General features: G+C 70.4%; 59 protein-coding genes and 1 tRNA gene (1 of these 60 running past the window's edge). 43 read left to right on the top strand and 17 right to left on the bottom strand.

Features of this window, described 5'->3' with window-relative positions; all coding sequences use genetic code 11:
• Positions 1 to 248, bottom strand: the 5' portion of a protein-coding gene (locus IQ251_RS18575; protein ID WP_193930138.1) for a hypothetical protein. It extends 133 nt beyond the left edge of the window; only the first 248 of its 381 coding nucleotides appear in the window; the start codon lies at positions 246 to 248; its stop codon lies off the left edge, out of view.
• Positions 249 to 430: 182 nt separating this feature from the next.
• Here IQ251_RS18575 and IQ251_RS18570 point away from each other — a divergent pair, with 182 nt between their 5' ends.
• Positions 431 to 1,267, top strand: coding sequence for an MBL fold metallo-hydrolase (locus tag IQ251_RS18570; RefSeq protein WP_193930136.1), 837 nt, complete (start codon positions 431 to 433; stop codon positions 1,265 to 1,267).
• A 59-nt stretch (positions 1,268 to 1,326) separates the two neighbouring features.
• Here IQ251_RS18570 and IQ251_RS18565 read toward each other — a convergent pair whose 3' ends face one another.
• A complete protein-coding gene (locus IQ251_RS18565) occupies positions 1,327 to 2,244 on the bottom strand; it encodes a 5'-3' exonuclease (RefSeq protein WP_193930157.1) in 918 nt (305 codons plus the stop codon).
• A 180-nt stretch (positions 2,245 to 2,424) separates the two neighbouring features.
• Between IQ251_RS18565 and IQ251_RS18560 the strand changes: the two genes are divergently transcribed.
• Positions 2,425 to 3,573, top strand: a complete 1,149-nt coding sequence (locus tag IQ251_RS18560) for a M24 family metallopeptidase (protein WP_193930135.1) — start codon at positions 2,425 to 2,427, stop codon at positions 3,571 to 3,573.
• Complete coding sequence (locus tag IQ251_RS18555) at positions 3,570 to 4,040, top strand: Lrp/AsnC family transcriptional regulator (protein ID WP_193930133.1); 471 nt, start codon at positions 3,570 to 3,572, stop codon at positions 4,038 to 4,040. Before IQ251_RS18560 ends, IQ251_RS18555 begins: the two co-directional genes overlap by 4 nt.
• A gap of 123 nt (positions 4,041 to 4,163) precedes the next feature.
• On the opposite strand, the gene IQ251_RS18550 is transcribed toward IQ251_RS18555, so the two are convergent.
• Entirely contained in the window at positions 4,164 to 5,231 is a 1,068-nt protein-coding gene (locus tag IQ251_RS18550; RefSeq protein WP_193930131.1) for a GDSL-type esterase/lipase family protein, read from the bottom strand.
• A 121-nt stretch (positions 5,232 to 5,352) separates the two neighbouring features.
• Here IQ251_RS18550 and IQ251_RS18545 point away from each other — a divergent pair, with 121 nt between their 5' ends.
• The 4 genes from IQ251_RS18545 (at position 5,353) to IQ251_RS18530 (ending at position 10,596) form a co-directional block, all read left to right on the top strand.
• On the top strand, positions 5,353 to 6,006 hold the full coding sequence (locus tag IQ251_RS18545) for an FxsA family protein (RefSeq protein ID WP_193930129.1): 654 nt from the start codon (positions 5,353 to 5,355) through the stop codon (positions 6,004 to 6,006).
• Between the two features lie 132 nt (positions 6,007 to 6,138).
• A complete protein-coding gene (locus IQ251_RS18540; RefSeq protein WP_193930128.1) occupies positions 6,139 to 7,758 on the top strand; it encodes an amidohydrolase in 1,620 nt (539 codons plus the stop codon).
• 446 nt (positions 7,759 to 8,204) lie between these two features.
• Complete coding sequence (gene lnt, locus IQ251_RS18535; protein ID WP_193930126.1) at positions 8,205 to 9,731, top strand: apolipoprotein N-acyltransferase; 1,527 nt, start codon at positions 8,205 to 8,207, stop codon at positions 9,729 to 9,731.
• 79 nt (positions 9,732 to 9,810) lie between these two features.
• On the top strand, positions 9,811 to 10,596 hold the full coding sequence (locus tag IQ251_RS18530; protein ID WP_193930124.1) for a polyprenol monophosphomannose synthase: 786 nt from the start codon (positions 9,811 to 9,813) through the stop codon (positions 10,594 to 10,596).
• Between the two features lie 82 nt (positions 10,597 to 10,678).
• On the opposite strand, the gene IQ251_RS18525 is transcribed toward IQ251_RS18530, so the two are convergent.
• Positions 10,679 to 11,017: an RNA polymerase-binding protein RbpA gene (locus IQ251_RS18525; RefSeq protein WP_193930122.1), complete on the bottom strand. Its 339-nt coding sequence runs from the start codon at positions 11,015 to 11,017 to the stop codon at positions 10,679 to 10,681.
• A gap of 500 nt (positions 11,018 to 11,517) precedes the next feature.
• Between IQ251_RS18525 and IQ251_RS18520 the strand changes: the two genes are divergently transcribed.
• From IQ251_RS18520 to IQ251_RS18505, 4 genes are all read left to right on the top strand, one after another.
• Positions 11,518 to 11,865, top strand: coding sequence for a hypothetical protein (locus tag IQ251_RS18520; protein WP_193930155.1), 348 nt, complete (start codon positions 11,518 to 11,520; stop codon positions 11,863 to 11,865).
• A 100-nt stretch (positions 11,866 to 11,965) separates the two neighbouring features.
• The gene (locus IQ251_RS18515) at positions 11,966 to 12,622 is read left to right on the top strand and encodes a VOC family protein (protein ID WP_193930120.1); all 657 of its coding nucleotides are present in this window, start codon (positions 11,966 to 11,968) and stop codon (positions 12,620 to 12,622) included.
• 51 nt (positions 12,623 to 12,673) lie between these two features.
• On the top strand, positions 12,674 to 13,294 hold the full coding sequence (locus IQ251_RS18510) for a DedA family protein (RefSeq protein ID WP_370591498.1): 621 nt from the start codon (positions 12,674 to 12,676) through the stop codon (positions 13,292 to 13,294).
• Positions 13,295 to 13,438: 144 nt separating this feature from the next.
• Entirely contained in the window at positions 13,439 to 13,702 is a 264-nt protein-coding gene (locus IQ251_RS18505) for a GlsB/YeaQ/YmgE family stress response membrane protein (protein ID WP_193930118.1), read from the top strand.
• 37 nt (positions 13,703 to 13,739) lie between these two features.
• Here the strand turns inward: IQ251_RS18505 and IQ251_RS18500 are convergent, their stop codons facing one another.
• Positions 13,740 to 14,705: a tyrosine-type recombinase/integrase gene (locus IQ251_RS18500; protein WP_193930117.1), complete on the bottom strand. Its 966-nt coding sequence runs from the start codon at positions 14,703 to 14,705 to the stop codon at positions 13,740 to 13,742.
• A 55-nt stretch (positions 14,706 to 14,760) separates the two neighbouring features.
• Positions 14,761 to 16,116: a M20/M25/M40 family metallo-hydrolase gene (locus IQ251_RS18495; RefSeq protein ID WP_370591497.1), complete on the bottom strand. Its 1,356-nt coding sequence runs from the start codon at positions 16,114 to 16,116 to the stop codon at positions 14,761 to 14,763.
• Between the two features lie 127 nt (positions 16,117 to 16,243).
• Between IQ251_RS18495 and IQ251_RS18490 the strand changes: the two genes are divergently transcribed.
• The 8 genes from IQ251_RS18490 (at position 16,244) to IQ251_RS18465 (ending at position 21,300) form a co-directional block, all read left to right on the top strand.
• Positions 16,244 to 16,332: transfer RNA gene (locus IQ251_RS18490), tRNA-Leu, on the top strand.
• Between the two features lie 251 nt (positions 16,333 to 16,583).
• Positions 16,584 to 16,919 carry an AbrB/MazE/SpoVT family DNA-binding domain-containing protein gene (locus IQ251_RS18485; RefSeq protein ID WP_193930115.1) on the top strand — a complete coding sequence of 112 codons (336 nt, stop codon included), beginning with the start codon at positions 16,584 to 16,586 and terminating at the stop codon, positions 16,917 to 16,919.
• 463 nt (positions 16,920 to 17,382) lie between these two features.
• On the top strand, positions 17,383 to 17,709 hold the full coding sequence (locus tag IQ251_RS20345) for a hypothetical protein (protein WP_370591496.1): 327 nt from the start codon (positions 17,383 to 17,385) through the stop codon (positions 17,707 to 17,709).
• A gap of 18 nt (positions 17,710 to 17,727) precedes the next feature.
• The gene (locus IQ251_RS18480) at positions 17,728 to 18,369 is read left to right on the top strand and encodes an alpha/beta hydrolase fold domain-containing protein (RefSeq protein ID WP_370591495.1); all 642 of its coding nucleotides are present in this window, start codon (positions 17,728 to 17,730) and stop codon (positions 18,367 to 18,369) included.
• Between the two features lie 132 nt (positions 18,370 to 18,501).
• Entirely contained in the window at positions 18,502 to 19,557 is a 1,056-nt protein-coding gene (locus IQ251_RS18475) for a 2,3-butanediol dehydrogenase (RefSeq protein WP_193930113.1), read from the top strand.
• A gap of 23 nt (positions 19,558 to 19,580) precedes the next feature.
• Positions 19,581 to 19,877, top strand: a complete 297-nt coding sequence (locus IQ251_RS20340) for an alpha/beta hydrolase (protein ID WP_370591494.1) — start codon at positions 19,581 to 19,583, stop codon at positions 19,875 to 19,877.
• Positions 19,867 to 20,253, top strand: a complete 387-nt coding sequence (locus IQ251_RS19905) for an alpha/beta hydrolase family protein (protein ID WP_228047554.1) — start codon at positions 19,867 to 19,869, stop codon at positions 20,251 to 20,253. Before IQ251_RS20340 ends, IQ251_RS19905 begins: the two co-directional genes overlap by 11 nt.
• Positions 20,254 to 20,544: 291 nt before the next feature.
• The gene (locus IQ251_RS18465) at positions 20,545 to 21,300 is read left to right on the top strand and encodes a hypothetical protein (RefSeq protein WP_193930111.1); all 756 of its coding nucleotides are present in this window, start codon (positions 20,545 to 20,547) and stop codon (positions 21,298 to 21,300) included.
• A gap of 861 nt (positions 21,301 to 22,161) precedes the next feature.
• On the opposite strand, the gene IQ251_RS18460 is transcribed toward IQ251_RS18465, so the two are convergent.
• The gene (locus IQ251_RS18460) at positions 22,162 to 22,359 is read right to left on the bottom strand and encodes a hypothetical protein (protein ID WP_193930109.1); all 198 of its coding nucleotides are present in this window, start codon (positions 22,357 to 22,359) and stop codon (positions 22,162 to 22,164) included.
• Positions 22,360 to 22,380: 21 nt separating this feature from the next.
• Here IQ251_RS18460 and IQ251_RS18455 point away from each other — a divergent pair, with 21 nt between their 5' ends.
• Both IQ251_RS18455 and IQ251_RS20335 read left to right on the top strand, forming a co-directional pair.
• Positions 22,381 to 22,728 (top strand): hypothetical protein, encoded by a 348-nt coding sequence (locus IQ251_RS18455; RefSeq protein WP_193930107.1) that lies wholly within the window; start codon positions 22,381 to 22,383, stop codon positions 22,726 to 22,728.
• Complete coding sequence (locus tag IQ251_RS20335) at positions 22,725 to 23,006, top strand: hypothetical protein (protein WP_193930105.1); 282 nt, start codon at positions 22,725 to 22,727, stop codon at positions 23,004 to 23,006. The genes IQ251_RS18455 and IQ251_RS20335 overlap by 4 nt, the downstream gene beginning before the upstream one ends.
• Before the next feature lie 171 nt (positions 23,007 to 23,177).
• Here the strand turns inward: IQ251_RS20335 and IQ251_RS18445 are convergent, their stop codons facing one another.
• Together IQ251_RS18445 and IQ251_RS18440 are read right to left on the bottom strand one after the other, a co-directional pair.
• Entirely contained in the window at positions 23,178 to 23,738 is a 561-nt protein-coding gene (locus tag IQ251_RS18445) for a TIGR02679 family protein (protein WP_193930103.1), read from the bottom strand.
• The gene (locus IQ251_RS18440) at positions 23,732 to 23,971 is read right to left on the bottom strand and encodes a DUF2397 family protein (RefSeq protein ID WP_193930101.1); all 240 of its coding nucleotides are present in this window, start codon (positions 23,969 to 23,971) and stop codon (positions 23,732 to 23,734) included. Before IQ251_RS18440 ends, IQ251_RS18445 begins: the two co-directional genes overlap by 7 nt.
• A gap of 445 nt (positions 23,972 to 24,416) precedes the next feature.
• On the opposite strand from IQ251_RS18440, the gene IQ251_RS18435 reads away from it, so the two are divergent.
• A complete protein-coding gene (locus tag IQ251_RS18435; protein WP_193930099.1) occupies positions 24,417 to 24,677 on the top strand; it encodes a BrnT family toxin in 261 nt (86 codons plus the stop codon).
• Positions 24,667 to 24,903 (top strand): type II toxin-antitoxin system BrnA family antitoxin, encoded by a 237-nt coding sequence (gene brnA / locus IQ251_RS18430; RefSeq protein WP_193930098.1) that lies wholly within the window; start codon positions 24,667 to 24,669, stop codon positions 24,901 to 24,903. Before IQ251_RS18435 ends, brnA begins: the two co-directional genes overlap by 11 nt.
• Before the next feature lie 500 nt (positions 24,904 to 25,403).
• Here brnA and IQ251_RS18425 read toward each other — a convergent pair whose 3' ends face one another.
• Positions 25,404 to 26,636 (bottom strand): oxygenase MpaB family protein, encoded by a 1,233-nt coding sequence (locus tag IQ251_RS18425; RefSeq protein ID WP_193930096.1) that lies wholly within the window; start codon positions 26,634 to 26,636, stop codon positions 25,404 to 25,406.
• 187 nt (positions 26,637 to 26,823) lie between these two features.
• Between IQ251_RS18425 and IQ251_RS18420 the strand changes: the two genes are divergently transcribed.
• A complete protein-coding gene (locus tag IQ251_RS18420) occupies positions 26,824 to 27,378 on the top strand; it encodes a TetR/AcrR family transcriptional regulator (protein ID WP_228047552.1) in 555 nt (184 codons plus the stop codon).
• 601 nt (positions 27,379 to 27,979) lie between these two features.
• On the opposite strand, the gene IQ251_RS18410 is transcribed toward IQ251_RS18420, so the two are convergent.
• Genes IQ251_RS18410 through IQ251_RS20330 form a run of 3 tightly spaced genes read right to left on the bottom strand, consistent with a single transcriptional unit; the run spans position 27,980 to position 29,830 of the window.
• Positions 27,980 to 28,645 (bottom strand): SDR family NAD(P)-dependent oxidoreductase, encoded by a 666-nt coding sequence (locus IQ251_RS18410; RefSeq protein ID WP_193930094.1) that lies wholly within the window; start codon positions 28,643 to 28,645, stop codon positions 27,980 to 27,982.
• Positions 28,646 to 28,692: 47 nt separating this feature from the next.
• Positions 28,693 to 29,220 (bottom strand): MarR family winged helix-turn-helix transcriptional regulator, encoded by a 528-nt coding sequence (locus tag IQ251_RS18405; RefSeq protein WP_228047550.1) that lies wholly within the window; start codon positions 29,218 to 29,220, stop codon positions 28,693 to 28,695.
• A gap of 4 nt (positions 29,221 to 29,224) precedes the next feature.
• Complete coding sequence (locus IQ251_RS20330) at positions 29,225 to 29,830, bottom strand: hypothetical protein (protein WP_193930084.1); 606 nt, start codon at positions 29,828 to 29,830, stop codon at positions 29,225 to 29,227.
• 175 nt (positions 29,831 to 30,005) lie between these two features.
• Between IQ251_RS20330 and IQ251_RS20420 the strand changes: the two genes are divergently transcribed.
• From IQ251_RS20420 to IQ251_RS18385, 4 genes are all read left to right on the top strand, one after another.
• The gene (locus tag IQ251_RS20420; protein ID WP_502362408.1) at positions 30,006 to 30,899 is read left to right on the top strand and encodes a DUF6346 domain-containing protein; all 894 of its coding nucleotides are present in this window, start codon (positions 30,006 to 30,008) and stop codon (positions 30,897 to 30,899) included.
• A 547-nt stretch (positions 30,900 to 31,446) separates the two neighbouring features.
• Positions 31,447 to 32,571 carry a beta family protein gene (locus IQ251_RS18390; protein ID WP_193930078.1) on the top strand — a complete coding sequence of 375 codons (1,125 nt, stop codon included), beginning with the start codon at positions 31,447 to 31,449 and terminating at the stop codon, positions 32,569 to 32,571.
• Between the two features lie 120 nt (positions 32,572 to 32,691).
• Positions 32,692 to 32,826, top strand: coding sequence for a hypothetical protein (locus IQ251_RS20055; RefSeq protein WP_255526624.1), 135 nt, complete (start codon positions 32,692 to 32,694; stop codon positions 32,824 to 32,826).
• Between the two features lie 143 nt (positions 32,827 to 32,969).
• The gene (locus IQ251_RS18385) at positions 32,970 to 34,832 is read left to right on the top strand and encodes an alkyl/aryl-sulfatase (protein ID WP_193930076.1); all 1,863 of its coding nucleotides are present in this window, start codon (positions 32,970 to 32,972) and stop codon (positions 34,830 to 34,832) included.
• A gap of 224 nt (positions 34,833 to 35,056) precedes the next feature.
• Here IQ251_RS18385 and IQ251_RS18380 read toward each other — a convergent pair whose 3' ends face one another.
• Positions 35,057 to 35,740, bottom strand: coding sequence for an alpha/beta fold hydrolase (locus IQ251_RS18380; protein ID WP_193930074.1), 684 nt, complete (start codon positions 35,738 to 35,740; stop codon positions 35,057 to 35,059).
• Positions 35,741 to 35,867: 127 nt separating this feature from the next.
• On the opposite strand from IQ251_RS18380, the gene IQ251_RS18375 reads away from it, so the two are divergent.
• From IQ251_RS18375 to IQ251_RS18365, 3 genes are all read left to right on the top strand, one after another.
• Entirely contained in the window at positions 35,868 to 36,521 is a 654-nt protein-coding gene (locus IQ251_RS18375; RefSeq protein ID WP_193930072.1) for a poly-gamma-glutamate hydrolase family protein, read from the top strand.
• 178 nt (positions 36,522 to 36,699) lie between these two features.
• A complete protein-coding gene (locus tag IQ251_RS18370; protein ID WP_193930070.1) occupies positions 36,700 to 37,134 on the top strand; it encodes a VOC family protein in 435 nt (144 codons plus the stop codon).
• A 261-nt stretch (positions 37,135 to 37,395) separates the two neighbouring features.
• Positions 37,396 to 38,397, top strand: coding sequence for an NYN domain-containing protein (locus tag IQ251_RS18365; protein WP_370591493.1), 1,002 nt, complete (start codon positions 37,396 to 37,398; stop codon positions 38,395 to 38,397).
• A 78-nt stretch (positions 38,398 to 38,475) separates the two neighbouring features.
• On the opposite strand, the gene IQ251_RS18360 is transcribed toward IQ251_RS18365, so the two are convergent.
• The gene (locus IQ251_RS18360; RefSeq protein WP_193930069.1) at positions 38,476 to 39,030 is read right to left on the bottom strand and encodes a TetR/AcrR family transcriptional regulator C-terminal domain-containing protein; all 555 of its coding nucleotides are present in this window, start codon (positions 39,028 to 39,030) and stop codon (positions 38,476 to 38,478) included.
• Positions 39,031 to 39,129: 99 nt separating this feature from the next.
• Here IQ251_RS18360 and bioB point away from each other — a divergent pair, with 99 nt between their 5' ends.
• The 5 genes from bioB (at position 39,130) to IQ251_RS18335 (ending at position 45,288) form a co-directional block, all read left to right on the top strand.
• Positions 39,130 to 40,188 carry a biotin synthase BioB gene (bioB, locus tag IQ251_RS18355; RefSeq protein ID WP_193930067.1) on the top strand — a complete coding sequence of 353 codons (1,059 nt, stop codon included), beginning with the start codon at positions 39,130 to 39,132 and terminating at the stop codon, positions 40,186 to 40,188.
• Positions 40,188 to 41,447 carry an adenosylmethionine--8-amino-7-oxononanoate transaminase gene (locus IQ251_RS18350; protein ID WP_193930065.1) on the top strand — a complete coding sequence of 420 codons (1,260 nt, stop codon included), beginning with the start codon at positions 40,188 to 40,190 and terminating at the stop codon, positions 41,445 to 41,447. Before bioB ends, IQ251_RS18350 begins: the two co-directional genes overlap by 1 nt.
• Complete coding sequence (locus tag IQ251_RS18345; protein WP_193930063.1) at positions 41,444 to 42,583, top strand: 8-amino-7-oxononanoate synthase; 1,140 nt, start codon at positions 41,444 to 41,446, stop codon at positions 42,581 to 42,583. The genes IQ251_RS18350 and IQ251_RS18345 overlap by 4 nt, the downstream gene beginning before the upstream one ends.
• Entirely contained in the window at positions 42,580 to 43,242 is a 663-nt protein-coding gene (gene bioD, locus IQ251_RS18340) for a dethiobiotin synthase (RefSeq protein ID WP_193930061.1), read from the top strand. Before IQ251_RS18345 ends, bioD begins: the two co-directional genes overlap by 4 nt.
• A gap of 594 nt (positions 43,243 to 43,836) precedes the next feature.
• Entirely contained in the window at positions 43,837 to 45,288 is a 1,452-nt protein-coding gene (locus tag IQ251_RS18335; protein ID WP_193930059.1) for a catalase, read from the top strand.
• Between the two features lie 58 nt (positions 45,289 to 45,346).
• Here the strand turns inward: IQ251_RS18335 and gnd are convergent, their stop codons facing one another.
• The gene (gene gnd, locus IQ251_RS18330; RefSeq protein WP_193930058.1) at positions 45,347 to 46,804 is read right to left on the bottom strand and encodes an NADP-dependent phosphogluconate dehydrogenase; all 1,458 of its coding nucleotides are present in this window, start codon (positions 46,802 to 46,804) and stop codon (positions 45,347 to 45,349) included.
• Between the two features lie 191 nt (positions 46,805 to 46,995).
• Here gnd and IQ251_RS18325 point away from each other — a divergent pair, with 191 nt between their 5' ends.
• From IQ251_RS18325 to IQ251_RS18315, 3 genes are all read left to right on the top strand, one after another.
• The gene (locus IQ251_RS18325; RefSeq protein ID WP_193930056.1) at positions 46,996 to 47,448 is read left to right on the top strand and encodes a VOC family protein; all 453 of its coding nucleotides are present in this window, start codon (positions 46,996 to 46,998) and stop codon (positions 47,446 to 47,448) included.
• A 150-nt stretch (positions 47,449 to 47,598) separates the two neighbouring features.
• Entirely contained in the window at positions 47,599 to 48,906 is a 1,308-nt protein-coding gene (locus tag IQ251_RS18320; RefSeq protein WP_193930054.1) for an alpha/beta fold hydrolase, read from the top strand.
• Positions 48,907 to 48,990: 84 nt separating this feature from the next.
• Positions 48,991 to 49,620: a class I SAM-dependent methyltransferase gene (locus IQ251_RS18315; protein WP_193930052.1), complete on the top strand. Its 630-nt coding sequence runs from the start codon at positions 48,991 to 48,993 to the stop codon at positions 49,618 to 49,620.
• Between the two features lie 49 nt (positions 49,621 to 49,669).
• On the opposite strand, the gene IQ251_RS18310 is transcribed toward IQ251_RS18315, so the two are convergent.
• Positions 49,670 to 51,547: a gamma-glutamyltransferase family protein gene (locus tag IQ251_RS18310; protein WP_193930050.1), complete on the bottom strand. Its 1,878-nt coding sequence runs from the start codon at positions 51,545 to 51,547 to the stop codon at positions 49,670 to 49,672.
• Positions 51,548 to 51,770: 223 nt separating this feature from the next.
• On the opposite strand from IQ251_RS18310, the gene IQ251_RS18305 reads away from it, so the two are divergent.
• From IQ251_RS18305 to IQ251_RS18290, 4 genes are all read left to right on the top strand, one after another.
• Positions 51,771 to 52,433: a GOLPH3/VPS74 family protein gene (locus tag IQ251_RS18305; protein WP_193930049.1), complete on the top strand. Its 663-nt coding sequence runs from the start codon at positions 51,771 to 51,773 to the stop codon at positions 52,431 to 52,433.
• A gap of 25 nt (positions 52,434 to 52,458) precedes the next feature.
• On the top strand, positions 52,459 to 52,950 hold the full coding sequence (locus IQ251_RS18300; protein ID WP_193930047.1) for a GNAT family N-acetyltransferase: 492 nt from the start codon (positions 52,459 to 52,461) through the stop codon (positions 52,948 to 52,950).
• A 67-nt stretch (positions 52,951 to 53,017) separates the two neighbouring features.
• Positions 53,018 to 54,217 (top strand): aminotransferase class V-fold PLP-dependent enzyme, encoded by a 1,200-nt coding sequence (locus IQ251_RS18295; protein WP_370591492.1) that lies wholly within the window; start codon positions 53,018 to 53,020, stop codon positions 54,215 to 54,217.
• A 602-nt stretch (positions 54,218 to 54,819) separates the two neighbouring features.
• On the top strand, positions 54,820 to 55,274 hold a 455-nt coding region (locus IQ251_RS18290), incomplete at its 3' end, for a DUF6531 domain-containing protein (RefSeq protein ID WP_370591491.1).

Below are 55,274 nucleotides of genomic sequence, written 5' to 3'. Positions count from 1 at the left end.
GGACCGAACACCATCGTCTCGAAGATCTGCGGCGGCCCGTCGCCGGGAGTGCGGGCCACCGCGCCGATCCAGACCGTGGTGATGCGGAACGTCCGGTGCGGGTCGGCGGCGTCCAGCAGCGAGGTGCGGCGGATGAACCGGTATCCGGGCTGGCGAGCGAGTTCGACGAAGCGTTCCGCGGAGATCGGGGTTCCCGCGCGGTCGTAGCGCTGCCAGAGGGATGCGTCGTCCGAGTCGGGTTCGTCCATGCCGGGTATGGTGCCCCGCCCGACCGCCGCCGTGACACGGACCTCATCCGGTGCGTCGGGTCGGCTCAGCGCGTTGGGCCGTTCATCGCAGGCCCAGCGTCGTCGTCCGCGAGGGCTCCTGTCCCGATCGGTGTCGGCGTAGCCTGGCCTGGGTGGACCTCTCCGCGCCCCAGGGAGCCTGAATGCGCGTCCAGCACCTCAACTGCGGCACGATGCGACCGCCGGGCGGCCGCCTGGTGAACCGGGAGGGCGGGCACGTCTCCGCGCGGATGGTGTGCCACTGCTTGCTGCTGGATACCGGTGCGGAGCTCGTGCTGGTCGACACCGGGCTCGGTGTGCCGGATGTGAGTACGCGGACCCGGGAACTGGGAACCGGCTGGCGGCGGCTCGTGCGTCCGGATCTGGATCCTGCCGAGACCGCGGCCGCGCAGGTGCGCCGGCTCGGTTACCGCACCGAGGACGTGCGCCATGTGGTGCTCACCCACCTCGACCGCGACCACGCCGGCGGCCTGCCCGATTTCCCGCACGCCCGGGTACACGTGCACGAGACCGAGCACGCCGCGATGCTCGACGACGTCGCCGCCAGGCGGTACCTGCCGCACCAGTTCGAGCACGGCCCGCAGTTCACCCCCGTCCCCGATCGCGCGGGCGAATCCTGGTTCGGGTTCCGGGCTGTGCGGGAGATTCCCGGCCTGCCCGAGGACGTGCTGCTGATCCCGCTGGCCGGGCACACCCGGGGGCACACCGGCGTGGCCGTGCGCACCGGGCAGGACTGGCTGCTGCACGCCGGGGACGCGTTCTTCGACCACCGCGAGATCGGCGTCCGCGACCGCTGCCCGCCCGGACTGCGGGTGTTCCGGTCGCTCATACAGGTGGACGGGGCGCAGCGCCGGGACAACCTGGACCGGCTACGCGATCTCGCGGTCGCGCAGCCGGATCGGGTCCGAGTGCTGTGCTCGCACGACGCGGCCCAGTTCGACGGGAAGCGCCCGGACGTCGTGGTGCGATCGGCGCCGTGATCGGGCGGCGTCATGCTCGGCGGCCTCCGGATCGGGTGGTGCGCGCCGGCAGCTGCGGGTCAGAGGGTGATCGCGCTGATCAGCCGGTCCAGGCTGCTGCCCAGACCCCACCGCTGCTGTAGCTGGGCCAAGCGTTCGCCGTCCAGCGGGGAGCGCGGCATCGGATCCGGGCGGTCGAGCACGACCGGCGCGTCCCGCGCGACGCGCACCACCGAGGGCGCGGCGGCCAGGTACCCGGCGGAGTCGGCGAGCGTGCCGCGCACCCGGGCGGTCAGTCGTTCGTCACCGGCATCGGCCGCCCGCAGCAGCTCCTCCAGCGATCCGAACTGCGTGATGAGCTTCGCGGCGGTCTTCTCACCGATGCCGGGAACTCCGGGAAGCCCGTCCGAAGGGTCACCGCGCAACACGGCCATGTCGGCGTAGTCGGCGCCCGCTCGATGCGCGCTGAGCCCGTACTTCGCGGCGAGCTCGTCCGGGCCGAAGTCCTGCGCCTTGGCCAGGCCGCCACCGACGTAGATCACCCGGACCGGCAGCGGGTCGGGGCGCACCAGCTGGAACAGGTCCCGGTCGCCGGTGACCACCTGCACCGGGTCGCGGTCTTCGCGGTCGGCCAGCGCGCCGATCACGTCATCGGCCTCGTAGCCCTCGGCCTCGGCCGTGGCGATGCCCGCTGCGTCCAGGATGTCGAGGATCACCGGGATCTGCGGCGACAGGGTGTCCGGCACGTCTTCGGCGGCCGAATCTTCCTCGGCGACCCGATGCGCCTTGTACGACGGAAGCGCCTCCACCCGGAACTGCGGCCGCCAGTCGTTGTCCAGGCAGGCCACCAACCGGTCGGGGCGGTGCTCGGTGATGAGTTTGGACAGCATGTCGCAGAAACCGCGCACGGAATTCACGGGCGTGCCGTCCGGTGCGGTGAGCGAGTCGGGCAGGGCGTAGTAGGAGCGGAACCACAGCCCGGCCGAGTCCACGAGCATCACAGGAGCAGCAGTCACGCCGGTCAGACTGTCACGCCGACCACCGCCGCGCGCAACGCGGGCGCTGGCGGTGGTCGGCACCGCGCGCGGCGGTGCCCGGCCGAGGCCGCGGACCGGCCGAGCAGGTGGGTCGGTCGGGGATGTGGGGTCGCGCCCGATTCCCGCGACTAGGCTTGGGGCATGGCCACGGTCTCGACGAAGCAGGACCCCTCCGTATTCGGTGCGCGGCTCGGGCGCGCGCGCAGGGCGGCGGCGCAGGCGGGTTCGGATGCGCTGCTGATCACTCCCGGTTCCGATCTGCGCTACCTGATCGGGGTGGGCGGGGAATCGCACGAACGACTCACCTGCCTGGTCCTGCCCGCCGAGCCGGAGGCGGAGCCGGCGCTGGTGGTGCCCAAGCTGGAGGAACCCGGGTTGGCGGGGGTTCCGCTGGCGGAACTGGGGGTCCACGTCGTGACGTGGGTCGACGGGCAGGATCCGCACGCGCTGGTGACCGAACTGCTGGCCCGTGGCGGTGCGCGGCCCGCGCGGATCGCCGTGGCCGACGGCATGCCCGCCCTGCACGCGATCCCGCTGCGCGACGCGCTGCCCGGGGCCGAGCAGGTGCTCGCCGGGCCGATCCTGCGCGAGCTGCGGATGCGCAAGGACACCGCCGAGATCGAGTCCTTGCGCGCCGCCGGTGCCGCGATCGACCGGGTGCATGCCCGGATGGCCGAGTTCCTCGCGGTCGGCCGGACCGAGGCGCAGGTGGGTGCCGACATCACCGAGGCCATCCTCGCCGAGGGGCATGTCGAGGCCGCGTTCGTCATCGTCGGATCCGGGCCCAACGGGGCCAGCCCGCACCACGACGTGTCCGACCGGGTGATCGAGCGCGGGGACGTGGTCGTCGTGGATATCGGCGGCCCGATGGCCGACGGGTACAACTCGGACTGCACTCGCACCTACGTGCTGGGCGAACCGGCGCCTGAGGTGCGCGATACCTACGCGGTGCTCCAGCAGGCGCAGCGGGATGCGGTGCAGGCGGTGCGGCCGGGCGTCACCGCGGAGTCGGTGGACGCCGCCGCGCGCGGACCGATCGGGCACGCCGGTTTCGGCGCGCAATTCGTGCACCGCACCGGGCACGGGATCGGACTGGACGTGCACGAGGAGCCTTACGTCGTGGGTGGGAACCCGGCGGTGCTGGAACCGGGCATGGTCTTCAGCGTCGAACCGGGCATCTACCAGGAGGGGGCCTGGGGCGCGCGGATCGAGGACATCGTCGTGGTCACCGACACCGGGGTGGAGACGTTGAACAACCGGCCGCACGAGCTGGCGGTGCTGCCGGTATGAGCGACCGCTCGGGATCCGCCGGTGAGCTGGAAGCCACTGACCGGGCGATCATGCGCGAGCTGGCCAACGACGGCCGGTGCAGTTTCACGGACCTGGCCGAACGGGTCGGGCTGAGCGTGTCCGCGGTGCACCAGCGGGTGCGCCGCCTGGAGCAGCGCGGTGCCGTGCAGGGTTATGTGGCCAAAGTGGATGGTGAGCAGATCGGCCTGCCGCTGACGGCGTTCATCTCGCTGACGCCGATCGATCCGGCCGCTCCGGATGATTACCCGCAGCGCCTGGAGCACCTCTCGGAGATCGAGTCCTGCTACTCGGTGGCCGGCGACGAGTCCTACATCCTGCAGGTCCGGGTCCCCTCGCCGCTGGGACTGGAGGAGTTGTTGCGCAAGATCCGCGAAGCGGCGAAGGTCTCCACACGCACGACGGTTGTGCTGTCCACTCCGTACGAGAACCGACCGCCTGCGATCTGAGCGGACCGCGAGGTCCACCGTCCGAGCTCGGAAGGAACATCGGGTCCGGGGTCTCGTTCCACGGGCGGTAGTAGTTCCCGGCGCCGCCAGACGCGGTACCGGAACCCCGGTACCGCGCGGTCGTCAGCGGGACGCCGCGGGTTCCGGAACGGCGCGCAGCTGACCGCGGTCGTCCGGCAGGCACACGGCATTGCGCAGATCGCTGCGGACGAAGTCGTCCAGGCAGCCGGCCAGATGCTTGTGCCCGGCGGCGTTGGCGTGGAACGACTCCTGCATGGCGTGCCCGGCGCGCTGCTCGTCCTGCAGGCTCTCCCAGTCCACGGTCAGTCGGGTGAACCACTCGCCGTCGGCCTGCTGCGGATCCCCGCTGCACGCCTCGTGCCCGATCGCCGCCTTCGAGAGGTCCAGGAAACGAGCGCCGCTGGCCTGCGCGACGTCCCGCAGGCCGGCGGATAGCTCCGGTACGCCCTCGTCCCGGAGCCAGCGCAGGTCGCTGGTGCGGAACGGGCAGCCGGAGAGGTTCTGCAGCTGCGGATCGATGTCCGGGCCCACCGGCGAGGCGTAGGACTGCATGATCAACGAGTAGCTGCCCGGGGTGTAGCCGACGTCGTTCATCGCCGTGCGGATGTCGTCGATGACCCCGAGCACCTTGGGCTTCATCGCCTCCACGCGTTCCGGCCACGCGGACTTGATGCGGTCGGCGCAGCCCCGCTCGCCCTGGCGCGCCCACGCCTCCACGCAGCGGTTGACGACGTCGGTGAAGCCCGGATCGTCGTTGGCCCCCACCTGGACCACGACGTCGGTGATCCGGTAGCGCTGTGCGGCCTCGGCCAACTGCTCGGTCTGTGAGCCCTCGGCGTGCTTGGCCTTCGGGTTCGCGCCCACCACATCGGTCTTGGCGCCCGAGCAGGCGAGGTTGATCGGCGTCACGCCCTCGTCGAGCGACAGCTGGTGCACGACGGCCTCCGGCGAGCGGTGGCACCAGTTGCCGTTCTGCCCGTCGGTCTCCGGCTCGTAGTCGCCGCCGCCTTCGCCGGACAGCGTGCTGTCGCCGATGGTGACCACGGCCGGCGGCAGCTGTTTGGGCTGCATCGGCAGCCCGGGCAGGTACTGGTCGCTCATCAGCAGAGCGAGCGCCAGTACGCTCCCGGTGACCAGGAAGATGAGTGGTTTCGACTTGAGCGCCCGCATCAGGTAGAAGTCTATGGGGCACGGACGCGATCGGTTTCATCACCTCTGGGTATTTCGGGAGCAAAAACCGGGCCCGATGCGTTGAACCGGACGAGTACCACCAACAGGAGGGTTCCCGCCGTTGCCGTTGCTGCCCCTGCTTCTCGTCGCGGCCGTCGTCGAGATCGGCGTGCTCGTCCTGGTCGGCCAGCTGATCGGAGTGCTGCCCACCCTGCTGTTGGTGCTGGGCACGGCACTGCTGGGCTCCTGGCTGCTGCGCCGCGAAGGCCGTCGCACGCTGGAGGAGTTCCGCACGGCGGCGATGCAGCGCACACCTCCGGAACGCGAGCTCTCCGACGGGGTGCTCGTTGCCGGGGCAGCGCTGCTCATCATCGTGCCGGGCTTCGTCACCGATCTCGCCGGCCTCGTCCTGCTGCTGCCCCCGGTACGCGCTGCGGCCCGCAAGCGGATGGCGCGCGCTGCCGAGCGCCGCTCGCAGCGATTGCAGGAGCAGATGCGGAGGCACGCCGAGCAGATGCAGGCACACCCCGGGATGGCGGGCATGTGGGGTGCTCAGGGTCCGGGTGCTCAGGGTTCGGGTGGTCGGCGTCCGGGTGGTGCGACGGGTTCCGGGCGTGGCCGGGCTCCGGGGAGCTCGGGCGGTTCGGACGATGTGATCGACGGCGAAGTGGTGTCGGTCACCGAGGACGACGAGACCGCCGATCCGGGCCAGCAGTCCATCCGGCCGGGGCGGTCCGAGCAGGCCGACGGACGGGACGACCAGCAGCGGGGCTAGTCGGGTCGGCGTGGCGTCGGCGATCTTTGCGCTCCGGGTAAGCTCGCGAGAACGATCGTGGCTGGGTGCATGACCCCTCGGCCGACCGCGAACTGCGCAGTTGAACACCCGGAACAGGGAATTACGAAGGACATGTCGGACACCACGTTGTTGCTCGGCGGGCGCATCCACTCGCCCGTCGATGCCGACGCCACCGCGATGGCCGTTACCGATGGCACCGTTGCGTGGGTCGGCAGCGACAAGGTTGGCCGCGCGCTGCATCCGGACGCGGAGGTCGTCGACCTCGACGGTGCGTTCGTCGCGCCTGCCTTCGTCGACGCGCACGTGCACGCGACCTCCACCGGGTTGCTGCTCAACGGTCTCGACCTGACCGGCTGCGCGTCCCTGACCGAGTTCTTGCACGCCCTGCGCGATCACGTGGAGGAATACCCGGGCACACTCGTCTGGGGACACGGGTGGGACGAGACCTGGTGGCCGGAGCGCCGCCCACCGACCCGGGCCGAGATCGACCGCGCTTCCGGAGGCGCGGCGGTCTACCTGTCGCGGATCGATGTCCACTCGGCGTTGGTGTCCACTGCTCTGGTGCGTCAAGCGCCGCTGGCGCCCGGCGCGGAGGGCTGGAGCGACGAGGGCCCGCTGACGCGCGTCGCCCACCACCACGTGCGCCGGGCCGCCCGCGAGTCGCTCGGTGCGGATCAGCGCCGCGAAGCCCAGCTCGCCTTCCTGCGGCACGCGGCCTCGCAAGGCATCGCCTGCGTGCACGAGTGCGCGGGTCCGGACATCTCCGGCGTCGACGACTTCAAGGATCTGCTGGCACTGTCGGCGCGCGGCGAATTGCCCGAGGTGATCGGGTACTGGGGCGAGCTCGGTGCGGTGGACCGCGCCGCCGAACTGGGGGCCCGCGGCCTGGCCGGAGATCTGTTCGTCGACGGTGCCGTCGGCTCGCGCACCGCGGCGCTGCGTCAGCCCTACGCCGACGATCCGTCGACGGCCGGGGTGCTCTACCTGGATGCGCGGGCCGTGGCCGAGCACCTCGTGCAGTGCACGCGGGCAGGTGTGCAGGCCGGGTTCCACGTGATCGGCGATGCCGGGGTCTCCGAGGTGTGCGAAGGCTTCCGGCAAGCGGCCAAGACGGTCGGCGCGCCCGCGCTGGCCGTGCTGCGCCACCGGCTGGAACACCTGGAGATGATCGACGACGAGCAGGCCGCGGAACTCGGCGCCTACGGGGTGGTCGCCTCCGGTCAACCGGCGTTCGACGCGGCCTGGGGCGGCCGCCGCGACATGTACGCCCAGCGGTTGGGCACTCGGCGGGGCAGCCGGCTCAACCCGTTCGCCAAGTTGGCCGCCAACGGTGTGCTGCTCGCGTTCGGCTCGGATGCGCCGGTGACGCACGTCGACCCGTGGAGTTCGGTTCGTGCGGCGGTGCACCACCGCACGGAGGGGTTCGGGATCTCGCCCCGGGCGGCGTTCGCCGCGCACACCCGTGGTGGGTGGCGGGCGGCGGGCGTGGACGACGGCGTCACCGGGACCCTGGTGCCGGGAGCCCCGGCCACGTACGCGGTGTGGGACGCGGGTGAGCTGGTCGTGGCGGCCCCGGATTCGCGGGTGCAGCGCTGGTCGACCGATCCGCGCGCCGGGATCCCGCCGCTGCCCGACCTCTCGCCCGAGGCTCGGCTGCCGCGGTGCCTGCACACCGTGCTGCGCGGCCGGACCCTGTTCAAGCGTGACCCCGAGGACGACGACATCGTGTGAGCGGCGCCGTTCCGGACGGCCCGCCCGCTGCGGTCGGATACCGCGTCCGGAAGCGGTCGGTGGCGTTCCCGGTCGAACGGGTGCGGGTCGAACGGGTGCCGGGGACGTGGGTGCTGGGGACGTGGGTGCTGGGGGAGCCGGTACGGGGCGAGTGGGGAGCATGGACTCCACGATCCACGCTCGAACAGCCGTTCGCATCACTCGAAGCGGTGGGATCACCGGGACTCCGCTGCCCGCCCGAGCGGTGTGCGCCGCGCCGCCCGCAACGGCCGACAGCACGGGTCGCGGCGTACATTTGTGCGGTGCGCCCCGCAGCGGGTCGGCGTCCGCCCGCGCACCCGGAGGAGTAAGTCCGCACCGGTCCGCACCGGTGCGCAGCAGGCGAAAAGGTTGATCGGGTGGTTGTCCCCGCTACGAGTCCGCACCGCTCCCGCGACGGAGCAGCCGTGCGGACGCGTCGTTTCCGACTGCGGCAACTGCTGGTCCCGGCGGCCGTGGCAACCGCGGGCTTCGCCCTGTACGCGGCGTCGCCGCCGCGCCCGGCGTGGTGGGTGGCGCCCCTGGCGTTCGCGGTGCTGGCGGCTGCGGTACGCGGACGTCGGATGCGCACGGGATTCGGCCTGGGCACGCTGTTCGGCCTGGCGTTCCTGCTCCCGCTGCTCGGGTGGCTGCAGGACTTCCTCGGTGCGGACTTCGGCCCGTGGCCCTGGCTGGGTGTCGCCGCGGTCCAGGCGCTGTTCGTCGGCGCAGCGGGTGCCGGGATGGCGCTGGTCGGCCGGCTGCGTGCCGCTCCGGCGTGGACGGCGGTCGTGTTCGTGGCCGTCGAGTCGCTGCGCTCCGCGGTGCCGTTCGGCGGATTCCCCTGGGGGAGACTGGCGTTCACCCAGGCGAACGGGCTGTTCCTGCCGCTGGCCTCGCTGGGCGGTGCGGTGGCCGTCGGCCTCGCCGTCGCGCTGACCGGTTCCGGACTCGCCGAGCTCGGCTGGCGGCTGCGGGAGGGCTCGCGCAGCCCGCGCGCGTGGGCAGGCCCACTGGTTGCCGTCCTGGCCCCGGTCGCGCTGGGCGCGGCCGTGCTGCCTTCGCTGGACAACGCACCCGGCCCCGAGGGCACCGCCCGCGTGGCTGCGGTCCAGGGCAACGCACCGAATCTGGGGCTCGGCCTGCTCAGCGAGGACGCGGTGCTGCGGGAGAACCACCTGCGCGGTGCCGAACGGCTCGCCGAGGACGTGCAGGCCGGTGCCGTGCCCCGCCCTGATCTGGTGGTGCTGCCCGAGCAGGTCGGCAGCTGGGGCCCGGACCGCAGCGATCCGGGGCTGTCCCGCGTCGCCGAGCGCCTGGGGGTCCCGTTGGCGGTGGGCGGGCTGAGCCTGGATCCGGACGGCCAGCTGCGCAATCGGGTCTTCGAGTGGCAGGCCGACACCGGGGCCGGGCAGCAGTACACCAAGCAGCACCTGGTGCCGTTCGCGGAGACGATCCCGATGCGCCCGGTAGCCCGCCTGGTCAGCCCGTTCGTGGACCGCTTCCAGCAGGACATGGTCGCCGCCGACGAGCCGGGGGTGCTCGACATCGGGCCGGTGCGGCTCGGCATCGGCATCTGCTACGACGTCGCCTACGACGACGTGTTCACCGGGGCGGTGCGCGAGGGGGCCACCCTGCTCACCGTGCCGACGAACAACGCCTGGTACGGGCACTCGGAGATGAGCCACCAGCAGCTGGCCATGTCCCAGCTGCGCGCGGTCGAGCACGGTCGAGCCGTGGTGGTCTCGGCGACCAGCGGTGTCAGCGCCGTGGTGCAGCCGGACGGGACGGTGGTGCAGAGCACGGACCTGTTCACCGAGCAGAACCTGATCGCCGACGTCCCGCTGCGCTCGTCCACCACACCGGCCACCTGGCTGGGCGGGGTCCCGATGTGGGCCGTTGCCCTGGCCGCGGCCGGTGCGGTCGTCGTGGCCGCGCGGCGGGGACGCGGCTGAGCGGGCACGCGCAACGGGAAGCCGCAGGTGCGGCCGGATATCGCCGGTGCAGCCGCCGGCTGGGAGGAAGCGGAAACGGATGGCCAACGGGCGGGGCGCTTCGGCGGGAGCGGATTCGGTCCTGGTGGTGGTGCCCACCTACGACGAGCGGGAGAACCTGGAACCGGTTCTGCGGCGGGTGCTCACCGCCGTCCCCGAGGCGCACGTGCTGGTGGTCGATGACGACAGCCCGGACGGGACCGGGGACCTGGCCGACGAGCTCGCCGCGGCCGACGCCCGGGTGCACGTGCTGCACCGAACGGACAAGGCGGGGCTCGGCGCCGCGTACGTGGCCGGGTTCGAATGGGCCATGCGGCGCGGTTATGACGTGCTGGTGGAAATGGACGCCGACGGCTCGCACGCCCCCGAGGATCTGCCCAGGTTGCTCGGCGCACTGGGCGAGGGGAGCGACCCGCCGCACGTGGTGGTCGGCAGCAGGTACGTGCCGGGCGGCCGGGTGGTGAACTGGCCGTGGCATCGCCAGATGCTGTCCCGCGGTGCCAACGTCTACTCGAAGGTCGCACTCGGCGTGCCGGTCAACGACATCACGGCCGGCTTCCGCGTCTACCGCGCCGACGTGTTGGCGGCGCTGAACCTGGACAGCATCGCCTCGCAGGGCTACTGCTTCCAGGTCGACCTCACCTGGCGGGCCGTGGAAGCCGGCTACACCGTGGTGGAGCTCCCGATCACCTTCGTCGACCGGGAAGCGGGGGAGTCCAAGATGAGCGGGTCGATCGTGCGCGAAGCGCTGGTGCGGGTGACCAAGTGGGGTGTGCGCCGCCGCGGCAACCAGGCGTGGCACGCGGTCCGCTCGGTCCTGCGCTGACCGAACCGGTCCCGGACGTGCGAAGCGCCCGGCCCCGCGACGGGACCGGGCGCTTCGATCGGAATCCTGCTGAGCGGGGTGCTCAGCCGCCGCGGCGGGCGCGCAGCATGTCGAGCCGCTCGTTGAGCAGCTCTTCGAGCTCCGGAACGGTGCGCCGCTCCAGCAGCATGTCCCAGTGGGTGCGCGGAGGCTTGGCCTTCTTCTGCTCCGGTTCGTTCCCGTCGATGATCTTCGACTCCGTGCCGTGCAGGCGGCATTCCCAGTTCGGCGGCACCTCGGCATCGTCGGAGAACGGGACCTCGAATTCGTGGCCCTTCGGGCAGGCATAGCGCACCGTCCGGCGCGGTGCGAGGTCGTGGTTGCGGTCCGTCTCGTAGCTCACCGCTCCGAGCCGGCTGCCACGCAGAACGCGGTCGGCCATGACGGTTCCTTTCACTTCGGCCCGGTCCCGAGCCCGGGCGGTTGTGCTCACCGTGTGCAACGACGGCAGGGGTGCCGTGTGTTCCCGGTGTCGTACTCCTGGTGGCCAGCCGTGACGTTGTTCACCGACCGGCCGGTGTTTCCCCTCCAGGGATGCGCACCGGGCGGGTTCATGACGGAACCGACCCGCGTGCGAACCCAAGGTGCGTTCGAACGGGTGATAGTGCCAGACGCTCCGTCACCCAGGTCAACTCGGTCTCCTCCCGGATGGCGAGTGGGACGGAGATCGCTGGTCGGTGTGCGGCACCATGCCGTCCGGCGGATCGCCGCTTCCCGGCGCCCTCCGGGATCGCGGATCCCCGGAGGTCCCGGGGGCGGAGTGTACCGGCATATTCCGGCTATGTCGGGCCCGCCGAGCGGGTGCGTCGATCCGCCCACACCGCCGGACCGGATCCTCGCCTGCGGTGGCGGCCCCCTGCGCTAGCGTGATCAACCGTGGAGATCCCGCAGAGCCCGACCGGACGTCCGCGACGGGTCCGGTACTGCGCGTGGTGCGGCCGTCGCGTCCCGGAAACCGGCAGACAGGGCAGGCCCCGGTTGTACTGCGCCCAGTCCTGCAGGCAGCGCGCCTACGAGCGCCGCACCAGCGTGCACCGCGGCGGACTTCCGGAGGACGCCGTGGTGCTGTCGGCAGCCGAGCTGGCCGACCTGCAGGACCGGTTGTTCCAGCTGCGCTGCGCGGCCGAGGACGTGGTCACCGCCGTGGACGACGCCACCGACCCGACCGATGTGCGCAAACTCGCCCACCAGGTGGTGCAGGTCGCTGCGGAGCTGGAACGGCTGCGGTGAGCGCCGACGGGCCTTGTGGCCGGGTCCGCCCTTGAGCAGGATGGAGCGCGGTCGCAACGAGACCGGTCCGCACGGACCGGCGAGTCGGGGATAGGGGAACGTGTCGCCAGGAGTGGTGGCCCGCGGGCTGCGTCGTGCCGAACTCATCAGCGACCGGCCCGCCCGGTCCGCGCAGTTCTGCCGGGACCTGCTCGGCTGGCACACCGAACCGTCCGTCGGCGGCATCGACTGCTGGGTGGGGGCTCGCTGTTGCGCACGCATCCTCGCCGGGCGCAGTGGGCAGCCGTGCGGATGGCGGCCGGTCCTGGCCGGCGCGTCGCATCACGGCACGCTCAACGGTCCGGACGGCACTGAGGCCGCCCTCGCCGCCGGCCGCGCCCAGCACGGACCGCGCGCGCCCGCACCGCGTGCCGGCGAGCCCTGCTGGATCGATCTTTTCACCAGCGACGATGTGCGTGCCGACCGGTTCTGGGCCGGCACCCTTGGCTGGGACGTCGTCGCCCATCCCGGCGCCGAATACCTGGCCGACGGGCGGCCCATCTCGTCCCGCACGGCCCAGCGGTGCCCGGGAGCCGAGCGGGGATGGTTGTGCTACTTCGCGGTGGACGACGTCCCCGCGGCGGCCGACCACGCAGGCGGGCTCGGCGCCGACACCGCCACCCGCGAGCACCCGGTACTGGGCAGCACCACGCTGGTCACCGGCCCGGAAGGGGGCACGTTCGGTGTCGCCGCGCTGCCCGGCGGCTGGGGCGGCTGACCAACGCCCAACCGCCCGGCCGCGCACCGGCCACCGCCCTACGCTGCCGGTGTGCACCTCCCGGCCCGGGTGGCAGCGCTGGCGGTGCTGATCACCCCGCTGCAGCTGCTGGACCGCTTCGGCTACCTCGCCATCGGGGGACTCGTGCTCGTCGAGGGATTCGGCGTTCCGGCCCCGGGCGAAACGGTGCTCGTCGCGGGGGCCCTGTCCGCCGGTGCGGGGCGGCTCGACGTGCTGGCGGTCGGAGCCGTGGCGCTGCTCGGCGCGGTCTGCGGCGACAGCATCGGCTACGCCCTCGGCAGGTTCGGCGGGCGCAGGCTCGCGCTGCACTACGGGCGCTACCTCGGTCTCACCCACCCGCGGCTGGCCCGGGTGGAGCGGGTGTTCGAACGGCACGGTGGCGGCATCGTCGCCGTGGCCCGGTTCGTGGAGGGCCTGCGCCAGTTCAACGGGATCGTCGCCGGTGCCTCCGGGATGCGCTGGTGGCGCTTCCTGGCGTTCAACGCGTTGGGCGCGCTGCTGTGGGTGTCCACCTGGACCGCGCTGGGCTACCTGCTCGGTCCTGCGGTGGCCGACTGGTACCACGCCGTCCGCGGGTACTGGCCCTGGGCGCTGGCCGTACTCGCCGCGGCGGTGGTGGTCGCCGTGCTCGTGCACCGGCGCGGGCGGTGACCGGGCGCCGACGCTCCGCGGCGCTGACCGGCGAATCCTGTCCGCGCGTGCCGCGCGCCGCCTCCGCCGGTGGCCTCGATGCATGAAAACTCCGCGCTGCGGTAATGCGTGAGGGGACGGCAAGATCGAGACACGGAGGCACGCATGGGCATCCTCACCTGGATCGTCTTCGGCCTGATCGCAGGCGCGGTGGCGAAGTTCATCCTTCCGGGCCGGGACCCGGGCGGCATCATCGTCACGATCCTGATCGGGATCGGCGGCGGGCTGCTCGGCGGGTGGATCGGCACCACGTTCGTCGGCAGCCAGGGGGTGACCGGATTCAACCTGGGCAGCTTCATCTGGGCGGTGGTCGGATCGATCGTGCTGCTGCTGGTATACCGGTTGGTCTTCCACCGCGCACGCAGCTGAGGCCGGGCCGGACCGGGGCGACCCCCGGTCCGGCCGGTCAGCGCTCGGAGATCTCGCCCAGCACCTGCAACGTCCGGTTCGCCCGCACCGACAACCGCTGCTCGCGGGCCGTGACGTCGATGTAGGTCTGGCTGGAGTTGATCGAGGCGTGCCCGAGCAGCTTGGCGATCTCGGCCGCGTTGGCCCCGTCCTCGGCCAGCCTCGTGGCGAACGTGTGCCGCAGCGCGTGCACCATCGCGCCGGGCTGCACCCGGTCGGACACCCCGGCCGCGCGCAGCGACCGGCGCACCAGGTATTGCAGGCCACCGCGACGCAGCGCCCGGTCGCGGTGGTCGACGAACAGCGGTTCTTCGCCGGGAAGCCGATCGCCGAACCGCTCCCGCCGGGTGCGCAGGTAGTCCTGGAGCACCGCGTCGAGGGCGTCCTCGATGGGGATCGAGCGGTTGCGCCCGCCCTTGCCGCTCACGTGCAGTCGCCGGTCCCCGGTCCGGCCCGCGAGGGCGGCCACCGTCAGGTCCAGCAGTTCGGCCGACCGCACCCCGGTGCACAGCAGCGTCGAGAGCACGGCCAGGTCCCGCTCCGGCCACGGGTTGCGCGCGCGCCGGGCCCCGCTCGCCACCAGACGCAGCAGCCGCTCTGGTGCGTCCTCGCCCTGCAGCGGTTTGGGGGTGGCGGGCGCGTTGCGCGGTTTGGGCACCACCTGCATCGGGTTGCCGGGCACCGCGCCCTCGACCACCAGGAATCCGAAGAACCCGTTCCACGTCGACCAAGCCCGGGTGACCGTGGCCGCCGAACGCGACGCGGCGAACCGGGCGAACGCCGAGCGCAGCAGTTGCGCGGTAACCCGGTCCACCGGTATTTCGGCGGCGTCGGCACCGGTGAGCTCGGTGAGCTCGGCGGTGACCGAGTCCAGATCGCGGCGGTAGGCCCGCAGCGAATTCGCCGCGAGCTTGCGAGCCTGCAGGTGCTCCAGGTACGTCTCCGTCAGCCGCGCCAGGTCCACTGGTTTCCTCCCGGTGATCAACTCACCTTCCGATGAAACCAGACGGAGCCGACGGTCAGCTGTGCCGCAGGAACCGGTCCAGCACCCGCACCCCGAACCGCAGCGATTCCTCGGGGACCCGCTCGTCGACCCCGTGGAACAGGGCGCTGAAGTCCAGATCGGCGGGCAGCTTCAGCGGGGCGAACCCGTAGCAGTTCATGCCCAGGCGGCTGAACGACTTCGCGTCGGTGCCCGCCGAGACCATGTAGGGCAGCACCTTCGTCCCCGGATCCTCGGCCAGCACCGACGAGGTCATGGTGTCCACGATCCGGCCCTCGAACGTCGTCTCCACCGGTGGCAGCCCGACCCATTCGCGCTCGACGTCCGGCCCCAGCAGTTCCGCGAGTTCGCGGTCGAACTCCTCCTCGCGGCCGGGCAGGATGCGGCAGTCGACGGCGGCTTCGGCCACCGAGGGGATCACGTTGTGCTTGTAGCCCGCGGTGAGCATCGTGGGGTTGGCGGTGTCACGCAGCGTGGCCCCGACGATCCGGGAGAGGTTGCCCAGCTTGGCCACGGCGGTGTCGATATCGTCCTCGGGGAAGCTCCAGCCGGTCAGTTCGGTGACCCCGTCCAGGAACTCGCGTACCGAGTCGTTCATGACCAGCGGGAACCGGTGGTTGCCGAGCTTGTCGACGGCGGCGGCGAGCTTGGCCACCGCGTTGTCGTCGTGCACCATCGAACCGTGCCCGGCCCGGCCGCGGGTGCGGAGCTTGAGCCAGCGGATTCCCTTCTCCGCGGTCTGCACCAGGTACGCGCGCACCCCGTCGGTGAACGTCACCGAATAGCCGCCGACCTCGCTGATCGCTTCGGTGCAGCCCTCGAACAGCTCGGGCCGGTGATCGGCCAGCCACTGCGCGCCCTGGAAACCCCCGGCCTCCTCATCGGCGAGGAAGGCGAACACGATGTCCCGGGGTGGGGTGAGGCCATCGCGCTTGAACCGCCGCGCCACCGCGATGCTCATCGCGACCATGTTCTTCATGTCTACCGCGCCGCGGCCCCACACGTAGCCGTCCTGCACCGCGCCGGAGAACGGGTGCACGCTCCACTCGGCAGGATCGGCGGGCACCACGTCGAGATGACCGTGCACCAGCAGCGCACCCCGGGACGCGTCGGCACCCGGCAACCGCGCGATCACGTTCGCCCGGCCCTGCTGATCGCCGGACTCGACGTAGCTGATCTCGTAGCCGACCTCACCGAGCTTGGCGGCCACGTACTCCGCAGCCGCCCGCTCGCCGACGACGGTCGCGGGATCGCCGGTGTTGGTGGTGTCGATGCTGATCAGCTCGCTGGTCAGGCCCACGACCTCGTCCTGGGCCTGCTGCAGGCCCTGATCGGTGCCGCCGGTGGAGGCTGTTTCGGTGCGCTCACTCACGTGCCCGTTCTACCACCCGCAACATCAACCGGGGGGTGCCTGCGAGCGGTGTGGGCGGATGGGCTAATCTATGGGCACAACACAGCGGGGAACCGGCGGAGCAGGTGAGTCGCCGGCGAACCGAGACGTCGGAGTGGCGGAATGGCAGACGCGCTAGCTTGAGGTGCTAGTGCCCTATTAATGGGCGTGGGGGTTCAAGTCCCCCCTCCGACACCAGTGGGTGGGATCCCTCCCACAGAACCACATTTCGTTTTTGGATCATCGAGACGGCGAGGCGCATTGCGCCCGCCGTCTCGATGCGCGTCACGACCCTGCTCGTGCTGGGGGTGGTGACCATGGCTGAGGCAGCTGTCCCGCCGGTGGCGCCCCGCCCGGTGGCGGCAGCGCGCGCTGCGGAGTGGAACACCTCCCAGGCATCGCGGCGGTTGCCGCTTCCACCGTTGGCAGCGGTCTCGACGGAGTCGTCGATGGTGTATCGCATCGCGGCCGTAGACGAGCGAGGCCGCATCGCCGAGACCGCGATCACGAGCGCGGTGGGCTGGCAGCCGGGGGAGCGACTGCGCCTGGAACCGTTGTCGACCACGACCGTGGCGGTGCGTGCCGACCCAAGCGGCCTTTTCCCTCTCACGCGCCGCGGGCACCTGCCGCTGCCGGCACCGGTACGTCGCTGGTGCGGGCTGGCGCCGGGGGACCGTGTCCTGCTGGCGGCCTCACGCGAGGAGGGGCTGGTGCTGGTGCACACCATGGCGGCGCTGGAGGCCATGGTGACCGCCTTCCACGCCGAGGGTGGTGATCGGCGGTGACGACAGCTGAGGAAGGCCCCGGCTCGGGCGAGGTGCAAGCGGCCAGGCTGCTGTTGACCAAAATGGGCCTGGCTCCGCAAGACTTGCTCGATGCCGCGCCGTGCGGTCCGCCGTCCCCGGCGTTTGTGGGCGTACCTGCCGCCGGTTGCGTCCGTGGTCTCGGACGGGACCCGGCGGGGTCTATCGCTGGTATTGGAACCGCGTGATTGAGCGCTGGGGCCCGCGGCGGATCGATGAGCCCACCGCGGTGGAGATCAAGCAGCTCGCCGAGTACGTCGCACGCACGTGGTCACGCGCCGCAGCGCGCCTGGTGGGCGCAGTGCGGCCGAAACGGACCGGCGCGCGAATGGCGGGGGAACTGTTTGACATCTGCCCAGCACGGCGGTGGCACGGGCCAGTTCGTCCGTCGGAGCATTGCAGGACGTCGCCTGGATACGAACGTGACAAACGTTGAGGGAGCCCGATGCCTACGTACCCCCGGCCGCCTTTCGATCCTGAACTCGAGGCGGCCCTGACCGCACTGGTCGACCAGATCCCGGTGGTCAAAGCCGAGACGATCCCGGCTCTGCGGCAGACTCGTCTGCCCGTCATCTCCGACGAGACCCTGCGCGCCGCCGGGGTCACGTGCCGGCAGGTGACCGTTCCCGGCCACGAAGGCGCCGAACTCGCCGCCAGCGTGATCACCCGTTCCGACCGCCGCACCGGCGTGGGTCCCGGCATCTACCACATCCACGGCGGCGGAATGATCGCCGGCGAGCGCATGATCGGGGTGGACCAGATCCTTCCCTAGATCGTGGAGCATGACGCCGTGGCAGTGACCGTGGAGTACCGGCTCGCGCCCGAGTTCCCGGATCCCTACCCGGTCGAGGACTGCTATGCGGGCCTGCAGTGGACCGCCGAGCACGCCGCAGAACTCGGCATCGACGCCGACAACCTGATCATCGCCGGTGCCAGTGCCGGGGGAGGACTCGCCGCAGGCACCGCCTTGCTGGCCCGCGATCGCAACGGACCCGCACTCGCCGGTCAGGTCCTGATCTGCCCGATGCTCGATGACCGGGACTGGACCGTGTCCACCGCCCAGTACGAGAACGTCGGCCTCTGGGGCCGGGAGAGCAACCGCACGGGGTGGGACGCGCTGCTGGGGGATCGGCGCGGTACCGACGAGGTGTCGGTGTACGCCGCGCCCGCACGGGCCACCGATCTGTCCGGACTTCCTCCGGCGTTCATCGACTGCGGCTCCGCCGAACTCTTCCGGGACGAGGACGTCGCCTACGCGACCGCCCTCTGGCATTCCGGCGTTCAGGCCGAGCTGCACGTATGGCCCGGCGGTTACCACGGATTCGACATGCTCGCGCCGAACTCCGGCATCGCACGGGCGGCGATCGACGCCCGGAAGGGGTGGGTCGGGCGCACTCTCGACACCCGGCCCGCGCGCACGAGCGGGCGGTAGGCGGGGCGGTCACCCAGCCGCCCGGCAAGGGCGTGAACGCGGGAGCGCGTCTCCCGGCGTGCGACGAGACGATTCGCGCCGACAGGAACGGTCACCGGGGAGCCCTGGTGGCTTCGGAAAAGGAGTTGGAGATTGAAGGCAGCACGGTTCTACGACAAAGAAGACCTCCGCATCGAGGAGGTGCCGGAACCCAGTCCCGGTCCGGGACAAGTGAAGCTGCGCAACGCTTACGCCGGCATCTGCGGATCCGATCTCCACTTCTACTTCTATCCTGAGTCGCTGCCGTTCTCCCTGGACGAGCCGCACCCCCTGACCGGCGCCACGCTGCCGCAGATCCTCGGCCACGAGTTCTCCGGAACCGTCGTCGAGCTCGGCGAGGACGTGACGAGTGCGCAGGTCGGTGACCGCTGTGCGGTCTTCCCACTGGCGGTCTCCTGCGGCGAATGCACCGCCTGCAGCCGGGGACTGCCCTTCTCGTGCCGGCTGATGGGCTCGCTCGGCGCGAACATGGACGGCGGCGGTCTGTCAGAGTTCACCGTGTGCGACGCATCGGCCGTGCACGTACTGCCGGAGAGCGTTGACCTGCGGGTGGGAGCGCTCGTCGAGCCCATGGCGGTGGGCTGGCACGCCGTTGCGCGCAGCGGTGTGGAACCGGGTGGCAGCGCGCTCGTGGCGGGGGCCGGGCCGGTCGGCATCGGTGCCTGGTTCGCCTTGAAGGCCCGTGGTGTGGAGAAAGTGCTGGTGTCCGAGCCGAGCGCGGATCGTCGCGCGATCATGGCCGCACTTGGCGCCCACGTCGTCGATCCGGGCAACGACGAGGAGCTCGCGGATGCCATAGCCTCGCTCACCGACGGTGACGGCGTGGACGCCGCGGTGGACGCCGCGGGTGTGGGCCCGGCGGTCACCTCTGCCGTGGCGAACCTCGTCCCGGGCGGTCGCCTGGTGGTCGCCGCGTTGCACGAGCAGGCGATGGACTTCCAGCCCACTCAGCTCATGATGGGCGAGACCGAGATCGTGGGCGCGGTCGGCTACCGCCCCGAGGAGTTCGACGCGGTCATCGAGGCCATGGCCGACGGGTTCTACGACACTACCGGCTGGGTGCGGGAACTGCCGCTGGAGAGCCTCATCGACGCCCTCCATTCGTTGCGCCGCGGCGTCGGCGGAAAGATCCTCCTGCAGCTCGGCTGAGCGCTTCAAGCGCTTCGGTACGTGTGTCCCGAGGAGTGTCCGTCCCGGAGCGGGGCGTAACGGCGGGACACGCGCGAACGGCGGAGGACATCGACCAAAACGCCTCCGGCTGTTCGTCATCCGGCGAACCGCGCCGAACGATTGATCCACACCGCCACTACGCGGTGTGGATCCTCGCACCTGAGCACCCCGATCCCTACCCGGTCGAGGACTGTCGCGCCTGGCTGTTGTGGACGGTCGAGCACGCCCGGGAGCTCGGAATGGACCCCGACAGGCCGATCATCGCCGGGCAGATCCTCATGTTTGCCAATGCTCGATGACCGAGACCGGACGGTCTCCTCGGCCCGGTTCGACGCCATCGGTATCCGGGACAGCGGGAGCAACGTCATGGGTTGGACCGCACGCCTCGGTGAGCGATACGGAACCGAGGACGTGTCCTGCTACGCCGCGCCCGCTCGCGTGACCGAGCTCACGGGACTGCCGCCCGCATTCGTCGAATGCGGGCGGCCGAGGTCTTCCGGGGACGAGGACATCGCGTATGCGCGGGCGTGCAGCCCCGAACTGCACATCTGGCCCGCGGGATTTCACGGATTCGACCTGATCGCGCCGCACACCGGCATCGCGCGGGCGGTGATCGCCACCGGGAACGAGTGGATCGCACGCAGCCTCGACGCGGCCCACGGGCACAAGGGGTAGGTAGGCTGGTCCTACACACGCGAGGAAGAGCACATGCAGGAACTAGTGGGACGCCTCACCGCACTCGATCCCGAGGCACGCGAATCCCTGAAGGTCGTCACCTACTTCGACACGCTCGTCACCGCCGGGGCAGGACTCGACGGGATGCTCCGAGGCGCGGCCGCGCTCTCCGGGGTAGTGGCCGGGGCGGAGCGGCGCGGGCGCGTCAGCCGCCACGGCCCCGACGGCGCGAGGCATCCGGAGACCGCGGACTGCCCGCGCTCACCGCACCGCGAGTGCTCGGTCGGATCGGTGTGGCTGGAGCGCGTCGGCGAGCAGCACGCCAACGACGAGATGATCGTGGAGCGCCTCGCCTTGGCACTCGACCTGGTAGAAGCTCGGTACGATCCGGTCGGCGTCCTGGAGGCCGCCATCGATCCGACGCGCCCCATCGAAGAACGCAAGACGGCCCTGGCCAGGTTGAGAATCGACCCCGGCTCGCACATCCGGATCATCGCGACCGGACCGGATGGCCGACCGGGCACCGCACCCTCGACAGCGGTGCCGACCCGCCACGGGATGCTTCGGGCGACCCTGGGCAGGGCCGCCACCGAGCCGCCATCGACCCCGGCGGGTCTGGGCACGTGGGTGCGGGCCGACCACGCGCCCGAATCGTGGGACGCGGCGATGATCGCGCTCGAGCTCGCCGAACCCACCAGGCCCGTCGTCGACGCGAGTGACCTGGGCACCCTCCTGATGCTCGCTCAAGCGCATGATCCGCAAGCACCGCATGAGGACATCCGTGGACTCATGCGCTTGGACACGCGATCCGCCCAAGTGCTCCGCGCACTCGTCGAGACCGACAGCATCCGCTCCGCGGCCGCCGAGCTGGGGATGCACCACTCCACGTTGCAAGCCCGGCACGAGGCGCTGACGCGTGATCTGGGGTACGACCCGCGCACCACCACCGGCCGGATCCGGTACGGCGCGGCGGAATTCCTCCGACGGCTCACCGATGAGCGGGTGGTCGCGGACGAATCGGGTCACCCGGGTGACGGACAGGGCTGAGGACTGCGCTCTCAGCGCTCGCCCGTTGTGGATCCGGACCCGGTGAGGTCGGAAAGATCATCCCCGTCGGATCGCGTCGTACGTGGTGGTGTGGCCGGGAAATGCGGTGATCGACTGGTGTCGGGATCTCGTGTACTGCGTTCCGGAGGCGCCTGGCGGATGCCCTCTCGTGATCTGCTGCCCTGGCACGCCGCATGCCGGTGGCGGGGTGTGGGGTTGTTTTCAGCCGTCGCCCGTCTCCGCAACCTCGGCCTCCACGGTGGATGCGGTGTCGGCGGGGTGCTGGTGCCGGCCGGTAGTCACGGGGAAGTTCAGCGCCGGAGTGGTCGAGCGATTCACCTCGCGCCGACGCGCCGGAAGCGTCGAGAACTCGGACCGTACTACGACGCAACTCGTCACGGCGCTCCTCTGCGGAAGGACCTGAGCTCATGATCCAGCTCCCGTCGTCTGAGCGGGGGTCTGCCCACCAACTGGGGCCGATGCGGTGAGGATGACGAACGCGGCCCCCCAATCACCTCTCCGAGGAGTCGGCCGCCGGTGCGCTCGAACGGGGCCGTCGGAGTCCGATGATTGCGCGGCCAGTCCCCACCATCTACTGAACCGAGGAGACTCTCTTGACGGTGACGACCATGACCGTATCCACAGAGCAAGCGGAACTCTACTGCGAGCGACGCGGCGAGGGGCCGTTGCTCCTGATGATCACCGGCGCGCTCGGAGACGCCGGCTTTTTCTCCGACGTGGCCGACATCCTGGCGACGGAATACACCGTCGTTACCTATGATCGGCGCGGGAACTCTCGGAGCACGGGCGACCTCACCGCGCCCATGACGGTCGCCCAGCAGGCCCGCGACGCCATGGCGGTCATCCGCGCGGTAGGCGAGAAAGGCTCTGATCTTCGGCAACAGCGGCGGGGCCGTTGTCGGCCTCGAACTGGCCGAGCGTCATCCCGAGATCGTCGACTTCCTCATCGCCCACGAGGCTCCGCTCGGACTGCTGCTGCCCGAAGCCGAGGAATGGCAGGCGCTCGCCGAGCAGGTCGACCAGGCGACTCGCACGCAAGGCTGGGAAGCCGCCGAGCGCGTGTTCACCGAACTGAACAACGCGAGCCAGGAGGCCGCTACGCTGGTCGCATTCGAGTACGCGGAACGCGCCGAAGCGAACTGGAAGTTCTTCTTCGAACAGGAGTACATGCCGTTCACCCTGCATGTGCCGGATCTCGCGCGGATCCGCGACAACCAGGTCAGCATGGTCACGGCCTCCGGCGTCGGTACCGGCGACGGTCCCGCCGCCCGCGCGGCTGCCATCGTCGCGAAAGAGGTTGCCTGCAAGATGGTGGAAGTTCCCGGTCATCACCTCGGGTTCACTGAGATGCCTGAGGAGTTCGCGGCCGCGACACGAGGGCTCTTGAAGAACCGGGGACATGGATGACACGCATTCCGATCCCGACGGCGTGGGGACGAACGTTGTCCCGCGCGCCACGCGCGTGGCCAGTCGATCTGTCCGGCCGCGTTGAGCTCGGCCGGCAACACCTGGTGCAGCTGATCGAAGGCCCCGGCTACCTGCCGGTCCCGCAGCCGTCGCCAGCAGCAGGTCATCCCGGAGCCGAACCCGAGCTCGTGCGGCAGGGCTTCCCGGCCGATACCGGTGAACAGCACGAACAGGAGGGTCGGCTGCAGTGCGGTGTGAGCTGGCCGTTGGTCGAATGACGTCGCAGAATGTTGCGAAAGCCCTTGACATGAGCGAAAACGGCCTGCTGGGCCTGCATGCGGGGAGCGAGCGTGCTGCGATCGAGCAGCTCCCTTTCCAGCGAGGCGAAAACGACCGCGCCTACGGCTGTAGCCCCGTCGCCGGGTGCCTCGCGAGACCCGCCCGCAAGCTCAGAGTCCGTCGGCGGGGAGTGACAGGTCGCCGATCAGATCGTCGAGGACGTGTTCTTCTTCGACAGCTTGGCCAACCTGCCGCATCCGGGTGTCGAGGTCGTCGTCCCAGTCGGCCTTCGCGGGCTTGCCGGTGAGTTCGTGTGCGGAGTGTTCGGCCACGGCCGCCTCGTACGCCGCGGTGTCGAAACGCCATGGGGTCACCGGCAGTCGCTCGAACATGACGTTGCCGATGCGCAGGCCACCCCAGTCGAAGTCGCCGTGGTAGCGCAATTGCGCTGTCGAGGAGGAGAGCTGACGCAGCAGGTGCATCACGGCGGCACCGGGTTGCCCGCTGGTGCAGACCAGGGGAGCTGAGGCCGGGCCGAGGCGGTCGGCGGCGGCGGAGACCACGACCGGGTTCTCGCAGATCGAGATCTGCTGTCCCGCCACCGTCCACGGGGGAGTGTCGCGGACCAGTTGGCGCAGTGTCAGCACGGCTGGTTGCCCGGCTGCTCGCAACGCCGTCACCGCCTGCCCGGTTGCTGTTGTGGCGTTGCTGGACAGGCCGAGCGTCAGCACTCGGTGGCCTCGCCGTGCCGGGTGAGCTGGTACAGGAACCGTGCGCGGTGGAAGTCCTCAACTGTGGTGACCCGGCTGGTGTCCGGATCGGCTCGGAGGTTGCCCCACTCCACGAGCTGGGTGAGTGCGCCGGCGATCACGGACACTTCGGGACCGTTGTCGAGCTCCCCGTGAACGTCCTCGGGGCGCAGGTGCACGGTGAACCTGCGCTTGGCGTTCAGGAAGGTCGCCATGATGCGCCGGTACAGAGTTGCGTTGGGTGAGGTGAGATGGGCGAAAGTCCCGAAATCCTGATCCACCACGGCAGCCCCTTCCTGGCGAGGTCACCGCCGAGGCTATGACACGCCGCCGTTGGTCCCGTTGTTCAGGTTAGGGGTGGTCGGCTGTGTCACCGCACTCCTCGTGAACTGCCGTGCACTGTCCGGACCACGTTCGGTTGTTCGCGTGGATTGATGATGGTGGACCGGATGCCGGGGATACTCCCGCCGTGCTCGGACGACCCTCCGTCGGATCCGAGCATGCCGGCATCACGTGAGCCTGCTGATCAACGCTGTGCAGGCCCCCACCCACGCAGGCTGAACACAAGTGGATAGGCCCACTGCCCGGCATGCACAGCGTCACCCTGCCGCATGTGGTATAGTTTTTATACCGTGCAGCGGGCTGGAAGGGTAAGGGTGGATGGAGTTCGAGTTCGATCCGGACAAGAGTCGAACCAACTGCGGCAAGCACGGCATCGATTTCGTCCACGCCCAAGATCTCTGGCGGGACCCGTTCCGGGTTGAGGTCCCGGCCCGCACGGTGGACGAGGTCCGGTGGTTGGTCATCGGTCTCATCGATGGCAAGCATTGGTCAGCTGTTGTGACGGTGCGCCAGGGCGGCGTCCGGATCATCTCGGTGCGCCGGTCTCGAGTCGAGGAGGTAGCGATCTATGAAGGCTGACGAGTTCGACGAGAAGTTCGATCGCGGTGAGGACATCACTTCGGCGCTGGATCTGGCGAAGGCGCAGCGGCCCGGTGAGGAACAACGACGGGTCAACGTCGATTTCCCCGCGTGGATGATCGCTGCCCTGGACCGCGAAGCCAGGCGACTGGGCGTCACGCGGCAGTCTGTGATCAAGGTCTGGCTCGCCGAACGCCTGGAACACCACACCACGCCTGCTGCCTGACCTCGGCCTTCATGGCTCGGACTACGCCAGCTGCAGCTGGGTGGATAGTGCGCAACTCCGTCCTCCGACACGACCAAAGGTCCACGGCGGTGCTGGCGCGTACTTCGGCCAGCACCGTTCTTGTGTCTGGGTAGTAGGTGAGGTTGAGGCCGAGTTGGCGGTAGATGTCGTGTTTGTCCTGCGGTTCCGCTGAGTCCAGGACGGTGAGCATGCCGCCCAGGGGCTCGACGAGCTGGGTGATGGTCTCGCCGGTGAGCGGGGTGGTTCATTGCACACGCCCTGGGGGAGACCTATGTCGAGGACGACTCGATCGAGCCCTGGCCGGCTCCGGATTCGGCGCCTTCGAGATTGCGGAGTTGGGGTCACTTTCGGCGAAGAGATCCCAAATGGCGGCGAATGCCTCGTAGGTGGATTCTCCACACCGCCCGCACCATGCACTTCATCCGCGCCGGCGAAGGGTGTTCGTGTGCGAGAAGGGCAGCCCATCCATGGTCGACCGCTCAGGTCGGCAGCGCTGCGACCTGCTCGCGTTGGCCGTTGAACAGCTTGCGCATGCGTTTCTGCGTCCGCTCCGTGCGTTCGAGGAGCCGACGGCCGCGTTCTGTGCGTGCGACCAGCAGTGACGCGACGAGGTTGCGGACGACGATCGGTGGTACCAGCCAGGGCAGGACCACCGGGAGGTGTAGACCTTGCATGCTTTCCTTGCCCAGGAAGTATCTCAGCATGCCGAGCAGGCGTACCCACTCGTAGCCGGCGCGGAGCTTGGCCAGCTTGCCTCCGTCTGGTTTCGTGTGTTCTTCGAGGATCGACACGGCCAGTTCCGCGCCGGCGGGCGTTTGGTCGTCCTGGGCCATGAGCACGTGGTAGTTGAAGATGTTCTGCTCGCGTTCGGTGTCGAAGAGCCAGTCTTCGTCGACGCCCATCAGCCAGCCGACGTATCGCCACAGGTGCATCACCGCGCGGGACTCGGCAGTGCTCATCTGCCAGCCGAGGGCGCGCAGGCCCAGCAGCAGGGTGCTGTTGAACAGCCCGAGTGTGGCGGCTTGGTCGGTTTGGTTGATCGGCAGCCCCCATTCCTCGCTGTCCCAGCGGCCGTTGGTCTCGAATCGGTCGTTGATCAGTGCGTGCATCGCGCGCACGTGCACCGTGTTCTTGAATCCTTCGCCGAATCGCCGCATCGCGCCCGGCATCATGACCGAGTATGTCCAGGCTTCGGTCTCGCCAAGCCGTCGCATGGTCGCCGAACCCGACAGACCGCCGGTGGCGACCAGCAATTCGGGTGGCCCGCCGAACCGGTAGCCGCCGATCAGGGCGAGTTGCAGCAGCACGTCGGCCCGCGCACGTCCCGTGCGGCGGAGCAGCTGGGCGCCGTGCTCGATCAGAGCGAAGTCGACCCATGGCGGGACCTGGTCGACCAGGGAGAAGAACCGCACGAGTGCGGGCGGTGCTTCGCGAACGGCGTCGATGCCCTCATCGAGAGCCTTCTTGAACTGCGCCATCGTGACCCGTTCGGTTCCGGCGTCGGCGCGCATGGCGCGAACGAGATCCGCACCCGGCTCATCGCGGGCGTACAGGCGGCGTCCGATCTGGTCGAGGAGGTCTTCGTCGAGCCGCTTGACGCGCGTGATCAAGCGCAGCGGTCGGGCGATTCGACGGTTGCGCTCCGGCGCTCTGCAAAAACGCCGCGGATAGGGCGAGGAATCCCGTGTTCCAGGTGCGTCCTGCGAGATCATGCGATGAGCCTGGCACGAGCGATTACTCGCGTTCAATTCGCATTTGGCGAGGCGGAGCTCTCGTGATCCCGCTGGTCATCCCGGGCCACGTGTGCTCCGGAGGTTCCAATGCGATGAATTGTTCGCATACGATCCGCGTGTGCGGAAGACACCTCGGCAGCAGCGGTCGCAGGAGATGGTCCGGCGGATGATCGACGCAGGTCGGCTGGTCCTCGAGCGTGACGGCTACGCCAACTTCTCGACCAACCGCGTCGCCGAGGCCGCGGGCACCAGCCCCGGATCGCTCTACCAGTACTTCCGGGACAAGGATGACCTGCTCACGGTGATCTTGGATCAGTACTGGGATGAAGCGGCCCAGCGCGTGGAGGCGTCCCTGGCTGATCGACTCAGCGACTCGCCCGACCAGATGGTCCGCAACGTCGTGAACGCGCTTCTGCTTGCCCTGGAACAAGATTCGCAACTGCTTCACGTGGCTGTGGAGGCAATCCCGCAACAGCGCCTGCAAAGCCGCCACCAGGCCCTGCGCCGGCGTGTGCAGGACCTTGTCTCGACCTATCTCAACCTGTTGTTGCGGTCCAGCGGTCGGAACGCGTCGACAAGGGCATGGGTGATCGTGGTGTCCATGGAAGGGCTGGCGGTTCGCTGGGTCCTCGACCGCCCGGACATCTCCCGCGAGGAGCTGGTCGAGGAGCTCACTGCACTGGTCGAGAACTACATCGGCGCACTGATTCCCGAGGCGTGAACCCGTATCGACGCATTGTCGAGCCCCGGTGAGGACGCGGGAGGTTTCCATCAGTCGCTGGGTGACCGCAGTATCGAGTGTGATCGGGGTGTGCTGATCGAAGTGGCCGGGCTTGCCCCAGTCGAGCGGTGTCTGCCAGTGGGGCGCTCGGCGGCGCGCAGGGCGGGCAGGAGGACCTGGGTGAGGTGGTAGCGGCTGAGGTAGGTGACCGCGAAGAACAGGTGAAGCCCGTCGGCCGTGCGGCTCTCCTGCATGGTGAGCACGCCGGTGGTGTGGATGAGGGCATCGAGGCTCTCGTGCTCGTCGAGGATGCGGCGGGCAGCGTCGCGGACGCCGTCGTGGGTGGACAGGTCTGCTGCGCGGAAAGACGCGCGGTTGGCGGCGGTACCGAACGAGGCGAGTGCGGCCTTGCCTTTTGTGGGTAGCGACCCGCTATGACGACGTGGTTGCCCTCGGCGAGGAGGGTTTGGGCACCCTGGCGGCCGATGCCGCTGTTGCCTCCGGGGATGACGATGGTCTTCATGGCACAGCTCCGGGGACAGAGCGGACCATTGGTTGCTGGCGGGTGTGGGCCAGTGGCCGGCACGTGGTGGGCCTGTGCTCAGGCGCCGATGACGTGTTCAGCCTTCGCGCGTTCGGTGTGGACGTTCCAGTAGTCGAGGGCGATCTCGTCGGGCGCGCGGTGGGGGACGTCTTCGGGGGCCTGGTTTGCGATCATGAGGTTGATGGCCACGTTGGCCACGTAAATCCCCTCATCTGCGAGGGTGTTGTGGAGATTGATGGCCCAGTTGCGCTGTCCGGCCTGGGCGATGTTGGAATCAGCCAGCATTGGGTAGGGGTTGATGGCGCCGCCGCCGGTGGTGAACAGCAGGGTGCCGGAACGGGCTTCGAGCATCCCGGGAAGTACCGCCTGTGCGGCGGCGACGGCACCGTAGAGGAGGCTGTCGATCTGCGGGCGCAGGTTGTTCAGTGTCACGTCCTTGGGTGCGGTCATGGTCAGGCCCGCGTGCGGTGAGAACTCAAGCACGTCGATGCGCCCGAAACGCGCGATCGCGGTCTCCAGCGCGTTGGTGAGCTGGGAAGGGTCTGCGACATCCGCGGCGAAGCCCTCTGCGGTGATGCCGGTCTCGCCGAGCTCGGCGACCAGCGTGTCGAGCTTGTCCTTGGTGCGGGAGATCAGGGCGACGTCGAAGCCGCGGCCGCCGAAGACCTTGGCGATGGACAGGCCGAGGCCCTGGCCGGCTCCGACGATGGCGATGGTAGGCAAGGGTTGCTCCTTGGGGGGTGGCAGGATCACTAGCGGGGTTGTCTGGATTAGTCGCGGTTTGATGTCTCGGTAACGCCGGGTGGTGCCCAGGTGGTGGGGCACGGCGCGTTCAGGGCGCCGAGGATGCGCTGGGATATGGCGCCGAGCTGGCGCTGCTGCGCCTTGGTTAGTGGGTCGAAGACCATGCGACGCACGGCATCGACGTGGAGGGGAGCTGTGATGGTGACCTTGGCCATGCCGTCGTCGGTGAGCTCGGCCAGGGTGATGCGTCCATCGGATGGGTCGGGCCGTCGCCGAACCCAGCCGCGCTTCTCCAGTCGGACGACCACATTGGACAGACGTGAGAGCGTGCTTCCCGCGTACTGGGCGAGCTCGCTCATCCGCAGCGTGCGCTCCGGTGCCATCGACAGCGCGGACAACACGACGTACTCGAAGTGGGCGATTCCCGCGTCGTGCTGCATCCGCGCCTCCAGGGCGGCGGGCAGCTGGGTCAGCACGTAGGCGAACGCGTACCACTGCTGCTGCTCATCGGCGTCGAGCCAACGTTGCTCGGTCGTGTCCATTGCCTCTTCCATGCACTTAGGTTACTTCAAGCATGTAGTAAATGTCCAGCCCGAATACTTGTAGCGTGAAGTGATTCCACAGTGTTGTTACTTCATGCGTGGAGTAATTGACGAGAGTAAACGCCGACGCCTGCTCGAAACAGATTTCTCCGACGGCAAGATCGGCGGGAAGCTCGGGAAGGCGCGGTTCGTCGAGTACGCGGTCACGATGGACCTGCTGGAAGGCGAGCTCGTCGACGCGGTCGCCGCGGGCGATGCCGACCGACCCGCGGCGATGCCGTTGCGCGACAAGTACCTGCCGACCTTGGCCTCGGCGCTCGACGTCCGGAGGACGGTTGTGCGCGGGTGGACCGCTGGCGCTGTGCGCGATCGCGCGGCCGGCCCGATGCACCCGAACCGGTTGTCCGGGCCGATGAGTTGGTTGCTGCAAGATCCGGCCCGCATGCGCATGGAGTGCACCGAGTTCGGTATCAACCTGCTGAGCGGGAATTTCGAGTTCCCCAGCCCCATCGTCATCGAGGACGACGAGTTCTGGGGCAAGTTCGGGGACCGGATCGAAGCGAACTGGGAAACGAACGGCCTCGGCGAGCGGTCCGGGGGTGCTACGTTCCACGACGATCACGAAGTGCCGCTGGGGCGATCATGTGAGGTCCTGTTCAGGGAGGACCTGCGGGAACCATGGGGAAGCGGCCAAGTCTGTGGAGGGGCGAGGTGCGCTCACGTGGCCAGCCGACCTACGCGGTCGCCACGTGGAAGGTTCTCCGGGCAGCGGAATCTCTCCACTACGGGGGTAGCAGGTGATCCCGCCGGCCGAAGGGGGAGCGCGGCGGCGCACGTACCTGACCGCCCAGGTTCTGGTGCGGGTGGTGCTGGCCCTGGTCACCTACACGGTGTTCGTGGGTACCGGCGCTTTGGCCTCGGATGGTGTTGTCGTGCAGCAGGGGACCGCTCAGGCCGTGGATTGCGACCGGGTCGGACCGATCAGTCGGTCCGGGCTCGGGTGGTACTGGTCCTGCGATGCCGAGATCACGTGGGCGGACGGCAGCACGGGTCGGTCGTCGTTCCAGGCGTCGGATCTGACCCCGCAGAGCCGGACCGAGCCTGCGCCGGTGGTGCGGAAGGAGGTCCGCAACCGCGGGGACATGGTCGACGTGGACAAGCAGCGACCGCTCGCGGGGCTGGGGTGGGCGCTGTACATCCCGTTGCTGGGGACGACCCTCGCCGGCTTCCGGGTGCCGGGTGTTCCGCGCAGGTCTGCGCACCAGCGCGTGCGCGACCGGGAACGTCGGTTGCAGTGGTGGCAGCCGTTGGCGTTGCCGATCGGGTGGGGTCTGGTGTTCGCGGGTGGTTTTGCGACGGCGGATCAGGCGTTTCGCGGTTGGTCGGTGTTCACGATCGTGCTGGGGTATGCCGCGCTGGTTGCTGGTTGGTTCATCTGGGTCAACCGTCGTCGGGATCAGCAGCCGGCTCCACCTCAACCCTCTCCGGAGCAGTTGACGACGGTCAGCACGTGGGGTCGTCGTCTGTGCTGGGTCGGTGGTGTGCTCGCGTTGGTCGGATTGGTCGCGGGGGTGTCGAGCTGGCCCGGGGTTATCGGATTGCTCGCCGTTCCCGTCTGCGTGGTCGTTGTCGGCACGAGGATGGTCGTGGTGGCGCGGCGGCATGCCTCGAAACTGCAGAACATCGCCTGAACACGCGCTTCTGGCCGGGTGGGAGGTGGAAAGCCGTGGAGCAGGCTCCGAGCGAGTGGCTGGCATCGATGGCAATGAACCTCCGCAGAGCTTTCTGCGTGAAGAGATCGTCTCATTTGGCGAGATTCTTGTAGCAGGTGATCGCGGCGGCCGGGGTCAGCATTCCTGCGAAGTTGCTGGCCGTGCGTTCCCACCTGGTGACGCACCTCGTGCTCGGGAAGCAGGGGTGCCGCGATGACCCCCCAACTCATCCGGCACCCACCGACGTGACAGATCATCCACCGATGATCACCATGCCACGACGGTCAGACTCCCTATCCAGACACACTGTTAGCCGTCCGCTCATCACACCGATAGCCGTCGGCCAAGTGGCCCCACTCCCTGCGCTGGATCCCGCGGCGTCCCGTCTCGTGCCACTCGTTCAGCCGTTGGGGCCGTACGCACTCGGCTGTCACGATCATGAACGTGACTCCACGTTTCGGCGACGGGTGATACGCACAGTCATAGGCTGAACCAGCGGCCCGGTTGCATCGGGAGGTTGCCGCAGATGTTGAAGGCTGAAGCCGCTCCTCTGATCGCGGTCAAGAGCAAAGAGGGGGAGCTTGAGGCCCTTACCAACACCAGTGAGATCAACGGTCACGTGCGCATCATGGTCGAACTCATCGGCAATCTCGCACCAGCTGGAGGTAACGCCAAGAAAGTCGTCGACGCCGCTGTGCAGGCGGCACTGTCCGGCAACCCGCTGTGGATCGACACGACGTGGCTCACATCCGACACCCCGTTCGGTGGATCGGTTCACGAAGTGCTGGAACAGCTCGATCACGACATCGAAGACAACCTCAACGAACGCCTGCACGAGTTCGACGGCCCGTGCCTGATCCCGGTCGTGCCTGCTCAGGCCGACCTCAAGGAACTCCACCCCGCGCGCATGTTGCTTGAACATCAACACCGACCCGTGGTGATCCGGGCGCGCAACGTCGCAGCAGGCCGGGACCTCGCCGACGCGATCGAGTACGTCGCTACCGTCCTGCGCCTCGCCCCCGAAGACCTGCACGTGGTCCTCGACGAGGCATATACACCCGCGGTGCACGAGCACCACGTGGACGCACTCGCTCACCGCATCGACGGGTTGTCCGGACTCAACTGTGCGTCGATGACCGTGCTGGCCGGCTCAACGCCGTTGAAACGCGCGAATTTCGAAACCCGGACCAGACCACGACCCGAAGTCCTGCTGCGGGACGCGGTCCAGCGATACTCCCGCCGCGCCCTCGCCTACGGCGACTACGGGGTAGTACACCCCATACCCCATCTCTCGAAAGGCGCGGCAAGATCCCCGAATCCCTACATCCACTACACGGTGCCAGGCGAAACTCTGTCCATCGCACGCCGAATCCCGAATCGGGTCAACGGAGCACCGCCACGTGGGGCGTCCGAACACTACTTCCGCGAAGTTGCGGACGAACTCGTCGGGCGATCTGAGTTCGCCGGACCGAAATTCTCCTGGGGTGACCGTGTCCTCGACTCCTGCATGTCAACACCCATCACGCCCATCGGCAGATCAACCAAATGGATCGCGTTGGCGACTTCGCACCACGTGGTGCACCTCGCACGGCGGTTGGACAACGAGCGTCCGGAAACCACGCATGAAGGGGGCACGACCCCGTCACGTTGACGATCGTGATATCTGACGGCGGAGGCACGTGGTGGAGCTGTTATCGGTGGAGCGCTGTCCGATCGAAGACGGCCCCACCGGCGCGCCGGGTGCGCGTTGCGCGAGTGGACAGGTTCCTGCGTGGTCACCAGCGCCGCCGTCATCGGGCTCTGGCGCGGCGGGGAGATCGACCTGGAGAAGATGATCATGGACCGGGCCCCGGCCGCCGAGGTCGACGAGGCCGTTCGGCAGAGGCAGCCCTGCGGACGGTGCTGACCATCGGCTGAACGACGCGCGCCCGCATCGCGGTCCCGGTGCGCGGGCATTGCTCGGATGTGGGAACGCGACGCCGTGCGCCGGTCGAGCCGCCGAGGTTTCCTGGTGCCGACCGCGCGAACATCACCGACTGGAGGACAGCCATGTCTGCGCAGCTCGATTCGGACCGGGACGATTCCACCGACGCGCGCGATGCGGTTCGAGGGCGGGTCGGGCGTCCCGAATCCGGGATCGTCCGCAACGCCGCCGGTCGTGTGGTGTGGGACAACGAGCGGTGGTCGTTCCTGGAGCAGCCGTGCCCGGACACGGCGAACGCGAGCCTGTGGCGGCAGAGCCGGCTCAACGCCGAGGACGGGCTGTTCGAAGTCGTGCCGGGTGTCTTCCAGATCCGCGGGTTCGACATCTCCAACATGACCCTGGTCGAGGGGGAACGCGGAGTCGTGGTCATCGACCCGCTGATCAGCGAGGAATGCGCCGCTGCCGGACTGGAGTTCTACCGGCGCCACCGCGGTCGGCGACCCGTCGCGGGCGTCGTCTACACGCACAGCCACACCGATCACTTCGGCGGTGTCGGGGGAGTGGTGGACGAGGCCGACGTCGCCGCGGGCCGGATCCCGGTGATCGCCCCCGCGGGCTTCCTGGAACACGCGGTCAGCGAGAACGTCGTGGCCGGGCCCGCGATGCTCGGCCGCGCCCGGTACATGTACGGCAGCCAGTTGGCCGCCGGGCCGGAAGGCGCGATCGGTGTCGGCCTCGGGCAGGGAACCTCGGCCGGACGGGCCGGGTTGATCGCGCCGACCGACGTGGTCGAGCGGACCGGGGCGGAGCTCGTCGTCGACGGGGTGCGGATGGTCTTCCAGCTCACCCCGGGAACCGAGGCGCCGAGCGAGATGAACTTCCTGCTGCCGGACCAGCGGGTGCTGCTGGTGGCCGAGAACGCCAGCCACACCTTCCACAACGTCCTGACGCTGCGCGGCGCGCAGGTGCGGGACGCGCAAGCGTGGGCGGCCTACTTGACCGAGACCATCCAGCTCTTCGCCGATCGGGCGGAGGTCCTGGTGGGGTCGCACCACTGGCCGACCTGGGGTCGTGCGGAGCTGACCAGCTTCCTCGCCGAGCAACGCGATGCCTACGCCTACCTGCACGACCAGACGGTGCGGTTGATGAACCGCGGTCTGACCGGTACCGAAATCGCCGAGGAACTGCAGGAATTCCCTGCGCCGCTGGCGGATTCCTGGCACGTGCGCGGGTATTACGGTTCGCTGAGCCACAACATCAAGGCCGTCTACCAGCGCTACATGGGGTGGTTCGACGGCAATCCCGCCCACCTCTGGCAGTTGCCGCCGGTCGAGTCCGCGCAGCGGTACGTGGACTTCATGGGCGGGGCGGACCGCGTCGTGGACAAGGCCCGCGCGTCCTTCGAGGCCGGTGAGCTCAGGTGGGTGGCCGAGGTCGTCAACCACGTGCTGTTCGCCGAACCCGACCACTCCGCGGCCCGGGAACTGCAGGCCGCGACGTTCGAGCAGCTCGGCTACGGGGCGGAGAACGGGACGTGGCGCAACTTCTACCTCTCCGGGGCGCGGGAACTGCGTCAGCCGCCAGCGGAGCGGCGCATCACCACGGGCGGCTGGAACCAGGCGATGGTTCCGGCGTTGTCGATCGGGCAGCTGTTCCAAACCTGGGCGGTGCGCCTGGACGGGCCGGCCGCTGCCGGGTACCAGCTGCAGTTGCGCTGGGAGTTCTCCGCGCCGGCGGACGTGTGGACGTTGCGGCTGAACAACGGCGTGCTCACGCCCGTGCACGGCGAAGTCCCCGGTGACCAGCAGGCGGATGCGGTGCTGCGGCTGGACCGTGCGGTGTTCGACCGGATCATGTCCGGCCGGACGACCTCCTCCGATGCGGTCGCCGCCGGCGAGCTGACGGTCGAGGGCGATGCCGAGGCGCTGCCCGCGCTGCTCGGGCTGTTGGAGGAACCCGCGCGGACCTTCCCCATCGCGCTGCCCTGAGCGCATCGTCGGGCAGCTCTCGCGCTGAGGCGGGCGGCGGGTGTCAGGCCGGTTGGGGGTGGAGCTGGTCGATGTGGTCGCGAGGCGCGACACGAGTTCGGCGACGGCGACAGCATCGTCCGCGCGGTTCTGGGGCTGGTCGGGTGAGCCCCCCTGCGCGGCCCTGCTGTTCGCGGCCGCGCAGGTGGGCTGACGTGCTGTCGAGACCGGGGTGCACGTGCCCCTCAACGCGCGTCGAGGTAACCGACCAGTCGAGCGGCGAGCTCGGCCGGGCGGCTCTTGGCCACCAGGTGCCCGCCGGGCAGCACCTCGCCCGCGATGCCGAGCCGGTCGCGCGCGACCGCTAGTTGGAACTCGGCCGGGAACAGGCGATCGTCCGCGCCGACCAGGACGTGGATCGGGACGTCCGGCCACGCCCGGAACGCGCAACGCTGCCCGAACGGCGTCTCGGCGGGATCGCGGTCGCCTTCGGACATGTCGGCCTTGCGGTCGGCGGGCAGATCGTGCAGGAAGACCTCGTCGAGGTCGAACTCGTTCGACCGCCCGGCCGCTGCGTTGGCAGCTCGGCGGGCTTCGCCGGAGCCGGTGGCCTCGAACCACTCCCCGGGCGATTCGCCGGGCAGCGGGATCATCGCGTTGAGCAGGACGAGGCGATCGAGCGCATCCCGCTTGCCGATCATCGGCGCGGTGAAGGCGCCCATCGACTGCGCGACGAGCACGACATCGCGGTGGTCGCCGATCGCCGCGTCGGTGATGGCCGCGTATTCGGGCAGGCCCAGCGCCGGATCGCTGCCGTCGATCTCCACCGGGACCGCGGTGTGCCCACGGGATTCGAGGTCGGCCGCGACCTCGCGCCAATACACCGTCCCGGCACCGCCGGCACCGGGGATCAGGACGAACGTGGCCATCGGTCCTTCTCCTCCTCCTGCGGACAACGTTCCTGCATCCGGCACCGAATCCGCGGAGGTCGAACGCGGCGCGGTGCAGAAGCCTTAGCATGTGTCCGGTTCACGCACCCTGCACGGAGGAAGCCCGATGATCGTTCGGACGGCGACCGCGGCCGTCGCGGCGTTACTCGCCATCCCGGTCGCCCCTGCGGCGGGGGACACCTACGCCGATTTCGCCGAGCTCGCCGCCAACGAGACGGAGGGCGTCGACTTCCGGCGCAGTGCGCGGGCCGGTGCCACCGACGTCGCGCACATCGCCGTGCACGGTGGCGGTATCGAGCCCCCCACCAGCGAACTCGCCGAGCGCGCGGCGCGTTCCGGTGGCCACGCGTTCGCCGCGTTCGAGGGGATCAAACCGTCCGGGAACAGCGTCCTGCACATCACCTCCACCCGCTTCGACGAGCCGCGGACCCTCGATGTCGTCGGAGGCTCCACCCGCACCGTGTCCTGGCACGGAGCCGCTGGTGACCGCCCGGCCACCTACGTCGGCGGGCGGGATGCCGACCTGCGCGACGCCGTCCGCGAGGAGCTCCGCGCGGGAGGTTTCCACGCGCCGGACACCGTTCCGGACGGTCTCGAAGGGGAAAGCCCCGCCAACATCACCAACCGCAACGCCCGCGGGGAAGGCGTCCAACTCGAAATCACCTCCGCCCAGCGCGAGGCCTTCACCCGCGGCGGCGTCCCCACCGATGCGTTCGGCGCGTACGTCGCCGCCGTCGAACGGGCCGTCCACCGGCGCTGAACACCACCGGGACCCGCCGAGGACCGCGGTGCGGCTCCTCTCGCGGGCGCGGGTGCCCGACTTCGGGTGGTAGCTCAGAATCCCGGAACCGCCCTCGGTTCGCTCGGCTCGTGCCGTACCGACGGCACCGATGTGCGAACCAGGCCCGGATGTGCGCACACCCTGCTACCGTGCGTCGATGTCCTCGATCAAGCAGTTCCAGGTCACCTTCGACTGCGCAGAACCCGTGCGTGTCGGCCGGTTTTGGTGCGACGTGCTCGGATACGTCCCACCGCCGCCGCCGGAGGGGTTCGGCACGTGGGACGAGTTCGATCGCTCGCTGCCGCCCGAGCAGCGGGGTTCGGCCTTCGCCTGCGTCGACCCCTCGGGTGCGGGCCCGCGGCTGTTCTTCCAACGCGTCCCCGAGGACAAGGTCGTCAAGAACCGGCTGCACCTCGACGTGCGGGTCGGCACCGGGCTGGTGGGCGACGAGCGCCTGGCCGCGCTCGAAGCCGAATGCGCCCGGCTGGTGCCGCTCGGCGCGGTCCGCGTGCGCTTGCTCCCCGCCGACGGCCAGGAAGAATCGTGCATCGTGATGCAGGACGTCGAGGGCAACGAGTTCTGCCTCGACTGAGCATCCACCGCGGCGGCGAGGCCAGGGCCGTCCACAGCGGACCGATCGACGACGGTCCGGGTCTCGGTCCGGGGCGGTTCTCACCGATCGGGACGGACGGATGGGCCGTTCCCGACCGCCCGTGCGCGCGCCTTTCCGGATGATCGGGTGCGCGGGCGCTGGATTCGTGATCGGCCAGGTCGGGCCCGGGCAGCGGAGTCGGAAGTGCATCGCTGAGCGTTAGGGTGGGTACGTCGACCCAGTGAACCGGGGGTAGAGCTCGTGTTGAGAGCGCGTTGTGCGGTGTACACCGATGCGGGGTACCTGTTGGCGGCTGCCGCGACGCGGAGAGCGGGCACGTCGTTGCGCAGTGCGATCGAGGTGGATCACCGGCGGGTGATCGACACGCTGGAGGAGCAGGCCACGAGCACCAGCGGTCTGCCGCTGCTGCGGGTGCACTGGTACGACGCCGCGCGCCACGGCATCCCCGATCAGGCGCAGGAGACGATCGGGCTGCTGCCCCGGGTGAAGGTCAGGTTGGGGCGCACCGGGCACGACGGGGAGCAGAAGGGCGTGGACCTGCGGCTCGGCCTGGATCTGGTCGCGCACGCCCGGGCCGCGGCCGTGGATGCGATGTTCCTGGTGTCCGGCGATGACGACCTGACCGAGGCGGTCGAGGAGGCGCAGGCGCACGGCGTGCAGGTCACGGTGCTGGCGGTGCCGAACCGGGACGGACGTCCGCACGGCATCAGCAGGCACTTGCAGGCCGCGGCCGACGGGTTGGAACTGCTGTCGGCGGACGCGCTGGACGACGCGGTGGCGGTGCGTTCGGCGGCCGTGCCCAGCCCCGAGCCCACCACGTCGGCACCTCGCCCGCCGGTCCCGTCCCCGGCCCTGTTCGCCCGCTCGGCCGCGGCGAAAACGGCGGAGCGGACGCACGTTCTGCCGAACGCCGATGATCAGCCGGTCGACAGGACGGCGCTGGTGTGCTCCAGCAGCAGCGGGTCGGGCACCACGCTCGGCTCCGATCCCGGCATCGATCCGGAGCACGACGCGAGCATCGACCGGGTCGTGCGCCGGGTGCTGGACACCTGGCTGTCCGGCAGCACCGCCGATCGCCGCGCCGAGCTCGCGGCCAGCAGGCCGTCGATCCCGCGCGACGTGGACAAGGCGCTGCTGCTGGACCTGTCCGACGTGCTGGGCATCTACGACCTCAGCGATGCCGTGCGCTACGAACTGCGCGCCCGGTTCTGGACCGCGGTGGACGCGAGCGCCCCGGACTGACCTGGGGAACGGTGCTCGCCGGGCGGCCCGGTGGCGGAACCACCGACGCCGCGCGGCAAGTCCTCCCGCGGCGTCGCGCTAGTCGCGCACTCGGCAGCGCAGCCCGTCGAGCACCAGGTCGAGCCCGCGCTCGAAATCGGTCGGGCCCCAGGGAGACCGGTCGATGGCGCCGGCGCTGGTGGCCTGCAGCGCGGTCTGCTCCTCGACGGTGTGGCCGAACACGAGGTGCAGCAGCGTGCGCGCGGCGACGTCGCCCACCTCCTCGGTCAGGCCCGCATCCCGCAGGCAGCGCCGCAGCTCGGCCACGGGTTCGCGGGCGCCGAGGCCGAAGGTGTGCGCGGTGACGACGACTTCGGCGCCGTCCCGGTAGGCCAGCATCGCGTCGCGGAGTTCGCCGCACAGCTCGACCACGCGCCCGTCCCAGGTCTCGGCGCGGCGCGGGCGCCTGCCGCGGCGCACGATCTCGTCGGCGACGGCGGCCAGCAGCGTCTGCTTGTTCGGTACGTGGTGGTAGAGCGCGCTGGGCTGCACGTCGAGCTCGGCGGCCAGTCGCCGCATGGTCAGCGATTCCAGCCCGTACTCGTCGAGCACCCCGATGGCGCGGTCGACGATGTCGCTGCGGTGGTAGCGCACCCGATTCCCTCCGGTTGACCGGTCGATGCGCCCAGTCTAGCCTGAACGGTGTTCAGGTGAACAGTGTTCAGGTCGTGTCGTCCGACACCGGGAGAAGCGATGTCCACCCCCTTCCACCAGCTCGCCGACCGGATCCTCGCGGGCGCACCGGCCACCGCCGACGACGCCCTGTCCGTGCTGCGCGCGGACCCCGCCGAACTGATGTCCCTGGTGGCCGCCGCCGGTCGGCTCCGCCGGGCGCACTTCGGCAACACCGTGAAGGTGAACTACCTGGTCAACCTCAAATCCGGTCTGTGCCAGGAGAACTGCAACTACTGCTCGCAGGCGCTGGGCTCGGCGGCGCCCGTGCTCAAGTACTCCTGGCTGTCCCCGGACGAAGCGCTGGACCAGGCCGCGGCGGGGATCTCCGGCGGTGCCGGGCGGGTGTGCCTGGTGGCCTCCGGACGGGGCCCGTCCGGTCGGGACATCGGCAAGGTCACCGAGGTGGTCGGCGCGCTCAAGGAGCGCTACCCCGACGTCGAGGTGTGCGCCTGCCTGGGTTTCCTCGCCGAGGAGCAGGCCCGCGCGCTCAGCGACGCCGGTGTCGACGCCTACAACCACAACATCAACACCGCCGAGAGCCACCACGCCGAGATCGTGCAGACGCACACCTACGCCGACCGGGTCGACACCGTGCGGACCGCGCAGCGGGTGGGGCTCTCCCCGTGTTCCGGGCTGATCGCCGGGCTGGGCGAGACGGACGAACAGCTGGTCGAGGCACTGCTCGCGCTGCGCGAGCTGGATTCCGACTCCATCCCGGTGAACTTCCTGATGCCGTTCGACGGCACACCGCTGGCCGGGACCTGGGAGCTCACCCCCGCCCGGTGCGTGCAGATCCTGGCCACGGCCCGGTTCGTCTGCCCGGACCGGGAGGTCCGCATCGCGGGCGGACGCGAGATGCACCTGCGCTCGCTGCAATCGATCGCGCTGCACGTGGCGAACTCGATCTTCCTCGGCGATTACCTGACCTCGGAGGGGCAGGACGCGGAGGCGGACCTGGCGATGATCCGGGACGGCGGCTTCGTCGTGCTCGGCTCGGACGAGGAACTCGCCCAGCGCACCGACCGGCCCGCCATCCGCCGCCGGGGCGCGGGCACCGACCTGCTGCCGAACGCCTGATGGGGCGCGGCGATCTGCTCGCCGTCGACCGCGAGCACCTCTGGCACCCGTACTCCTCGATGCTCGATCCCGCCCCCGCGCGGCTGGTCACCGGTGCCGCGGGCAGCCGGATCCACCTCGACGGCATCGGCGAGGTCGTCGACGGGATGGCGTCCTGGTGGTCGGCCATCCACGGCTACCGGCACCCGGCGCTGGACGAGGCGGTGCGCGGTCAGCTGGACCGGATGGCGCACGTGATGTTCGGCGGGCTCACCCACGAGCCCGCGATCGCAGTGGCCGAGCGGTTGATCGGCCTCGCCCCGGACGGGCTCGACCGAGTCTTCCTCGCCGACTCCGGCTCGGTGGCCGTCGAGGTGGCGATGAAGATGGCGCTGCAGTACCAGCGCGGCGCCGGGCGCCCGGAGCGGACCCGGTTCCTCACCGTTCGCGGCGGGTACCACGGGGACACGTTCGACTGCATGAGCGTGTGCGATCCGCAGGGCGGGATGCACGGCATGTGGTCGGACCTGCTGCCGCAGCAGGTGTTCGGCGAGCGCCCGCCGCGCCCTGGCGGCGATGTCGACGCCTGGGCAGCGGGATTCCGCGCGCTGGCGGCCGAACACGCCGACCGGATCGCCGGGATCGTCGTCGAACCCGTGCTGCAGGGCGCGGGTGGGATGCGCCCGTATGCGCCCGAATGCCTGCCGGTGTTCCGCGAGGTCGCCGACGAGCACGGAACAGTGCTGATCTTCGATGAGATCGCCACTGGGTTCGGCCGCACCGGAACCCTTTTCGCCGCCGAGGCGGGCGGGGTGGCGCCGGACGTGCTGTGCGTGGGCAAGGCGCTCACCGGCGGCTACCTGACGCTGGCCGCGGCGCTGTGCACGGCCGAGGTCGCGCGGGGTGTCTCCGCGAGCGAATCCGGTGCGCTGCTGCACGGGCCGACGTTCATGGGCAACCCGCTGGCCTGCGCGGTCGCCGCGGCGAGCCTGGACCTGCTGGCCACCGGGGCGTGGGTCGACGACGTGCGGCGGATCAACCGCGGGCTGCAGGCGCTGCACGACATCGACGCGGCCGACGTGCGGGTGCTCGGTGCGGTCGGCGCGGTGCAGCTCGACCACGACGTGGACACCGCGGCGGCGACGGAAGCAGCGCTGTCCCAAGGGGTGTGGCTGCGCCCGTTCCGCGACCTGATCTACACCATGCCGCCGTACGTGTGCACCGACGAGGACATCGCCGCGCTGTGCGCGGGGATCCGGGCCGCCGCGGAGGCGGGATGAGCAGCTGGGAGCGGTGGTTCGCCGAGCAGCGCCGCGCGCGGGAAGCGGCGGGTCTGCAGCGGGTGCTGCACCCGAAACCGGTCGACGAGGACGTGGTGGACCTCGCGGGCAACGACTACCTGAGCCTGAGCGGGCATCCCGAGGTGCGGCAGGCGGCCGCCGAGGCCGCGCTGCGCTGGGGCGCCGGAGCGGGCGCGTCCCGGCTGGTCAGCGGAACCACCGCGCTGCACGCCGAATTGGAGGGCGAGCTCGCCGCGTTCACCGGAAACCAAGCGGCACTGGTGTTCTCGACCGGATACCACGCCAACCTGTCCGCGGTCACCGCACTGGCCGACCGGGACGCGCTGATCGTCTCCGATGCGCATGTGCACGCCTCGCTCATCGATGCCGCCCGGCTGTCCCGGGCCGAGGTGGCGGTGGTCGGGCACAACGACGTGGACGCGGTTCGCGGTGCGCTGGCCGGGTCCGGGGCCCGTCGGGCGATCGTGCTGACCGAGTCGGTGTTCTCGGTGCTCGGTGACGCCGCGCCGCTCGATGAGCTGGCCGCCGCGTGCGCCGAGCACGACGCGCTGCTGCTCGTCGATGAGGCGCACGGGATCGGTGTCCTCGGCGACGGCGGTCGCGGTCTGCTGCACGCCCGCGGGCTGGCCGGTGGGCCGCACGTGGTGTGCACCGCGACGCTGTCCAAATCGCTGGGCGCGATGGGCGGCGCGGTCCTCGGTTCGACCGGGTTGATCGACCACCTCGTCAACCGGGCGCGCCCGTTCATCTTCGATACCGGGCTGGCGCCCGCACCGACCGCCGGGGCGCTGGCCGCGCTGCGCCGGTTGCGGGCCGAGCCCGAGCTGGCGGCGCACGTCCACCGGCGCGGTGCCGAGCTCGCCGACCGGTTGGGCGTGCTGCGCTCGGCCGGGGCCGTGCTCTCGGTGCCGATGCCCTCGCCGCGGACCGCGCTGGGCGCGCGGGAGGCGGTGCGGGAGGCCGGTGTCCGGGTCGGTTGCTTCCGGCCGCCGTCGGTGCCGGACGGGGTCTCCCGGCTGCGCATCACCAGCCGTGCGGGGATCGACGAGCAGCGCTGGTCGCGCGCGGTGGACGTGCTGGCCGACGTCATCGATGAGCACCGGAGGACGCCGTGATCACCGTGGTGACCGGAACCGGGACCGGTGTCGGCAAAACGGTGGCCGCCGCGGCATTGGCCGTCCACATCGGACCCGACTGCATCGTCGCCAAACCTGTGCAGACCGGAATCGGGGATGACGAGACCGATATCGGTGCGGTGCGCCGCCTGGCCGGCTGCCCGGTCGTCGAGTTCACCCGGCTGCGAGATCCGCTCGCACCGGACACCGCAGCCCGGCTGCGCGCGGAGCGAATCCCGCGCGTCGGCGAGCACGCGGCGCGGGTCCGCGAGCTGGCCGCAGCGCACGAGCACGTCATCATCGAGGGCGCGGGCGGGCTGCTCGTCCGGCTGGACACCGCGGGCGGCACGCTGCGCGACCTCGCCGCCGACCTCGCCCGGGACCACCCGGTGCGGATCCACGTCGTCACCGGCATCGCGCTCGGTGCCCTCAACCACGCGGCGCTGACCGTCGAAGCGCTCGCCGCCCGGGACCTGCGCCCGACCGGGCTGGTGCTCGGTGCGGTCCCGGAAGCGCCGGGCCTCGCCGAGCGATGCAATCTCGCCGACCTGCCCCGGGTCACCGGGGTGCCGATCGCCGCCGCGCTTCCGGACGCGGCCGGGTCCCTCGATCCGGAGATCTTCCGCGAGCGGGCCCGAACCTGGTTCGCCGCACCCTGACGCCTGGGTGATCGGCCTGACCCGCACCGATCGCCCCCGGCGAGCCCGCCCCGGGACGTACTGCTGCGCGCTGCGTTCGAGATGCGAAACGTGATCGGGACATTTCGGCCAGCGTTCGTCGATCTGGTGCGCCCAGCGGAGCCGGCCGACACATGATCGGCCGAGAGTTGTCCATGGTGGGTGCGTGAAGCGGTTCGTGTCCGGGCTCGTCCGGCGAGGACACCGGCTCGTGGACGTGCCCCAGCCGGACAAGCCTTTCTCGCCACCCGCGGCTAGCGCCGGTGGGACGTCGACGATGACCTTCACCGTCACCAACCGCTCCGAGCTCGGGCAGTGCCCCGGTGCTGTGGCCGGCAGGTGTCGCGCTGCTCCGGCTGCGCCGACGCGGCTGAGCGTTCGCCTGTCGCCGCCCGGCCCGCGGACCGGGCGGCGTTCGTCCTGCGCGGTGCGATGCCCGGATCTAGCCTCGGTGGCGCCGGGCCCGCGAACGGGTGTGCTGCGCCGGGTTCCGCAGCAGGCCGACGCCGGCCCACCGACCGCCGTCGGGAACCGGACCGCCGGGTCCGCGGCACCGCACCGTGTGGGGAGAGCGCGATGAGTGATGACTTCACGACGAACGAGACCGGCATCCCGGTGGAGAGCGACCAGTTCTCGCTGTCGGTCGGCCCGGACGGCCCGATCCTGCTGCAGGACAACTACCTGATGGAGAAGATGGCCCGGTTCAACCGGGAACGGGTCCCCGAACGGGTCGTGCACGCCAAAGGCGCGGGCGCCTACGGGACTTTCGAGGTCACCAACGACGTTTCGCAGTTCACGATGGCCGACGTCTTCCAACCGGGCAGGCGCACCCAGATGCTCGCGCGCTTCTCCACAGTGGCCGGTGAGCAGGGGAGCCCGGACACCTGGCGGGACCCGCGCGGATTCGCGCTGAAGTTCTTCACCCAGCAGGGCGTGTACGCGATGGTCGGCAACAACACACCGATCTTCTTCATGCGCGATCCCAGCAAGTTCCAGGACTTCATCCGCTCGCAGAAGCGCAGCCTGCGCGGCGCCCTGCGGGACAACGACATGCAGTGGGACTACTGGACGTTGTCCCCGGAGTCCGCGCACCAGGTGACCTACCTGCTCGGCGACCGGGGGATCCCGAAGACCTACCGGAACATGAACGGGTACAGCTCGCACACTTACATGTGGGTCAACGCCGCGGGGCACAAGACCTGGGTGAAGTACCACTTCAAGTCCGATCAGGGCGTGGACCACCTCACCGATGCCGAGGCCGCCGCGATGGCCGGGGAGGACGCCGACTTCCACCGACGCGACCTGCTCGACGCGATCGAGCACGGCGAGCACCCGTCGTGGACGCTGTACGTGCAGCTGATCCCCTACGAGGACGCGGCCGATTACCGGTTCAACATTTTCGACGTCACCAAAACGGTCCCGCACGCGGACTACCCGCTGACCGAGGTGGGCCGGATGACCCTGCACACCGTGCCGGAGGACTACTTCGTGCACATCGAGCAGGCCGCCTTCGACCCGTCCGACCTGGTTCCGGGGGTGGGGCCTTCTCCGGACAAGATGCTGCAGGCCCGGCTGTTCTCCTACGCCGACACGCACCGCTACCGCATCGGGGTCAACTACACCGACCTGCCGCCCAACCGGGCGCAGAACGAGATCCGTTCCTACGGCAAGGACGGTTCGATGCGGTTCTACCCGCCGAACGTCGCCCGGCCCTACGCGCCGAACTCCTACGGCGGGCCCACCGCCGACGAGGAGCGGTTCAACCACCCGGCGGGCTGGACGGTGGAGAGCGCGGAGATCGTGCGCGCCGCTTACACGCTGCACGCCGACGATGACGACTTCGGGCAGGCCGGCGCGCTGGTGCGCGAGGTGATGGACGACGCGGCGCGCGAGCGGCTGGTCGGCAACGTGACCCGCCACCTGCTCAACGGGGTCAGCGCACCGATCCGCGAACGGGCTTTGGAGTACTGGCGCAACGTCGACCGGGCGACCGGGGACGCGGTCGCGGCAGGCGTCGAGAGGAGCTGAGCACCGCGTCCCCGCGGGCATTGGCGGGGGATGCCCGCGCGGGCGCGATCGGATCCGGTCAGTCGGCGCGTTCCTCCGGTCGCTGCGGCTCGGCCCAGCGGGTGTGGAACACGCCGTCCCGGTCGGTGCGGTGGTAGGTGTGCGCACCGAAGTAGTCGCGCTGGCTCTGCACCAGAGCTGCGGGAAGCCGATCGGCGCGCAGGCTGTCGTAGTAGGCCAGGGCCGCGGACAGGCCCGGCGCCGGGATCCCGCGCTGCGCCGCCGTGGCCACCACCCGCCGCCAGGGCTGCTGCGCCTGGCCCAGCGCCTTGGCGAAAGTGTCGTCGACCAGCAGCGCGGGCAGGTCCGGGTGCGCGTCGAAGGCGGCGCGGATCCGGTCGAGGAAATCGGCGCGGATGATGCAGCCGGCGCGCCAGATCGCGGCCACCCGGCCCTGGTCGACGTGCCAGCGGTAGTCGGCGCTGCCGGTGGCGATCTGGTGGAAACCCTGCGCATAGGCGACGATCTTGGCCGCGTAGAGCGCCTGTTCGATGTCCCGCGTGAACTCCGCGCCGCCGACCGCGGTCGCGTCCGGCCGCGGTCCGGGCAGGTCCCGGGCGGCGCGGCGCAGGTCGGCGTGCCCGGAGGTGGCACGGGCGAACACGGCTTCGGCGATGCCGTTGACCGGAACACCCAGGTCCAGCGCGAGTTTCACCGTCCAGCGCCCGGTGCCCTTCTGCTCGGCCTGGTCGAGCACCACGTCGACGAACGGCAGGCCGGTGTCCGCGTCGCGGTGCGCGAGTACCTCCGCGGTGATGCCGATCAGGTAGGAGTTGAGCCGGCCGCGGTTCCAGTCGGCGAATACCTCGGCGATCTGCGCGGGTTCCAGTCCGCCCGCGTGTCGCAGCAGGTCGTACGCCTCGCCGATCAGCTGCATGTCGGCGTACTCGATCCCGTTGTGCACCATCTTCACGAAGTGGCCCGCGCCGTCCGGTCCGACGTGCGTGACGCAGGGGCTGCCGTCCGGGGCCGCGGCCGCGATCGATTCCAGCATCGGACCCAGCGCCCGGTAGGACTCGGCCGAACCGCCGGGCATGATGCTGGGTCCGTGCAGCGCGCCCTCTTCGCCGCCGGAGATCCCGGTGCCGACGAAGTGGATGCCGCGCTCCCGCAGCTGCTGCTCACGGCGGCGGGTGTCCTCGAAGTGCGCGTTGCCGCCGTCGACGATCACGTCGCCCTCGTCCAGCAGCGCGGCGAACTCCTCGACGACCCGGTCGGTGGCCTCGCCGGCTTTGACCATGACGACCAGGCAGCGCGGTCGGGCCAGGGCGCGCACGCAGTCGGCGGCGGTTTCGGTGGGCACGAACGTCCCCTCGCCGCCGAATTCGTCGACGAGCTCGCGGGTGCGGGCCGGGGTGCGGTTGTGCACGGCGACCGCGTAGCCGCGGCGGGCGAAGTTGCGCGCCAGGTTGCGGCCCATCACGGCCAGGCCGGTGACCCCGATCTGCGCCGCGGCGGTGCTGACGTCGGAGCTCATCGTGCGCGATCCCCCTTCCCGGGCGGTGCCCGGGCAGTACACCGCCTCCGGCGGGTGCGTGCCCGGTGATGTCGGCCGGCCATCGGCTACCCCGGCGGCCGGGTCCCCCACACCGGGCCGGTCGACCGCGCGGGACGGGGTGCGCCAGCAGACTGGCCCGGGAACGGACCGCTGCGGAGAGGACACCGGCGATGACGGAACAGGGCCTACCCGCCCCGGAGTCGGGGCTGGTGCTGACGCATTTCCTGGTGGTGCGCGACGTGGTGCGCTCGCGCCGGTTCTACGCCGAGGTGCTCGGCGGTGAGGTGGTGCTGGAGGACAACCCGGCGATCGTGCAGGTGGCCAACACGTGGATCATCATGAACCCCGGCGGCGGGCCGACCCCGGACAAGCCCGGGATCTCGTTGGTGCCGCCGGAGTCGGATGATCCGGTGACCGCGTTCTTGAACGTGCGGGTGGCCGATATCGCGGCCTTCTACGCGAGTGCGCGGGCCGCCGGGGCGGAGTTCCTCACCGAGCCGATCGATCGCAAGGCCGAGATCCGCTGCTACATGCGGGATCCGGACGGCAGGCTCATCGAGGTCGGGCAGGCGACCGGCATGCTGCACGGGGTGTTCGCCGATCCGCCCGCCGGGCGGGGCTGAACGGCTGCGCATCCCGGGTGACCGACCATTACGAACTGATTTCAAATCTACCGGCTGGTAGGAAACCGATTGCCAGGGCCGTGCGCCCCGGGCCACTCTCCGCAGTTGCCTGCCCGTGCAGGCAGTTGCTCGCACCGGAGGGAGCCGCCCGTGACCGCACGTCCGTTCCGACGCATCTCGGCCGTCCTGCTGACCGCCGCCCTCGGCCTTTCGCTGACCGCCGCGACCGCGACCGCCGACGAACCGCAGCGGCCGCCGTTCTACGAACCACCGCAGGAGTTACCCGCAGGCAACGGCGAACTCGTGCGCTCCGAACCCGCCGAGTACTACCTCGACCCGCTCAAGGCCGTCCCCGCCGACGCCGACGTGCAGCGGATCATGTACCGCTCCACCGACGGCGTCGGCGAGCCGACCGCGATCACCGGCACCGTCATCACCCCGCGCGGCGAGTGGAGCGGCGAGGGACAGCGCCCGGTGATCGGCTACGCGCCCGGTACCCAGGGCATCGGCGACCACTGCGCCCCGTCCCGCCAGCTGGCCAACGGCACCGAGTACGAGGGCGTGTTCGTGCAGGCGATGCTGGCCAAGGGCTACGCGGTGGCCATGACCGACTACGAGGGCCTGGGCACACCCGGCACGCACACCTACGTCAACCGCGAGGTCAGCGGGCACGCGGTGCTCGACGCCGTCCGCGCCGCGCAGCGGCTGCCGGACGGCGATGCGCCCGCAGGCGGTCCCGTCGCGCTCTACGGCTACTCGCAGGGTGGTGGCGCCACCGCGGCGGCCGCCGAACTCGCCGGCTCCTACGCGCCCGAGCTCGACATCCGCGGTGCCGCGGCCGGTGCGGTGCCCGCCGAGCTCGGCGAACTGGGCCGCAACCTGGAAGGCGGGCTGTACTCGGCCTTCCTCGGCTACGCCACGGCCGGCATCGCCGAAGGCGGGGGGATCGACCTCGACGAGTACCTCAACGAGGACGGCCAGGAGTACCGCGCCGACCTGGAGCAGGCCTGCACGATCGAAGCCGTGGGCCGGTTCGCCTTCACCGACACCAGCGAGCTCACCACCGACGGCAGGCCGCTGACCGACTACCTCGACGAGGAGCCGTTCGCCCGGCTCGTCGACGAGCAGCGGCTCGGCCGCGGCAAGCCCGCGTTCCCCGTGCTGGTCTCGCAGAGCAGGTTCGACGACGTGATCGCCTACGAGCAATCGCAGCGGCTCGCCGAGCAGTGGTGCGCCGCGGGCGGCGACGTGCAGTTCGCACCCAACCTCGGCCCGACCCACGTGGGCGGTGCCGTGGCAGGGTTCCCGCGCGCGTTCGCCTGGCTCGACGAGCGGCTCGCCGGGGAACCGAGCACGCCGAACTGCGGCGACACCGAGCAGGCCCCGGCCGACCCGGCCGTGCCCTACGACGAGAACCGTCCGCTGCTGCCCCAGGTCGCCGACCGGTTGGACGCCTGATCCGCCGGGTCCCGGCGCGGCGAACCGGTCCGCGCCGGGACCCCGCGTGGCACGATCGGCACCGACCGACGTGCGGAGGTGCCGATGAGTCCCCGAACCGACCACAGCCCGAGGTGGCGCCGCTACTGGGATCGGCAGGCCCCGTCCTGCGACCGGGTCATGCGCCGCGCCGACCGGCTGCTGTTCGGTGACAGCCGCGAATGGGTGTGCTCCCGCGGCCGCGGCGAGATCCTCGAAGTCGCCATCGGTACCGGGCTCAATCTCCCGTTGCATCCCCGGGAAAGCCGGATCACCGGAGTCGAGTGGAGCGGTGAGATGCTGCGCCGCACCCGGGACCGCGCCGACGAGCTCGGTCGTCCGGTCGAACTGGTGCAGGCCGATGCCCGCGCGCTGCCGTTCCCGGACGCCTCCTTCGACACCGTGCTGTGCACGTTCTCGCTGTGCGCGATCCCGGACGAGCCGGTCGCCGTCGCCGAGATGCACCGGGTGCTGCGGCCGGGGGGATCGCTGCTGCTGGCCGACCACATCACCAGCAGCAACCTGCCGGTCCGCCTGCTGCAGCGCCTCGCGGACCCGATCACGACCGCGCTCGGCGGGGAGAAATTCCTGCACCGCCCGCTGCCGCACGTGCGCGCCGCCGGGTTCGAGGTCGAGCTCCGCGAACGCTTCCGGCTCGGCATCGTCGAGCGGATCACCGCACGCAAACCCGCGTGACGGCGGGCGGAAAGCCCCGTTCGGCAAGGAGTCTCCGCCCGCACCGCGGTCACCACCCGACCGCGGACCCGTCCTTGCGGTGGTCGGAGGCCGCCCGGTACACGCCGTTGACCGGGCCAAGCGGTCCCGTGCTGCGTGGCCACTCACCGGCGTGCTCCGGGGTGAACAGGATGGCCTGGTAGCCGCCGACACCGCTGCTGCTCGGCGGATCCAGCCGGTGGCCCAGCGCCGCGAGCTGCGCGCCGAACTCCTCGTGCAGCTCGCGTTCCAGCTCCAGCGCGTCGTCGAACTGGTTGTGGCAGAACCGCGCGGCGTCGGTGGCGGCCTGCGGGTTGAACCCCAGGTCGATCATGTACACCATCTCCAGTGCCTGCGCCTGGGCCTGCGCGTCCCCGCCCATGTTCCCGAACGACAGCACCGGTCGGCCCTCGCGCGTGACGAACGCGGGCATCAGCGTGTGGTACGGCCGCTTGTGCCCGGCCACCGTGTTCGGCCGGTCCGCGGCGAGGTCGAACATCGCCCCGCGGTTGTGCAGCGGGAACCCGTAGTCGGGGATCGCGACGCCGGACCCGAACTTGTCGAAGTTGCTGTAGATGAACGAGGTCATGTTGCCCCACCGGTCGGCGGTGGTCAGGTAGACCGTGCCGGAGTTCACCACGCCCGGGTACTCCGGCGGCTGCGCCCGATCCGGGTCGATGCGCCGGCACAGCTCGGCGGCGTGCTCGTCGGAGAGCAGCCGCTGCAGCGGGACGTCGACGAAATCCGGATCGCCGTTGTAGCGGTTGAGGTCGTCGTAGGCGCGCTTCTTCGCCTCGATGAGCAGGTGCCAGAACCGGGTCGAGCGCGGGCCTTCCGCCGCCAGGTCCACACCCAGCACCCGGGGGAACTGCTTGATGATGCCCAGCATGATCAGCGCGGCGAACCCCTGGTTGGGCGGCGGCAGCTGGTGCATCCGGTAGCCGTGGTAGTCCACCGAGACCGGTTCGACCCACTGCGCCCGGTAATCGGCCAGGTCCCGCGCGGTCACCGCACCACCGGTGCGTTCGCTCTTGGCCACGATCGCCCTGGCGATCTCGCCCCGGTAGAACGCGTCCCGGCCGCCGCGCTGCAGCGTGCGGTACGCGTGCGCCAGCTCCGGGTTGCGCACCACCGAGTACAGCTCCGGGCTCCGGTCGCCGATGAGGAAGGTGCGCGCGGAGTCCGGATCCTCGCGCAGCAGGTCCACTTTGCCGTGCCAGTCGTCCCGGACCCGTTCGGTGAGCCCGAACCCCTGCGCGGCCAATTGGGCCGCCGGTTCCAGCACGTCGTGGAAGTCCTTGCGCCCGAACCGGTCCAGCAACCGGTGCCAGCCCTCCACCGCGCCCGGCACGGTGGCCGAGTCGATGCCGGTGTAGGGCATGCCGGTGCGCTCGTCGAACCCGCGGTCGGCGAAGTAGCGCCTGCTCCACGCTCCCGGGGCCCAGCCGGCGGCGCTGATCCCGTGCACGATGCGATCGGCGGCGCAGTAGTGCAGCGCGAAGCTGTCCCCGCCGATGCTCGCGCTGGGCACCTCTACGAGTCCGAGCGCCGCGGCGGTGGCCACGGCGGCATCGGCGGACGTGCCGCCCTCGGCCAGGATCCGGGCGCCGACCTGGGCCGCGACCGACTGGCTGGTGGCGACCGCGCCGTTGCGGGCCAGCACTTCGGCCCGGCTCTGGCCGCCCCACCCGACGTTGCGGTCGCCCGCCGGGGCGTCGATGCGCACGCCGGGTTCCGGGACATCGGCCGTCGGGATGCCGAACGGGGTGTCGCTGATCGTCGTCGCGGGGCCCCGGGGTGCCGCCGTTGCGGCGGTGCCGCCGGCGGTGCTCGCTGCGGACAGGGCTGCTGCGGTGGTGGCGCCGGCTTTGAGCACGCTGCGGCGCGTGGGGCGGGAGAGGTCGGTCACGGGGGAGTCCTTCCGGTTCGTGCCGATTTCGCCCGAACACACCTACTCCGCTGCAGTGGTCGTGAACAAGACCTGCGGTGTGAACGCTGGTGCGGCGCGGGGAAATCCGACCGTCACGCGCAGCGACCGCGGGCCACGGGAATTCCGCGATGCGGAATCGGGCGGTTCCGGATTGGCAGGTATTCTCGGGGGACGCACACACCGGCCGGTGAGAGGTTCGCCCATGCCCCAACCCCTGAACCTGGCCGAAGGTCTGGCGCTGTCGACCTTCGCGCCGGAGGGCAAACCGCGCTTCGGACGCTGGGAGCGCGATGCGGCCGCGGCCGCCGGGTGGTTGGTGGAACTCGAACTGGCCGGACGCATCGAGCTCAACCCGCTGGGCGTGTCCGCCGTCGACCCGACACCGGCCGGCGAGGTCCAGCTGGACGCGGTGTTGCAGGAGATCCAGCAGGCCGAGATGCAGGACCTGCGGGGCTGGGCGCTGCAGCTACTCGCGCACGACCCGGGCGAGCTGACCATGGGAAAGCTGGTGGAGCGCGGCATCGTGTCCACCGAGCGCCGGGGTTTCCTGTGGATCAACCGGACCTGGTACCCGGAGCTGGATCCGGAACCTCGGCGCGAGTTCCTGCGCGGGTTGCAGCTCGCCGACGGTGCCGAGCCCGACCGGCGGACTGCGGCGGCACTGGTGATCAGCGACGCCGGTGGCATCGACCGCGCGGTGTTCCCGGACATCTCCCGCGCGGCCTTCGCGGCGCGGGTGGATCAGGTGACCGGGCAGCAGTGGCGGACCCCGGCCGACCGGCAGCTGATGCGCGATCTGCACCTGGCGGTGCGCACCTCGGCGAACCTGGGCACCGACTGGCCGCACGCCGTCCGGCGCGGCTGAGGGCACGCGGGTGCACCATGGCGCTGTGCAGCTGATCGACGCGGCACCGGCCGACGCGCGGGCGGTAGCGCGGCTGCACGTGCGGGCGTGGCAGGTCGCCTACCGCGGTCTGCTGCCCGATGAGCACCTCGACTCGCTGAGCGTCGAGCAGCGCGCTGCGCGCTATCGGTTCGGCAGCGGCCCGCTCACTACCGCGTTGGCCCGGGAATCCGGCGACCTGCTGGGGTTCGTCACCTTCGGGCCGGCCGGGGACGAGGCCGGAGCCGGGCAGGTGCACGCGCTGTACGTGGACCCGGCCGCGTGGCGGCGCGGAACGGGCGCCGCGCTGCTGGAACATGCGCAGAACCGCCTGCGCGCAGCAGGTTTTGGCGCCGCAATGCTGTGGGTGCTGGCCGCGAACGACCGCGCGCGGTCCTTCTACGCCCGGCACGGGTGGAGGCCGGACGGCGGCCGGCGCACCGAGTGTCTCGGTGGACGAGCGGTGGATGAGGTCCGGCACCGCAGGAGGCCGTTGTGACGCGCAGCGGTTCTGCACCGGGATAGGGTGGCCCCGGCGGACCGGATCGATCGGGAGGGCGCACGTGGTGGCGACGTTGGACGACGAGGACCTGGCCGGTGGCGAGCTGGTGGCCGCGCTGCGCGCCGACACCGCGGGCTGCGCGAACGTGGTCCACTTCAACAACGCCGGTTCCGCACTGCCGCCGAAACCCGTGGTGGAGCGGGTGATTCGCCATCTGCGCAGCGAAGAGGCCGTCGGTGGCTACGAAGCGGCCGGTGCGGTGGCCGAGGAACTCGCCGCCGTGCACGGCGATCTGGCCGCGCTCGTCGGCGCCGATCCCGCGGAGATCGCGGTGGTGGACAGCGCCACCCGGGCCTGGCTGGCGGTGTTCACCGCGCTCCCGCTGAGCGCAGGCGACCGGATCCTGACCTCGGTCCCGGAGTATTCCAGCAACATCATCGCCATGCGCTCGGCGGCCGAATCCCGCGGTGTGCGGGTGGACGTGGTGCCCAGCGCCGAATCCGGCGAGATCTGCACCGACTCGCTGCGCGCGATGCTGGGCGAGGACGTGCGGGTGGTGGCCGTGACGCACGCGCCCACCAACGGCGGGCTGCTGCAGCCGCTGGCCGAGATCGGGCGGATCGTGGCCGACAGCCCCGCAGTGTTCCTGGTGGACGCGTGCCAGAGCGTCGGGCAGGTGCCGATCGATATCGCCGCGGTGGGCGCGGACGCGCTGGCGGTGACCGGGCGCAAGTACCTGCGCGCCCCGCGCGGCACCGGATTCCTGGCCGTGCGGCGGGGATTGCTGGAGCAGCTCACCCCGGTGCACCTGGACCTGCACTCGGCCACTGCGGAGGGCAGCGGATTCCGGTTGCGGGAGGACGCGAAGCGCTTCGAGCTCTGGGAACGCGATGTCGCCGCGGTGCTCGGCCTGGCCGAGGCCGCCCGGTACTACCGCCGGGTCGGGATCGGCCCGGCGCACCGGAGGATCACCGCATTGGCCGAGCACCTGCGCGGCGAGCTCGACGGGATCCCCGGCGCCGAGGTGACCGACCTGGGCACCGAGCGCTCCGGCATCGTGGCGTTCCGCAGTGACCGGGTGGCGGCCCCGGACCTGCAGGCGCGGCTGCGCGAGGCGGGCATCAACACCACGGTGTCCCGCGCGCCGTCGACGCCGTGGGACATGCAGCGGCGCGGGCTGGACGAAATGGTGCGCGCCTCGGTGCACTACTACAACACCCGCGCCGAGCTGGACCGGCTCTGCGAGGTCGTCGCCGCTGCGTGACCGGGCCGCTGCGTTTTCGCCATGTCGAGCATCGAGGTGATGTCCTCGCCGCGATCGAATTCCTCGTCGAACACCTCAGCCTGCACGGAGCAACCTCCTCGCCCGTGGCTCTACGCGGGTTGGTCTCGTTGGTGGGTTGTGCGTGTTCATCGATGAAGAGTATGCGCCGAGACGCGGAACGGATCTCATCAGCATTTGACATCGTGGCGGTTGCGCGTTCGCGGCCGATCAGGCAGGGCCGTGTTGTGCTGGAACGACCCGCGTGCCTGCGGGATTGCTCCACCCGAAGGAAATCCGAGCCGGGTTCGTGACCAGCCCACACCCCGGCGACGCCCACGGGATCGCTGGGCACATGGCTACACCCGTCTCAGTGGGTCCTTTGTGGCTGATCACCGGCGGATTCCCGAGGTGTTGACCACGCTGCGGTGACCGCGCACCGTGACAACCGACCGCTCGCCGCAGCCCGGTGTCGGGGGACTTTTCCGGTGCTGTGGCGCGGTTTTCCCGCACCACCAGCACCCCACGCACCTCCCGGGGTGCTGACACGCTGCGCCACCACACCCCCGGTGGCGCAGTACCGCGCGAGCGAAGGAGTACGTGTCATGGCCATCGACGGGCAGGGTTTGGGCAACCGGCCGCAATACTCGCTGCAACGCCACCGGGTCAGCGACCGCATCGAGCTGCAGGTCAACCTGTTCAACGGCAACACCGTCGTCGTGGTGCAGGACCTGATCGTGCGCGGCACCGGCCTGCACCTGAGCATCGGGCACGTCTACAACAACCAGGCACCCGCCGACGGGCCCCAATCGTTCGGCCGCGGTTGGACCGCCACGCTGGGCCCGGACATCGGCCTGGACCTGGGCGCGGATGCGGCGGTGTTGCGGGGCCCGACCGGATACCGCGAAACCTTCACCCGCGACGGCAGTGGGTTCGTGACCCCGCCGCGGATGGATGCCGACCTGACCGAACAGGCCGATGGCACGTATCTGCTCCGGTTCCGCTATGACCAGCGGAGCTGGGTGTTGGGCCTGGTGCAGGGTTTGGTGACAGCTGCTTA

This window comes from Saccharopolyspora montiporae, assembly GCF_015209505.1.
GTDB classification, from domain to species: Bacteria; Actinomycetota; Actinomycetes; order Mycobacteriales; family Pseudonocardiaceae; genus Saccharopolyspora; species Saccharopolyspora montiporae.
Note: the sequence above shows the minus strand (reverse complement) of the source record. Positions and strands in the feature narration are given on the sequence as shown.

Coding starts and splice junctions, on each gene's coding strand:
- IQ251_RS18370 (WP_193930070.1), top strand. CDS start 36,700: ATGTCCTCGATCAAGCAGTTCCAGGTCACCTTCGACTGCGCAGAACCC.
- IQ251_RS18375 (WP_193930072.1), top strand. CDS start 35,868: ATGATCGTTCGGACGGCGACCGCGGCCGTCGCGGCGTTACTCGCCATC.
- IQ251_RS18555 (WP_193930133.1), top strand. CDS start 3,570: ATGAGCGACCGCTCGGGATCCGCCGGTGAGCTGGAAGCCACTGACCGG.
- IQ251_RS18380 (WP_193930074.1), bottom strand. CDS start 35,740: ATGGCCACGTTCGTCCTGATCCCCGGTGCCGGCGGTGCCGGGACGGTG.
- IQ251_RS18540 (WP_193930128.1), top strand. CDS start 6,139: ATGTCGGACACCACGTTGTTGCTCGGCGGGCGCATCCACTCGCCCGTC.
- IQ251_RS18525 (WP_193930122.1), bottom strand. CDS start 11,017: ATGGCCGACCGCGTTCTGCGTGGCAGCCGGCTCGGAGCGGTGAGCTAC.
- IQ251_RS18390 (WP_193930078.1), top strand. CDS start 31,447: ATGTTGAAGGCTGAAGCCGCTCCTCTGATCGCGGTCAAGAGCAAAGAG.
- IQ251_RS18335 (WP_193930059.1), top strand. CDS start 43,837: ATGAGTGATGACTTCACGACGAACGAGACCGGCATCCCGGTGGAGAGC.
- IQ251_RS18315 (WP_193930052.1), top strand. CDS start 48,991: ATGAGTCCCCGAACCGACCACAGCCCGAGGTGGCGCCGCTACTGGGAT.
- gnd (WP_193930058.1), bottom strand. CDS start 46,804: ATGAGCTCCGACGTCAGCACCGCCGCGGCGCAGATCGGGGTCACCGGC.
- IQ251_RS18345 (WP_193930063.1), top strand. CDS start 41,444: ATGAGCAGCTGGGAGCGGTGGTTCGCCGAGCAGCGCCGCGCGCGGGAA.
- brnA (WP_193930098.1), top strand. CDS start 24,667: ATGAAGGCTGACGAGTTCGACGAGAAGTTCGATCGCGGTGAGGACATC.
- IQ251_RS20345 (WP_370591496.1), top strand. CDS start 17,383: ATGCCTACGTACCCCCGGCCGCCTTTCGATCCTGAACTCGAGGCGGCC.
- IQ251_RS18440 (WP_193930101.1), bottom strand. CDS start 23,971: ATGGCGACCTTCCTGAACGCCAAGCGCAGGTTCACCGTGCACCTGCGC.
- IQ251_RS18325 (WP_193930056.1), top strand. CDS start 46,996: ATGACGGAACAGGGCCTACCCGCCCCGGAGTCGGGGCTGGTGCTGACG.
- IQ251_RS18350 (WP_193930065.1), top strand. CDS start 40,188: ATGGGGCGCGGCGATCTGCTCGCCGTCGACCGCGAGCACCTCTGGCAC.
- IQ251_RS18530 (WP_193930124.1), top strand. CDS start 9,811: ATGGCCAACGGGCGGGGCGCTTCGGCGGGAGCGGATTCGGTCCTGGTG.
- IQ251_RS18485 (WP_193930115.1), top strand. CDS start 16,584: ATGGTGTATCGCATCGCGGCCGTAGACGAGCGAGGCCGCATCGCCGAG.
- IQ251_RS19905 (WP_228047554.1), top strand. CDS start 19,867: ATGCTCGATGACCGAGACCGGACGGTCTCCTCGGCCCGGTTCGACGCC.
- IQ251_RS18305 (WP_193930049.1), top strand. CDS start 51,771: ATGCCCCAACCCCTGAACCTGGCCGAAGGTCTGGCGCTGTCGACCTTC.
- IQ251_RS18435 (WP_193930099.1), top strand. CDS start 24,417: ATGGAGTTCGAGTTCGATCCGGACAAGAGTCGAACCAACTGCGGCAAG.
- IQ251_RS18420 (WP_228047552.1), top strand. CDS start 26,824: ATGATCGACGCAGGTCGGCTGGTCCTCGAGCGTGACGGCTACGCCAAC.
- IQ251_RS18560 (WP_193930135.1), top strand. CDS start 2,425: ATGGCCACGGTCTCGACGAAGCAGGACCCCTCCGTATTCGGTGCGCGG.
- IQ251_RS18570 (WP_193930136.1), top strand. CDS start 431: ATGCGCGTCCAGCACCTCAACTGCGGCACGATGCGACCGCCGGGCGGC.
- IQ251_RS18405 (WP_228047550.1), bottom strand. CDS start 29,220: ATGGAAGAGGCAATGGACACGACCGAGCAACGTTGGCTCGACGCCGAT.
- IQ251_RS20335 (WP_193930105.1), top strand. CDS start 22,725: ATGACACGCATTCCGATCCCGACGGCGTGGGGACGAACGTTGTCCCGC.
- IQ251_RS18565 (WP_193930157.1), bottom strand. CDS start 2,244: ATGCTCGTGGACTCGGCCGGGCTGTGGTTCCGCTCCTACTACGCCCTG.
- IQ251_RS18385 (WP_193930076.1), top strand. CDS start 32,970: ATGTCTGCGCAGCTCGATTCGGACCGGGACGATTCCACCGACGCGCGC.
- IQ251_RS18425 (WP_193930096.1), bottom strand. CDS start 26,636: ATGATCTCGCAGGACGCACCTGGAACACGGGATTCCTCGCCCTATCCG.
- bioB (WP_193930067.1), top strand. CDS start 39,130: ATGTCCACCCCCTTCCACCAGCTCGCCGACCGGATCCTCGCGGGCGCA.
- IQ251_RS18505 (WP_193930118.1), top strand. CDS start 13,439: ATGGGCATCCTCACCTGGATCGTCTTCGGCCTGATCGCAGGCGCGGTG.
- IQ251_RS18550 (WP_193930131.1), bottom strand. CDS start 5,231: ATGCGGGCGCTCAAGTCGAAACCACTCATCTTCCTGGTCACCGGGAGC.